Consider the following 57671-nt stretch of genomic DNA (forward strand, 5'->3'; position numbering starts at 1 on the left):
TCCATTATCTAAATATTGATATGACAAAAATACCTGTGTACTATTGAATGTTGGTTTAGAGTAAAAATCTCCCTTTCTTACAAGTTCCACAAAATCTGAATTATATTCTTTTATCAGTCTTTCATTTTCTGCTATTTTGCTTTTTATTTCTTCGCGCTCTGTCTGTATCTTAGTTAAAAGATCTCCTTTAGTTTCCTGTATTTCCTCTGCTGTTATTCCTGCTCCAAAAGATATTCCTCCTGTTATCATGAAGGCTATCAAAAGTGAAAGAGAATAACTGACTTTTCTTTTTAAAAATCTTTTTAGAGATTTTTCAATATCACCTTTTCTCACAAATCTTCCCCCTTTATTTAATTTCCTGCTCTTACTTTTTGTTCCATTTTATCTAGTCTACTCAAGTATTCATTAAGCTTCTCATTTTCAAGTAAAAGAAGTTCAATCTCATTATTGTTAGTTTTGAACTTATCATATACTTCATCAAATTTTTGACTTAAAAATACTCTGTTTTCATCTGTTTCCATCCCCAAAACTTCTTCAAGTTTCATGATTTCTTCTTCTTCCATCTTTAGGAAAGCCATTCTTTCCTTACCTATTTCAAAAGCTGCTCCTGCTGCTGCAATTCTTGATTCAGGAGTATTTTCACTTCTGAATACTTTCTCTTCAAGAGATTCATTCATATCTCTTCTGATGTCCTCAATTATTTTCTTTCCTTTTTTCTCTTCTGCCTTTTCAGCAGCAATTCTAGCTTTTTCTTCAGCTTCTCTTGCTTTTTCTGCATCTTCAATAGCTTTTTGTTTTGCTCTCTCTTCAGCCTGTATTTCTCTTCTTATCTGTTCAAGAACCTTTTTTCCTTCTTTTTCACTTACTTCTTGTGAATAAAGTGCTGTTGTTAAACAAGATATTAAAAGAAATATCCCCAAAATTCTCTTCATAATTTCTTTCCTCCTTAAGATTAAACTCCATTTTTTATTATTATTTTCTTTCAAAAATGACAAACAAATATTTTAAAAACATGATTTTAAAAAGGTAACCATATCATTTTTATTAAAACAAATTGGTTAACATACGCCCTTATTTAACATAATTATAACATAATTGTTTTTTACACACAATTAAAAATTAAATATATGCATGATAATTGTTGACATTAAAATAAATAAAAGTATAAATGTATGTTTAAATGTAGATTTTAATTTTTTTATAATTAAAAACATTTAATATTCTTTGAAAGTTTTATACAATGAAAATAAATAAATAAAAATCCATTTTTTGAGAATTTTGATAACTTTAAAATATTCAATTAAATATTTCATTCCTTTACATATACAATTACTAATTGTAATTTTATTCCCTCTAAAATATAATCTATTTAAATTATAAAAAAATAAAGGTATTTAATCAGACAAATTGTATTCAATGAATGAGATTATTAATTCAAAAAATAAAAATAATTTTCGTCATACAATAAAAAATTAAAAGAACATAATAAAAAATTATTAAATTATAAAAAAGAAAAGGAATATTTAATTAAAATATAGATTAAAGGGTTTTTATTGAATGTTTATTTTAATATTTAGAGAAGGAAAAAATTTCTTCTTTTTTTGATAGAATAAAAAAAATCTAATTAGGATGGTATATTAAAAATTATAAAATATATTCTAGCTTTTCCTTAATCTCAACAATTAAATTTTATTTTGAATTAAAAAACAGAAGGTCACCTCATGGGAAAAAAATTAAAAAAATATTTTACTATGTACCAATAATTCTACTGACTGTTTCTTGTAGTAACTCGCAAGCAACAGTATCAGAAAAATTTTCTGAATCTAAGCAACAGAAATGGACAGAATTATCAACAAAATATGAAAATTCATATTTTGATAATAAAATTCAAAAAAATATTTCTTTAGAAGTATTATCTAATTGGTGGTTAGTTTTAGAAGATGAAACTCTCACACAACTTATAAATTTATCTTTAAGCAATAATAAAAATTTGCAAGAAGTGTGGACAAAAGTTACTGAAGCCAGAGCTGCGTTAGGAATAAGCAAAGCTGAACTACTTCCATGGCTTGATAGTAATAATGGCTGGGAAAGAAAACAAACATCTGATAATTCTCCTAATCAAAGTGGAATTGCTAATGTCTATAAATTAGGAATAGATGCTTCATGGGAAATTGATATTTTTGGTGGAAATCGGTATAAAGTAGATGCTACAACAGCTGATTTACAAACACAGCATGCTCAACTTCATGCAGCATGGGTCACTTTGACATCAGAGGTAGCAATCAATTACTTATCTTTAAGAACTTTACAAGAACGATTATCAATAGCTGAAGCCAATCTAAGTTTACAAGAGAATACAGTTCAGTTATTACAGTCAAAATATAATAATGGACTAATAGATGGATTAGGGCTAAATCAAGCTAAGTATACAGCAAGTCAAACTAAGTCTACCATTCCTACTATAAAAATAAGTATAGAGGAAACACTAAATAATTTAGCAGTACTTACAGGACAACTGTCAGGAAGTCTTGAAAAAATTCTAATAGAAAAAAAGCTCTTCCAAATATTGATGAAATGATCTATGTTGGAATTCCTGCTGAAGCTTTAAGACAAAGACCTGACATACAAGCAGCTGAATACCAATTGGAAGCTCAAATTGCTCGTACAAAATCAGCAAGAGCTGATCTAAAACCAAAATTAATATTGTTTGGTTCAATAGGCTTAGAAAGTGTCAGTAGTGTTTTCACTTCTAAATACTTTTTCCTCAAGAGATTCATTTAAGTCTCTTCTAATATCTTCAATTATTTTTTTCCTTTTTTCTCTTCTGCCTTTTTAGCAGCAATTCTTACTTTTTCAGCATCTTCAATGGCTTTTTGCTTTGCTTTTTCTTCAGACTGTATCTCTCTTCTTATCTGTTCAAGAACTTTTTTCCCTCTTTTTCACTTATCTCTTGTGAATAAAGTGTTGTTGTCAGACAAGATAATAAAAGAAATATTCCCAAAATTTTCTTCATATTTCTTTCCTCCTTAAGAATAAATTTTATTTTTTAACTTTAATTTAAAATAGTAAAAAATCCTCCTTTCTCATATAATATGACTAACAAATATTCTGAAATCGTGATTTAAAAAAGATAATATAATTAAATTTTAAAAAAATAATTAGTTGACATATTATATATACAATCAAATTATATAATTTTAATAGTTGACATAAAGATAAAAAAATATCAAATATATCTATAATATTAAATTATAAATTTTTATATAATTAAAGATAATAATAATTCATTAAATTTTATGTTCTTTACTATATTGCATTAAAAAAATCATAAAATAAATTTTCTAGAATAATAAAAAATTTTAAATAAGATAAAAAACCAAAAGTAATCTTTACAAAAAAAATAAGTTACAAAGAAAATGAATTTCCTTTGCAACTTATCTCTTTTTTATCTATATAATTGTATTAATTCTTGGTATACTTCAAAAGTAAATATAAATATTTTATATAAAATATCTCAATTAAAATTTATAATTAAATCTTACTCCATATCTTATTGAAGTATCTTTTCTATGCTGCTCATTTGCTGCCTCTACTTCAAATGTTACCCCCATATGGTTTTCTTTTTCTATTGCTATTCCTATTTTTCCTATTACTGCTCCTTTTTTCTTTTCTGGTGTTATCAGGCTGTAATATCCTTCATCTCCATTTTTTAATTTTGCTTTGTTTCCATCATAGTTATCTCCTAATTCATAGGCATATTTTACATCTCCTATTACTCTTACTGATACCTGCTCTTTTGCGTATATCCTTTGTTTTCCTTTCAATCCTATTCCTACTTCTGCGCTTAAGTAATCATTATCTTTTACTCTTACTTCAAGCCCTCCCTTACTTCCTGCTTTTTCTGTAAAGCTTCCTACTTTTCCATATTCAAGATTCAGTTCTCCATATACATTTAATTCTTTCTCTGTATCTTTATGTATTACTTTATTTAATTTATTATCTAAACTTACTGAATATGTATTGTATTCTCCCTTATTTTCATAAGCTTTATGCAATGCAAGCTTTCTCTTTGCTATATGTCTGTCATAACCAAGTTCTGCTCTTGTTAACCATGACACCTTATGTTCTTCACTTAAATTTTTTACCCTATGTACCCCTGCTCTCAATGAATATACATCCTCTTTAGAACCTCCATCATCTTTAAACTTAAATTTTGAACCTGCAAATCCTAATGTATATCCATATTTATCTCCTGTTTCACTATCTTCTTTTTCCTTCATGTACATAAGTCCTATTACTTTATAATCATAATCGTCTATTCCTGTTGTCCCATCTTTATAGTTCCCATCTGTATATATCACACTAAATTTATTACTGTCATCTGTAAAGTTATTTGATGACTCCATCTCATAAAATGAATTATCAAAAGCTCTATTTATATCCTGCATTCTTCTTTGAATAGTTGCATAGATATCTCCTCTTGTCTGAGCTATCTTTCTCTCTGTTTCCACAGCAAAGTTTTCCTCAGGAAGTCCATCTAAATAAGAGTTTAATCCTTTTAATATATCTGCATCTCTTCCTATTCCATTACTGTTTCTCAAAATATTATCAAGACCTTTATCCAAAGCATCATATTGACTTCCAATAGTTAAATCTGCATATGGTACTTTAGCTATAACTAAATCTCCTTTATCAGTTATCTTTGATACAAACATTGGAGATGTTACTGCTGATAGTTTATTTCCATCTACTGTTCCACTGGCAGTATTTACAAAACCTTTTATTTCATATGAAATTCCATTTCCTGTAAGAGCAAAATTTGGCAGTATTTTTACTTCTCCTGTTATATTTGAAGCATTGAACAGGGGAGTTTTTGTTGTAACATCTACATATGCACCTTTTACTACTATTGAACTTAGTGTTGTTAATGTTCCACCTATAGCTACATATTTATCATTAATATATATAGTTCCATCTGGTTTTATAACAACACTTCCTAAATTCTCACTTGTCTCAGAAGTACTGATTGGAGTTCCACTACCTGTTACATTTATTGTTCCAGAATTTACTAAAGTTCCTTTTCCTTCCACTCCTATACCATTATTTACATTTATTGTTCCTGTATTAGTTATAGCAGCTCCGCTTCCCACATATATTCCTGTTCCTTTATCAACATTCACTGTCCCACTATTAAAAATAGTTCCACCATTATATGCTGCCATTCCAAGAGATGAAACTCCTGATGATGAAAGACCACTTCCAAGATTAATTGTTCCCTTATTTTCTGCTGTTCCTTTATTTTGAACCAGTATTCCTATTCCACCATTATCAATGTTGATTATTCCTTCATTTATAAATGATGTTCCTAGACCTGTTACATAAACACCTACTGAATGTTCATAGTTTACAGTTATATTTCCTGATGTAGTATTCAGTCCTGTACTTCCTCCTGCCAAATAAATGCCAACTGAATTTTCATGTTTTTCAAGATTTGAAGGATCCCCATTAGTATTTGTAGCTCCAACTTTAATATTTCCGAAGTTATTTACCTTATTATTTCCTTCAGAGAATATCCCTATTGCTGATGTTCCTAAAGTCATGTCAGCATTATTATTAATAGTTATTGAATCTAAAGCTTTAGCAGTTGCTGCTGTTTGCTGTTGAGCATATATCCCATATCCGCTGATACCTATATTCCAATCTCCAGACACAGTTATTATTCCTGTTCCCCCTATTTTGTATATTCCTGCTGAGGCAGCAGTATTTTTATCTGCAATGTCAATATTTCCAGAGTAATTTATATTTCCAGTTCCAAGACTTAAAATACCAATACTTGAATCAGAACCTATATCCATATTACCATTTACAGAAGAGTCTACATTTTCAGTATATACCCCTACTGAATTTTCAGAAGATATTGCTATTTTATTATTCATCACCAGTTTAACTTCACTATCTCCAGAAGCAAATATTCCAACTCCATGTTTTCCTACAGACATATCACTTCCAGTTTGTGTTATGGTACTTCCTGTTTCTAATTTTTCAGCATATACTCCTATTCCATAATTTCCCACTGTTAAAGATCCTGTTCCTTTATATACTCCTGTTTTCAAATAACTACCTATTGAAGATTTTTTCAACTCATTATCTTCTGATGAATTGCCGATTAATATATCACCATTAACTGTTATACTGCTGTTTTCTCCATAATTTCCTATATTATTATCTCCATTAACTGTTATATCTCCTCCTACTGTCAATGTTGAATTTCCTTTGGCTGCTAAACCTATTTTATGACTTCCTACATTCCCAATAGTAAATCCATAAGGCGTTACTCCAGTTGAATTATTCATCATCATTCCAATTGTATAATCTCCTGTATCAGTAATTGTAGGAGCTGTTCCTATAAGTGGTACACTGTCATAATATACACCTATTGAATATCTGTCCTCTCTTCCTGAGTGAATATCAATTGTTGTAGTTCCAAAAGATGGAACTATCTCTTTTACATAAATTCCTATTCCTCCATCTTGAACAGTTATTGAAGAATTGCTGGCATTAATACTTCCTCCATCAGCAACTATTCCTATCTGATTTTTTACTAAAAGATTTCCTGTAAAATTAATTCCTGCTCCTTCAGAATATACATATATTCCATTATCTCCTACTGATACTTTTCCAATATCTCCTATATTTACTGTTGTTGCAGCAGTTTCAGCATATATCCCTATTCCATTTATTCCAGCTGATATTTGAGCTGCAGGGTCAATAGTCAAAGTAGTTCCTAATGAAACTGCTATTCCTACAGAGTTTCTAGTATCACTTCTATCTCCTACTGATATATTTCCATTTACTGTTGCATTAGTTCCATAAACTGCTATTACCCCTATACTTTCATCTCCTAATGCTATAGTTCCCAGATTTATATTTCCTGCTGTTCCCTCAAGAACTACTCCTGTATTTCCTGCTGTTGCAGAGTTTATATTATTTGTTGTGAAGCCATCTGTTGCCCCTTTAATATATACTCCTATTCCATCTACACCTATTAAATTAATATTATCATTTTGTATAGAAACAGGTGTTGTTCCAGCATTTGTATATATTCCTATTCCATATGAACCTACTGTTATATTTCCACTGTTAACTATATCAGCCACTTCTGAATAGATTCCTATTGCAAGGTTATTATTTGAAGATTGTCCTGATGAAGTAATAGTTCCAGTATTTATTATATTTACACCAAATGTTGGAGATGTTGGTCCTACAATTGCTGCTAGCCCTATCCCTCCAAAGAATACATTTATAACTCCTGTATTTGTTATATTTTGAGGACTAAGCATTGAATTGTCATATTCTCCTAAGAGTCCAGCAGTTTTTTCTCCTACTGAAAAGTTACCTGTAGAGTACCAGCTTCCATTTTTGGCTACACCAAAAGATCCCATTCCATTAATAACAGCATTGTTTCCTACAGTCATATTTCCACCATTATTAAATATTCCTATTCCACCATTTGCACCAAAATTGAAGATCAGATTTCCTCCTAAAGCCAGATTTGCTGTTCCTTCATCAATATATATTCCAGTTCCACCATTTATATCAATGGTTGTATTTCCTGCTGTTAAAGATGCATATTTAGGAACATATATCCCTACTCCATTTTCAGTTTTTAAATGACCATTGAATGCAAGTGTAACACCTGATGGTATTCCAGTATCATTTCCTAAATATACACCAATGCCATCTTTAGCATCTATATTTACATTACTTAACGAAGTTATTCCTACTGTATCTTTATAAAAAATTCCTATTGGAATCCTTGAATTTTCTACTCCTGTTATAACTGTAATTCCATCTAGGATTACTGTATTATCCAGTACATATACTCCAATAGAATCATCATCAACAGTTACATTTCCAGATATAACTGTATTATCTTTAGCTGCAACTCCTATCACTCCTGTTCCTGCAGTAATTACTGCAAAATCAATTTCTGCATTTTCTCCATATATTCCAACTCCCCCTGAACCTATATTTAAAGCCCCTGCAATTATTTTATTAGTTCCAGTATCTTTAAGATACATTCCTATCTTACCTGCTGATATTGTTCCTCCAGTTCCATTAAAATTGTTGGCAACACCATCTACATATACTCCTGTTCCTGTAGCAGCTGATATTGTTCCTGCATTTCTACCTGAACTTGCTCCTGCTCCTCCTACATACATTCCAAGGTTAGCACCTGCTGTTATTGTTCCTCCTGAAGCATTTTCCGCTGCTGCTGTTTTTCCAACTTTAGCTTCAGCTGCCATACCTACAACTGATGTAGTAGGTGTACTTGCAACACCATTCATTACAATAGCTCCAGAGTTAATTCCTCTCCCTTCTTCTACATATATTCCTATACTATCATTATCATTCATAGTGATAGTTCCTGATGAAGTAAGTTGAGACCCTCCTCCTGCATATGAAGCAATATTTCCTGTTCTTCCTGAAGTAGATGTAATATTAGTATTATTTGCCATAGTTATTCCATCTGCTGCATATATTCCTATACTATCATTACCTATAAGGTTGATAGCTGATCCATTTGTTACAGTGCTGCTAGATGTACCCTTACTATAGTATAATCCTATATTTTTAGTTCCAGTAGCTGTATTATTTACAGTTATAGCTCCTCCAGATGCATAAGCTCCATTAGTAAGATACATTCCTGTTCCTTTACCAAGATCAGTATTAAGAGCAAGTCCTCCTGAACCTACAGTTACTGCTCCTCCATTTGCATATACTCCTACTGCTCCTACCACTGTTGCTCCTCTTGCTGTTGCAGTTCCTGATATAGTAGAAGCACTCTCAATGAAAGTTCCTATAGTCTTTTCTCCTGTTGCTGTTATGTTTACATTTAGATTATTATTTCCTTTAGAGTAGATACCCACAGCTTCATTTATAACATTCAGCTGTCCTGTTGTATTACTCATAAATGTACTTCCAGTTCCAGCATTTTCAAGATAGATTCCAACTGTTTTATTTCCAGGAGTCGTTGCTGGTGTCATTCCATTTACAGTCATTACTCTGCCAGCGTCTATCTCTACTGTGGCACCCTTTCCATATATAAACATATTTTTATTTTCATTATTTTGAGCAAAAGATATATTATTTTTTATTTTAACAACTGCATTTTCTGCATAAGTTCCAATACTTGTATTTCCAATGAAAGCTATATTGTTCCCATTTATTTCTGCAGTAGCTCCATCTTTTATATATATCCCCTTTGCTCCATTTACATTTAAATTAATAATTCCATTATTTAAAACTTTTGTATTAGTTCCTTCACCATAAATAGCTGTTTGTGTTAAATCATTTAGATTTATTACTCCAGTAGTGTCATTAACAAGATTCCCTCTTTTTGAGTACATTCCAATTGCTCCTGTTTTTGAAGCAACAAGATTAATATTACTTTTATTAGTTCCAGTATTAGCAGTACTTCCTTTTACAAATATTCCTACTCCATCCTGTCCAATATCTAAAGTTCCAGTTGAAACAACACTCATATCTTCTACATATACAGCAATTCCTTTATTAAAAGCTGAAGCATCAATAGCCATATTTATATTTTTAGTTTCTGTTCCTGTTCCTTTGTATAAAATACCTGCTCTAATTGTATTTCCTACTCCATTTGAAGTTAATGTTACAGATGTTGCTGTAATATCTGATTTTCCATCTGTCATTACTCCAACTGCATCATCTCCAAGATCTAAAGTTCCTAGATTTGTTATCTCTGTTCCTTCTTTAGCATATATTGCTACTCCACCATCTCCTACAGATATTGTTCCTAGATTTGAAATTGTAGCTTTCTCTCCATATATTCCTATAGCAGCATTTGAAGCTGTTGAGTCTCCAACTGTTATTATTCCTGCTGCTGTATTTGTTATAGCAGTGTCTGCTTTTGTTCCTAAAGCATTATTATTATCTGCATAGATACCAACTGTTCCTGTTCCATCAAGAGTTATATTTTTGCTGTTAGTTATATTTACTTTTCCTTGATCAGCAAAGATACCACCAGTTCCAAACTCACCAACAATAGGTGTTCCTACAGGTTTTTCTCTGTATGCCATTCCTAAAATACCTATAGATTGATTTCCACCTACTGTTATATCTCCAGCATTCGATATTGTACTTCCATTCACTGCATAAACTCCAACAGCTTTGCTATTTACAACATTTCCTCCGCCAGTTACTTTTTCTACTTCTACACTGGCTCCATTTGCTATATCTATTTTACCAAAATTCATATACAGTCCAATTGCTCCATTTCCAGCATCTGTTCTGTCTGCTATTACTTTAGAGTTAGCCAGTAAATTGATTTGTGCATCTGTTGCACTTGTTGCTGATGTACTTGAGTTCATTTCCAATCCTACCACTTGATTATTGAAATATGTTCCAGCATAGGCTGTATCAGTTGAACCAGTTACTGTAATACCAGCATTAACTGTGAGATTAAGCCTTTGTCCTAAAAATCTTCTGGAATAAAAATATCCATCACTAGTATCATTTTGATTATATTTATCCATGTTTGCATCAAATGTAAGATTTCCTCCATCTACAGTTGCTATTTTATATTTATTAAATGTAGTTACTCCATCAAATCCATCTACAACATTAATTCCTGTTCCCAAACTATTTAAAATTAGTGTTTTTAAATTACTAGTTATAAGCCCTGTTGTATTTTTCAAATTTGCTACTGTAGCCTCATCTGACATCATTGTTATTGTTGTATTATTCAACGTTACTTTAGGAGAAAGTAAATCAAGTTCTACTCCCGTTGCCTTCCCAGCAAGAACCAAATTAGCATCTGATAAATTTATTGTTCCTGCTCCATCAGAATATGCAGCATATCCATTTCCTGAATATTTTAGCTCTGCTCCTTGTAAATCTATATGAGTAGAAGTACCAGAAGAAGCTACTCCTGCTGCACTTTCCTTTGCATCTATTTTAACTCCTTGAAGATTTACTGTTGCTCCATTTTCTGCATATATTGCTATACCTTTAGTTTTAGTATTTGTAATATCATCCACTGATATAGTTAAATTGCTTCCAATAGTCGAATTTATTATTCCAGCATCACTGTATATTCCAGTTGCCCCATTAGAAGTATTTACACTTACAATTCCTCCTGTAATATTTACAGTTCCATTTTTATTGAACAGTACCCCACTCTCTTGTCCATCAGCACTCAGTGTCCCTGCTGTTATATCAAAAGTTCCTAGATTATATATCCCTGTTCCTTTATTTCCAGTATAACTTATATTACCACTATTAACTCCAGAGTTTCCAGTAGCTACAGCTATTCCAATGCTTTGATCTCCACCAAGAATTATAGTTCCTCTATTTTGAACTTTGGCCCCTGTTGAACTTAAAAAATCTCCTGCTGATAAAACATAGAACTGATCCATATCAGCTGATATAATTCGTCCTGTATTTAGTGTCACTGTTCCTGTATCCCCAGCCTGCATAACACTATTTTTTATCCCTGCAGCTGTTAGTGTTAAATTTTTATCTAAAATTATCTCATTTATATCACTTCTGATAAGAGTACTTTGAGTTGCTGTTGGAAGAAAATCAAAAGTATTTCCTAATTTTGTGCTGTCTAAAACTATGGCTGTGTTATTTGTTGCAGAAGTATTGCTGTTTCTCAAAAATCCTATATTTTGGCTTCCTCCTACCTGTATTTGCATACCTGAAGCATTAGAAATAGGATCTCCTGTTGACATTCCTTCAGCTATAGAAATACCAACATTCTGACTTCCTCTTACTTTTATTATTCCATTTGAACCATTGAAAGTAGTCATATCATAGTATTGATTTCCATAATACTTTTGCCTGTATCCATAACTTTGCTGCCCATCTATCTCTATATTTCCCAGATAAACATCTGAATTTGGTCCTCTTAAATTTGCAGTATTATGTACACGGTAATAACCAAAATCTATTCCTATACTTTTATATGCTCCTGCACTTATTTTTATAATCCCATCATTTCTAGTTTGAGGTCTTTTTCTAAAATAAGAATTCTGATTGTTATTAATATATTCTGTATCTATCATTATTCCTATCATATTGTATCCCTCATGGAGATCAATAGTTCCAGAGTTTTTCAATATAGATGTTGTATTTCCGTTGGTATTATTAGGAATATTGGTAGTCCCACTTGGTCCACCTGCTAATAATTGATGCTCAAATCCAAGTATTCCTCCATTGCTTCCTGAACTTACTCCATACAGTGTTAAAGTTCCTTTAAAATCAAATGTTTTGTCTGCTGAAGAAGACCTCCCTACTTCATACGGATTTAAACTGACAAACATAGGAAATCTTGTAGTAGCAGTTGATTTCATTGTATAATTTCCTGTCACATCCACATTATGATCTGATACATCACTTATAAAAGTATTGAATGCTGAAAATGTATAAGAAGAATTAGAAGGAAGATTTGAATTTCCTCCTGCAGTCATTGTTCCTATCCAGCTGACTGTAGTTTCATTTGCTGTAATTTCTATCCCAGATGATGAATAACTGATGAAGTTCATAGCTGCTATTCCTTGATTAACATTAAATTGAGTTGCTGTTCCTTGCCCAAATCCTGTTCCCTGAAATGTAATATTTATAGGAGTCAGTACTGTAACCTCTGGTGTAGTAGGCGTTGCTGGTTTTTCAGGTGCCATAATAATTACAGGTTCATATCCTTCAGGAGCAATTGGAGTTGCTACTATAATATTTTTCTCAGTTGGTGCAATTGGAGTTGTTATTGGTGATGGTGTTACTGCTATTGTATCAACTGCACTTGGTGTTACCACATTTACAGTTACCCCATTTGGTACTGTTGGAAGTGTGACAACAGGTTGATTTATTGTTAAAAAATTAAGCTGAAATCTCTCAATCTCATGTGGACGTTCTCCTATAGTAATTTTTGGAATTAAAGCATTTATCATAATATCAGGTCTAACATCAAAATAACTCAATCCTGCCAATTTTACTTTTGTACTAGGCTCGTGAGTTTCTTTATTAACATGTGATCCTACTACTACTCCATTTCCCTCCACAACTTTATCTTTTCCTAACCTATCATTTACTTCTTTTTCATAGTATTTATTTACTTCTCTTATTGTCTCTGCAAATTCTTTACTTGTTCTATCTTTTGACTTTCCATTTTTTAAATATTCAAAATTAAAAAAGAATTGATAATTTTTATCTTCTTTTTCTTTTATTTGTTCTTCATTTATCTGATAATTATTTTTAATATCTGTATTCTCTAAAGCGAAACTTATTACTCCAGTTATTAGAAAAGTTACGAATAAAGAAATTGAAAAACTAACTTTTCTTTTCAGAACATTTTTTAAATTTTTTTCAATTTCATTTTTTCTCATAAAAATCCTCCTTTTATCTATGTTTGGTATAAAGATATACTAAATTAAACTTCTATTCCTTTATTTTTAAAGGCTAAATTTATATTTTTAAAATTCATACAAAAATATAGTTTAATAAGAATATATCAATACATTGCTTTAAAGATTAATATATTAAAAATACTAAGAAGGTATGATATTTGTATTTCATTTGATACAAAATGTGATATTAAAATATAATTTTTAAAAATAATAAATAACTATATTAAGTAAAAGAAGGAAAATAAAAAAAGCTGAAAATTAATCCAGCCTTTTACTTTAAATTTTAAAAAAATACTTTTTTTAAATGAACAACCTCTTCTTTAATATTTCTATGTTTTAATTCTTTTAAGTCTATATCATAAAACTTGAAAATATATGCAAGTGAAATTCCTAACCCTAAAGCTGTTACTATTGTTCCTACTCCTAATTTCCCCCCTAGTATCCATCCTATTGAAAAAGCAAATACCTCTATACAATTTTTTACCATTCCTACAGAAATATTTGTCCGTTTTGTAAGTATCTGTAAAAAACCATCCCTTGGACCACATCCCATTCCCTGTACCATATTTAAAAATGTTCCATAAGCATAAAAGAATATTCCCACTATCAAAAGCAATATTCTATATATAATTGATTGCTCTACTGGAATGAAATCAAGATATAATATTAAATCCATAAAAATTCCTATACTCAAAAAATTTAATACAGTTCCCAACCCTATTGGCTGCCCTAAAAAAATATCTACTGCAACTATCATTATTCCTAGACCAATACTTGCCTGACCTATTGTTATTCCTATTGTTTTAGATATTCCTTGATGAAGAACATCCCATGGGGATAAGCCTAAATCTGATTTTAATATCAATATACATCCAAAAGCACACATAAACATTCCGCTTATCAGTTTTCCATATTTCATAATTTCTTTTTTTCTGCTGTTCATCTATCTTCCCCCAAATTAAAACCTTTAATTGTTATCATACTATATTTTTTTAATTATTTCTACAAATTTCTTCTGTTTGAGTTAAAAAATATAGAAATATAACATTTGTTTCATTTTTAATTACATTCAAAATGTATCTCATTAAACAATCAAATTATTCAAATTGATATATAATCTTCAAAACCTATATCAACATTAAAAGAATAAACTTTTTCTTTAGAATCTTGACCTAAATAAAAAATACACAAATGACTTGTGTATTTTCATTGAAACATATTTTAAATATATTATCAAAAATAAGAACTTCTTTAATATTCAGCTGCTAATATTTCATTATCATTGACAAAATATAAAAGAAAGCGGAAATACCAAGCAGTAAAATCAGTAAAAATATTCCTAAAGCTATTAACATTACTTTTTTAAGATTCTTATTTTTATTTATTATCCAAAATACAAAAGAAAATATAAAAACTATAAATGAAATTAACAAAAGTATAAAATAATCAAGAAATATATTAGATGCAAACATTTTTACTCCTTTATCAAAACTTTAATAATTAAATTATATCAAAGAATCAGCCATATCTAATCCCTTTATTTTTTATCTTAGTGTTTTATCGGACTTTATTTTTTCTTTCTAATTTATCTTTTAATTGCGAATTATTTAAAACCTCTCTCATTGATTTCAAATGTTCTTTACTTGCAGCTTCTAGCAAATACATTGTTGATCTAGTTTCTATGATTATCAAATTTCCTGTCCAAAAAGATTCATTAATTTTAATTTTTATAATTTTTTTTATATCAATAACATCACTTTTTCTTTTTCTAAAAAATAAAACTCCAAATCCCCAAGTCAATATCCACTTTAATGTTAATTTTTGTTCACAAATCAAGTTGTCATTCTCTAAAAATTTCAATTCTGATACGCAATGAATAATCTTTCTCTCCATAATCTCTCCCATTATTTTAATATTAGAACTAGATTATATCATGTTTTAAAAGCAAAACCTATATCTCCTTGTTTTAGTTCCTCACTTCTTCAGCTTTTTTTATATCTTCTTATCTAAATAATATATAAAAAAATATATTAAAAATTAAAACATTTGCCAACAAATAATGAAAAAATAATCTTTAATAGTATAATTATTAACTAATATTTATTTTTTTAGAAACATCTTGTTTTTTTATAGTATAGTATTTTTTATTAAAATGAGTTATCATAATTATATAAAACCTAAAAGGAGAAAATTTATGAAAAAATTTTTATTTGTATCAATTCTATCTTTTTTATTTTCATTTAGTTTTTCATTGAGTGAAGAAATAAAAAGAGAAGAAATACCTCAGGAAACCGCTCATATTGATTCTACACTTCCAGAAGAGGGTGAAACAAAATACAATATGCCATTTTCAGCATTATTTGAAAAAAAGGAGAATATTATTATAGTAAAGATAAAGTATGTTTAAGTTTAGGAGGTTTTTTTACATTAACCCTTGGTGATACTAATAAATTTATTGGTGATAATGTTCGTATCAATGGAAAAATATTGATGAAATAGCAAAAGGGACCTTTACAATAACTAAAATAAAAAATATTTATATAATGACAGAGGAATCTGGAAAATAAGAACTTCCTTCTAGAAATTTTTTTTAAGATATTATTAATAAAAAAATACTTGGGCTTTAACTAGGTTAAAGATTTATAGTTTAGAAGTTTTTAAATACATCTATAACATTACCTTTAGAGCATCGTTTTTCATATTGAATAGTAACTTTATTAGATTAAAATTTGTGATATAAACTGTCAATATGGAAAAAGAAGCTCCCAAGGGAAGGGAGCTTCTTTTCATTTCTTTTATTATTTTTTCTTTTATCATAATAGATTATCACTAATGCTATTACAATTCCTATTATTAAACCAATTATTGTACTTTCCTTACTTGCACCTGTTACCATATATTTTCTCCTTAAAAATTTCTTATTTATTTTCAATTTGATTATAACATCTTCTTAAATTTATTGTAATTATAATTCAATTTTATTTCTAACTCTTTCTTCTCTTCCAAGCCTTCTCTTTTCTTTCAATTTAATCATATGATATTTATTTCTTGTTGATATGTGCGTTATGAATGATATAATATAAAAAAAGGAAAGGAGAACATATGCTTTATCAAGGAAAAATATTTAATAACCGAAAATTTATAATAAAAAATCTATTATCATATGGATTCACTCAAAAAGAAAAGCAATATATTTACTCAAAAAATTTAATGAATGATACATTTAATTTAATCATAAATATCAAAGAAACAAATGAAATTGATATTAAGATTATAGATACAAAACTTAATGAAGAGTACACTCTAATTTATATCCAAAATATAAGTGGAGGATTTGTTGGAAAGATAAGAAAAGAATATGAAGAAATTCTTATAGACATTGCTGAGAAATGCACAAAAACTGAAATATTTAAAAGTGGCTATGCAAAAAAAATTGTAATATATATAGCAGAAAAATATAAAGACAGCCCAGAATATTTATGGCCTAAGACTCCTAATAATGCTGTTTTTCGTGATAAATCAAGTGAAAAATGGTATGCAGCTTTATTAGAAGTTGAAAAAAGAAAAGTTGGAATAGATGAAGATGGAGTAATTGAGATTATTGATTTAAAAGCAGCACCAGATAAAATACTTTCTATTGTGGATAATGTTAATTATCTCCCTGGTTATCATATGAATAAAAAGCACTGGTTCACTATTAAATTAGATGGCTCTATCCCAATTAAAACAATTTATTTATTGATAGATGAGAGCTTTAATCTTGTGAAGAAAAAAAGATGATATTTTAAGATAAAAAAGACAGAGATTTTACTTTCTCTGCCTTTCTATGCTGCTCTCCTAGAATTTATACCCCAATCCTGCTCCTACTATCCATTCACCTTTTGTTTTATTTTTTCCAGTTCCATTATGAGAATCTCTTTCCACCGCATAAATTCCTTTTACATCGAATAAGACTCCATTTTCAAGTTCAAGAGTATATTTTGCATTTAATCCTATACTGTGCTCATTCTTATGGGCAACTAAGATATCAAAGTCACTTCCACCTTTAAATCTTCCTGTGATATATTCCTCATCTGCTCCACTAAGCAATCTTGTATAGCTCACTCCTGCTGACAGTGTACTTTTTCCTTTTTCATGTGGTATCACTTTTTTAAGGTCTACTCCCACTTTAGCTGTTGTATAGTCAAATGATTTTGAATCTGTTTCTATAGCTAAGGCTTTGTTTCCTTCACCTGTTCCATCTTGATTTATGTAAGTATATGACAGTGTTCCATATGGTTCTAAGAATAAGTTATTTCCAATATTATGAAAATATCTTCCATTCAGGTAGATATCATATGTCATATCAGAATATTTCTCATCATAGCTGTGTCCACCTATTGTTCTTCTATCTGCGTCATACTCTGAGTATTGTATTCCTGCCCCTGCTTTCAGTGTAAGGTTTCCTCTGTAGTTCTCTGCAAATATTCCTATATATCCGCTATTTCCCTTTACTCTTGACATTGACAGTTCTGCTTCACTTCTGTTTCCTCCAACTGTTATTCCCAGTGATACATTTTCAGAATATCCATATTTACCCAGCGCATAAGCTCCACTAAGTTTCATATCCATATCTGTATCTGCTGTACCTGTATCAAATCCATGATAATTCTGTCCATAGTAAGTGTCTTTAGTTCCTCCATCTCCATGAGTAAGTCCACCCATTATCATCCATTTATTTAGGTCTGGTCTGAAATCATTCTCTGTAACTACATCTCTGAACATTCCCATTGATTTTCTTGACAGTTCACTTGAGAATGAATATGGAGTTTCTGTATAGACATTGCCTAAGTAGCTCATAAGATTTTTAAGCTGTTCCTCATTATTTCCATTGTTATAGTCATAATTTTCTCCAAGAAAAGTCATAGCCAATATATTTCTCAACGCATCAATATTTTTTTCATCTGTACTGCTGTATAGACTTTTATATATTTTATTAAGTGAATCATATCTGCTTATTCTTGGATTTACAATACCGCTTAAATCTGAACCTGCTCCTAAATGAATATAGTCTTTATGGATTTCTGCCCTGTCTATGATTGAATTTGCTTTCACTTTCATATTTTCAAGTTCTATATTTTCCATATCAACTATTATTTCTCTTCCTATTCCATTTGTTATGAAGTTTAAAATTCCAGCTTCTTCTGCTGAAGTTCCTTTTATTGTCATTCCATCAGTTCCTGAAAAAGCATGAGCTGCTGTTGGTATGGTACTTCTTGCTGTATCATCTTTTTTTAATTTAAGATTTAATACTCCTGTCTGATATACTGTTACTGTATCTGTTCCTGTAACTTTTACATCTTCAAAGAATGTTACATTGTTGTCTATATTCATATTTACAAATCCAGATATATCATGGAGAATATTTCTACTATCATCAGTTTTTCCATATAGATTAAGAGTATTATTTCCTGTTGATTCCATCTTTCCATTAACTACTGCATTTCCTTCTAAAGTAACAGCATTATTATCTCCAGATACTGTTATAGCATTACCATTGCTGTTTATAGTGGAATCCCCCTGAATAGTAAGAGTATTTCTATCTCCTGATATATTTACAGTACTCTCATCTAAAATTCCTCCATTTACTACTGTGTTATTAAGAGTAAATGTAGACATATCCTTGTCCATAACTATTGCTGTTTTATATGCATTAACTACACTGTTATTTAATTCATTTCCTATTCCTGTAACTTTAAGAGTATCTTCTATTCCATTTAAGACATATCTTTTTTCTGAAGAAATTTCTTCTTTTCGATTATTATCATCATTTGAATCATCATCTGATATAGTTCCATTTTCCAATACTAAACTTTTCATATTACTTATTTTAGAATCATCATCTACATCTGCGTTAGTATTTATAATAATATAACCATCTGCTTCATTTTTTTCTCCAAACATATTAACAGAACTATTATCTATATATCCACTTTCATTTGCCTTAAAAATAAGTCCATGATTACTGTATGATGATACTCCTGATACTGTTTCTCTTTTTTCACTTACTAAAAACCCATAGTTATTTATTTTCTCATTTCCTGTTAGATTTAAAGCACTGGTAGTTCCAAATATAACCCCTGAATTATTTATATTTGTTGCTAACTCTGGGTTATTACTCCATATACCATAACCAGTACCAGCTATACTTCCATTATTATTTATATCCTTTATTGATGAACTATTATCTAAATATATTCCAAAACCTACAGCAACATTATTACCAGTTATATTTCCACTATTATTTATATCTCCCTCTATTGTTGACTTTCTTAAATATATTCCATAACCAGCACTACCAGTACTAATTCCAGTTATACTTCCACTATTATTTATATTTCCCTCTGTTGAATTATTTAAATATATTCCATAACCAGAGCCAACACTACCAGTACCAGTTATACTTCCACTATTATTTATATTTCCCTTTATTGTTGAACTATTACTTAAATATATTCCAGAACCAGCACCACCAGTACCAACTATACTTCCACTATTATTTATAGCTCCCTTTATTGTTGAACTATTACTTAAATATATTCCATAAGCATAAGCACCAGTACCAGTTATACTTCCACTATTATTTATAGCTCCCTTTATTGTTGATCCACTTAAAAATATTCCCAAACTAATACCAATTCCACTACTAGTAGCACCAATTATACTTCCATTATTATTTATATATCCATCTATTGTTGAACTTTGTAAATATATTCCAGAACCAGCACTACTGGTACCAGTTATATTTCCATTATTTATTAAATTTAATTTTCCAAGATTTCCTTCTAATATTAATCCATAACCAAAACTATTTCCTGTTCCTGTTATTGAACTATTATTTATAAAATTCAAGCCACTTAGATTTCCACTTAATCTAAGTCCATAGCTTATATCTATTATACTATTTTCAATTTTATCTTTTCCATTATTTTCACTTGATGATAATATCATATTATTTACATAAGTTTTGGCACCTGTATTCCAAGTATTTTCACTATATGGATTTTCATTTTTCCAAATTCCATCTTCTCCATCAATATCAGTGGTTTTTTCTGTATTAAATTCTATTTTTCCATTATTATCTTTTATCCATAGATAATTATCTGCTCCCATTACTGCTGTGCATGACAATAGAAATCCTACTACTGCTCCTATTGTTATATTTAAACTTCTTTTTTTATTTCCTCTTTTTACTGTTTTCATAAGCTGATCTATCATATTTTCCTCCCCATTGATATTTAAGGCTTTTTATTTATTGTGATTTTTAGAAGATATAATATTCTTAAATTCTATAAAAATAGCAACTGTTCTCTTATATGGATAAAGGCGAATATTTATGAGAATAAAGAGCTCTATTTTTAAGATGTCAATTTTAAGATACTTTTTTACACACAAATATTATATCTTGACTTTTATAATCTTAAAGGTTATAATCGTTAATATCGGAAGTTGGGAGAGTTCGCCTTTATCCATATCTAAGAACTGCAACAATTTTAGTTGATTTTAAAGTACTCTTTATTTTCTAATCTTTGTATTATTTCAACAGAAGTTTTTATTAGGATTCTTTCTTCCATTCTTTTTATTTCATCAGTGAGTGCCTTTATATTTTCTATCCTGAATTTCTTTATAAAATAAAAAAACACCAGAACTTTTTCTGATGTTTTCCACAACTACTCTATCTCATTTTCATTATGTTTGTTGATTATCTCTTCTAATATTTTCATTTCATTTTTCAATTCTTCAAATGTTATATCTCTTCTTGATTTCTTTTTTAAGAGTTTCTTTATTATTTCCACTCCATTCAGCCATTCTATTTCATAATATTTGCTGTTATCACTGAATATCTGCTCCATACATTTCTTTAAACTTTTTTCATCTCTTAAATCTACTTTGATTAAATGTTTTCTGTTATTGGGAAATTTACAGGTTATATACCAGTTATATTCCTCTTCTCCCTCTTCAAATTTTATAAAGTATTTCCAATGGTCATCTGTGTAATCTATAAATTCCAGTACTATATAGTCTTCCAATTTAAAATACCTCCTAATTCTTTTAATAATTATATACTTCATAAAAACATTTTTGTCAATATTTATTGTTAATATTTTTATTTTTTAAATATTTATCTTTATATATTTTATTAACTATAATAAAAAACATGGTTATTCACCATGCTTTTTGAACTTTATTCTTCTATTATAGCAACAGCCCTCACCCAACCAGCACTGGCAGCTTTTATCTTAATTGGAAAACAGTAAAACTTAAATCCAGTTATTGGCAGTTTATCTAAATTAGTCAATTTTTCAAGATGACAATATGCTTTTTCTATTCCAGCTCTATGACCTTCCCATATGATATCCTTATTTCCTGTTTCATTAAACTCTTTTGCTATGAGAGGAAGTGGTCTGTCCCAGCTCCAGCCATCAGTTCCCACTACCTGTACTCCTTTTTCTGTAAGCCATAGAGTAGCTTCTTTACTCATACCACACCCAGCAGTAAGATATTCCTTTGTTCCCCATCTGTCAGCAGCTCCACTCATTACAAGAACAATATCTCCAGCTTTTAATTCATAATTTATTTTTTTAAAATACTCTTCCATATCAGAAGCAGTTACCTTATATCCATCGCCTTTAGTTCTGAAGTCCACTACTACCCCATCACCAATAAACCAGTCAAGAGGTATTTCATCTATTGTCCATGCTTTTTCTCCATTGTTCATAGTAGGGTAATAATGATATGGTGCGTCTATATGAGTTCCACTGTGTGTAGATATATTGATAAATTCGATAGCCCACCCATTTCCTTCAGATAAATCAGCAACAGTGGCGTTTCCAAAAAAACCTGCCATTTCAACAGCTGTATCTTTATGGTTGCAATACTTTATATGTGGTATTTGATTTGGTGGATCACATGGAAGTCCTGATTCTACTGCTACACTTAAATCTATTATTTTTCTCATTTTTCCTCCTGTATTAGAGGTCATACTCCTTGAGTTTTTTATAGAGCATAGTCCGTGAAACTCCAAGCAGTTCTGCAGCTTTAGTTCTATTATTTTCAGTTTTTTCTAAAGCTTCTATAATGACCTCTTTTTCAAAATCTTTTTTTATAGTTTTTATATCATAATTATCTGAGCATTTAGCTCTCTTTAATTTTTTTAAATATTTGCTGTCAAAATATTCCTGAAAGTCTTTCCACTGAAGTATTAAAGAATCAGACATATTCATTGCTCTTTCCACTACATTCTGTAATTCTCTTATATTTCCAGGCCAGTCATATTCCATAAGTTTTTCATTTACCTCATCACTGACTTTGACAATATGCATTCCCAGTTGAAAATTCAATCTATTAATAATATCTTTTACTATGAGAGAAATGTCCTCTTTTCTTTCTCTCAATGGGGGAATCTTTATTTTTATAACATTGAGTCTATAAAAAAGATCACTTCTGAATTTCCCTTCTTTAATCATTTTTTCAAGAGAAGTATTTGTAGCTGCAATTATTCTTACATCTATTGGAATACTTTTTTCGCTTCCTACCCTCTCTATCTCCCTTTCTTGTAAAACTCTTAATATTTTTGGCTGCAGTATATTAGACAGTTGATTTATTTCATCAAGAAAAATACTCCCTTTATCTGCCATTTGAAATTTACCTGTTTTTCCACCTTTTTTGGCTCCTGTAAAAGCACCATATTCATATCCAAAAAGTTCTGATTCTATAAGTTCTTCAGGAATAGCAGCACAATTTATTTTAATAAAAGGATTAGATGTACGTTTGCTCAAATCATGTATTGAATGAGCCACCAGTTCTTTTCCACATCCTGTTTCCCCTTCAATGAGTACAGATGAATTTGAACCTGCTGTCTTTACTATTTTGGCTTTCATTTTTCTGATAGCTTCACTTTCACCTACAATATTATCTATTGAGTACTTGGCTCCCCTTATCTCTCTAAGTTCCTGCTTATAATACTCAATATTGGAAATCATATCATTTAGAGTATCTGTAAAGTTTATGGCCTGTTCCATTTGATTAAATAATACATGAACCAGTACTCCAATTATCTTATCATTATCAAAAAGAGGAATATATGTACAAAATCCCTGTTTAATGATGCTATTCTCAAAGATAAATGGCTGTCCTACTAAAGTTTTGCCTATTTTTAATACTTCATCTACCAAGGTAGTAGGGAAGACATCTCTTACATACATTCCCTTTATCTGCTCAAGTTCATAACCCATATAAGCAGACCAGCTTTTATTTACATAAATATATCTTCCTTTTTCATCAGTAATAGCCACTCCATTCAATTGATCAATAGCAGTTTTAAATATATTTTTCTTCATTGTCCCTCCAGATATTTTATACTTTTTTTAGTATAACTTATATTGGTGGTAAATTCATAAGTTTTTTATGAAGTATTATGAATATTTTTGAATTATATCTTTTCCCCTCTCTGTAATTACAAGCTGCCTTTTGTATAGTCCTTTTTCTATGAGATATCCTCTTCTTACAAGATGAGATACAATACTTGATACTTGTAAGGATGCATACTTCTGTTCTTTTACTATGTTTGCAACTGCTTTTGGAGAATCAAATACAGCTTTCAGAAAATTCAAATACTTGCTGTTTAAATAATTTTTTTCTAATTCTTCTTCTTTACTGCTTAGTCTCGGCAAAATTGTATATGCTCTATCAGCCAGTTCAAAAGTATAGAAGCTGCTTCCAGTTTTTCCTGCTCTTTTTATATATCCCCCTCTGTCTAATTTTTCTATAGACTCTGTTGATACTTTTGAATCCACTTTCAAACCATCAGTAATATCTGACATATACTGATGTCCAAATCTTATCAGTGAAAGCACCTGAATATCAAATTCATTAAGTTCCACTTTTTCTCTATTTGTATCATTAGGCTCAAGCTCCCAGTTATCTTTACCATAGTATTTAGATGATGATGGAGAAAGAAGAGTAAAAATAACTCCAGCTACAGCTGTCACTACAAATCCCAATATAGCCAGATAAATAAATTTACCCACTACAAATATCTTAGTCAGTTCCAAAATTGTAAAAACAACCATTGTAAGCATACCACAGATAACTCCCCAGAATGCTCCTGTTGAATTAAATTTAGGCCAAAGGAAACCTAGACATAATAATATAGCAGGAGGCACCAGCCAGCAGTTAGAAAATGCAAATAGATATGCAGGTCCACCTGGAAAATAACATAATACCCATGTAAACATCAATACAAGAAACATAATTATTTTACTTGCTTTCAATGATTTAGCTGCGTCAGCTTTTGGATTTATTGTTCTTAGATAGATGTCTCTAGTAGCAGTAGAAGTTGCACCCATTGCTGAAGTAGAAGATGTAGAAATTGAAGCAGCTACACACCCTATAACTATAAAAGCTGATATCAGAGGAGCAAACATTTTAGCAGCTACTCCATAGGCAGCTGTTGGCATTATACTTCCCCCTGTTAAAGTGAATACCTCTGGTACAGCAGCACCAGTATAGGCTCCTATCATTACCAGCGGAATCATAAATATAAACATCAATATCAGTCCTGCACAAACAAAAGAATTCTTAGCAATTTTTTCATTTCTTGAAGCAGCAAGTTTTCCCCAGTAGTAATTATTTCCCCATACAAGAGCTGAACTGAAACAAAGAACAAAGTTTAAAACACTCGGATATTTTAAAGACATTCCTGGTAAAGTTCCTCCTGTTATTCCATTGTTCATAAAGTTTCCTGTAAGCCATTTATCTGCTATAAAATCTATTCCTCCATATTTCTTTACTAATAATATAAGAAGTACTGGAATAGCAATAGTACCAATTATTACCTGAATAAAATCTGTAATGGTAGAAGCCCAAAGTCCGCTCAATGTAGCAAATATTATTACTATAAGAAAAGCTCCTCCCATTACAAAGTAAGTAGGCCACCCCACATAACCAGAAACTATAGAAGAAAGAGAAACTATGTTATTAGCAAGGATCCCACACATTCCTATAATAGTTCCATAAGCAACTACATTTCTAACTTTGCTGTTATATCTCATTTCAAAATATTCAGGAAGTGTCTGTGCTCCACATCTTCTCACAAAATTAGCAAAAAGCAAGCCATACAATACCAATCCGAATATAGAATATATAATTCCCCAAGCTAAAGCTCCCTTTACTCCATAAAGAATAGCAAATCCACACTCAAGTGATACAGTAGTACCTGCAAAACCAATAGCTGCTACCCCCATAGTGTTGATAGGAAAACTGAGTTCACGTCCTGCCAGTATGAAATCAGAAGCATCAGATACCCATTTTTTACTGTATATTCCCGCTCCTATCATAAGAAAAGCAAAAATTATGCAGTAAATACTAAAGATTAATTGCACACTCATAAACAACTCCTTTTTTATTTTTTATTTACTCCAAGTATAATTCTTGCTTCTTCTGGTGTTGCTACCTCATAAGAAGCCTCTCTAATGATGTTGGCAGCTCTCTGTACCAATTGTGCATTAGATTCTGCCAGTTCTCCTGCTCTATAATACACATTATCTTCCATTCCCACTCTTACATGTCCTCCCATAGCTATAGCAGTTAACATAATTGGAATATGTCCTTTTCCTATTCCAAGAGCTGACCATGTAGAATTTTCTGGAATCAATCCTTTAAGATAGACAAGATTTTCTACTGTGGCAGAAGTTCCTCCAGCTGCTCCTAAAACAAATTGATAATGAAGTGGAGCTTTAAGAACTCCATTTTTTAAATAATAAAGAGAATTATATACCATTCCAGCATCAAATATTTCTATCTCTGGTTTTACTCCATATTCCTGCATGAAATTTCCAAGTTTCTCCAAAAATTTAGGGTGATTAATGAAAAGACTTCTATGCATCCAGTTCATAGAACCACAGTCATATGAGGCCAATTCAGGTTTGATAACTTTTAAATGTGCCATTCTTGTTTCATCAGTAGCATTCAAATCCCCAGATGTAGTACAATTAATTACAATATTACATTTTTCCCTTATAAGTTTTATAGTTTCCACAAATTTTTCTGTATTCATGGTACCATTACCTTCCTCATCCCTTACATGAATATGACATATTGCTGCCCCTGCTTTCCAGCATTCATATACATCAGCAGCTATTTCAGCAGGTGTGATGGGAATATTTGGATTATCTTTTTTAGTAGTCCATGCTCCTGTAGTAGCTACAGTGATTATCCTTTTGTTTTTCATACAATTCCTCCTAAACTTAAAGTATATGTTATAACTATAAGCAAATAATATGCCATTTGTGCTGAATATATATTTAAAGAGGCTTTATAAAAAATAGAAGGATAATCCTATCAAAAAAATATGTTAACAAAAATTTACACTTTTATAAAAAGAGATATTATATAAAGTTTTTAGAGACTAGTGTAAATAAAAATTTACGTAAATAAAAATTTACAGCAATATAAGAATTACTGAAAATTTAAAATAGTTTATACTAAAAAATATTTTAAATTCTATAAATTTTTTCAATTTTTTGATGATATTTTCTTGTATTAAAGCTAAAATTTTTCAGTTTAAATATTTTAATATACTGAATTCCAGTAATATGATATGAATCTCTCTCTGACAAGATATTTTAATATATATTTTGTAATATTTTCTGATTAAGGGTATAATATAAAAGTACTTTAAGTCATCATAAAAAATAACTTTTTAGAAGAAAAGATATATTCAGGAGGTATCATTGTGAAAAAAACTAAAATAATATGTACCATTGGACCAAGTTCTGAAACAAAAGAAACTCTGAAAGAACTTCTTAAATCAGGAATGAATATGATGAGATTGAATTTCTCTCACGGAAACTATGAAGAACATAAAGAAAAAATTGATAATTTCAGAGCAGCCCAGATTGAAACTGGTATTAAAGGTGCTCTTATGCTTGATATCAAAGGACCTAAAATAAGAACTACTAAACTTAAAGATGGAAAAAATGTAAATATAGTATCAGGTCAGGAATTTATAATCACTACTGATAAATCTGTAATTGGTGATGAGAAAATGGTTGCTGTCACTTATGAAGATATTATACAGGATGTTAAAGTAGGAGAAAAACTTCTTATAGATGATGGACTTTTACAGTTCAGCATAAAAGAAATCATAGGAAATAAAATAATCTGCATAGCTTTAAACAATGGAGAACTTGGAGAAAATAAGGGGGTTAATCTTCCGAAGGCTAAAGTCAGTCTTCCTGCTATATCTGAAAAAGATAAAAATGATCTTATTTTCGGTTGTCAGCAAGGTGTTGACTATGTAGCTGCCTCATTTATCAGAAAAGCTGATGATGTAAAAGATGTAAGAAAAGTATTAGATGAAAATAATGGAAAAAATATTCTTATAATATCTAAAATAGAAACTCAAGAGGGAATAGATAATTTTGATGAAATATTAAAAGTTTCTGATGGTATCATGGTAGCAAGAGGTGATCTTGGAGTAGAAATACCTATTGAAGATGTTCCTATTGCTCAAAAAATGATGATAGAAAAATGTAATATCGCTGGAAAAGTGGTTATTACTGCCACTCAAATGCTTGATTCTATGATTAAAAATCCAAGACCTACAAGAGCTGAAGTAAATGATGTTGCCAATGCAATTCTTGATGGAACTGACTGTATAATGCTTTCTGGAGAATCTGCTAATGGTAAGTATCCAGTGGAAGCAGTAAGAGTTATGACCAGAATATCTGAAAAAATTGACCCTCTTGTTTCTAAGAAAAATTATTTTACAGAGGATATGACAATCACTACTGCTGTCACTAGAGGTACTGCAGAAATAAGCGAATCTCTTGATACAAAGGTTATAGTTGTTGCAACTCAATCAGGAAGAGCAGCTAGAGATATGAGAAGATATTTTCCTAAAGCTGAAATCGTAGCAATTACTAATAACGAAAAAACTGCCAACCAGCTTCTCATTGTAAGAGGAATTACTCCTTTTATTGATGGAGAATCTGAAAGTCTTGATTCTTTCTTCCAATTGGCAGAGAAAGTTTCAGTAGATTTAAAACTTGCTAAAAAAGATGATATTATAATAGCAAACTGTGGAGAGTCTATATTTAAAGTTGGAACTACCAACTCTATAAAATTAATAAAAATAAGCTGAAAAATTTAATAGTATATAATAAAATCTGGATATAAAAATCCAGATTTTATTTATAAATATCTATATTCTATACAATAATCACTATCTCTTTTTATCTTGCTTTAGATACAGCTCTATATTTCCCTTAATCATAATCTAAAAAAATTATTTTCCTTTCATTTACATTTTTTAATGCTTTCAAAATTCTCTGGTATTTCAATAAAAACTTTCTACAAATCTTATCTTTATATTTTTTTATTAATCATTTTCATTTGAATTTTAGAAGAAGTATTTTATTTCTCCATTTCTCTTTTTTTATTTTTTTATAACCATTTCTAATTTTTTTCCATCATACACATAATCTTTAAAATCTATTTTAAAAAACAGTGCATATATCACAGGAATTATTCCCAAAGCCAGTACTGTATCAGTTGCCAGTCCAAATATCAATACTACTGCTAATGGTTGAAATAATGGACCTCCAAAGAAGTACAATGGCATAAGTCCCATAAGTGTAGTAGCAACTGTTAAAAATATTGGTCTTAATCTTGACTGACATCCAAATACTACTGCATCTTGATCATCTCTGCCCATATCATCTTTTTCAATAGTCATTTTATCTACAAGAATGATAGCATGATTCAGAACTACCCCTGCCAGTGAAATTATTCCTATAATAGCCATAAATCCAAGCTGAGTATTTGTACACAAGAGTCCTATAGCTATTCCTGGTATAGACAGAGGAATTACCAGCATTATTGACAATCCTTTCTTTATGGAATTAAACTGTCCTATTACCAGTAAAAACATAACCAGTAATGCTGTTGGTACAGCCTGAAACAGTGCTCCTTCATTTTCAGAAGAAGTTTTCATTATACCTGCTGGGTAGTATTTTATTTCTGGTCCCCACTCTTTTAATTTCTCAGTGAGCCATGGTATTATTTCATTATTTACTTCTGGAGGAGTATATCCATCCTGTATTCCTGCATCTACTTCTATTCCATATGACATATCCCTTGTATAGACAAAATCAGAAACATATTCTATTTTTATATCTGCTATCTGATTAAGTGGAACTGACACTCCTGAGGGAGTCATAAACTGTATAGTTTCTATATTAGTAATATCATCTTTATATGATCTGCTTCCTTTAAGCATTATAGGAATGATTGTGCTTTTTGGAGGAGCTTCAAAATTTCTGTATATAGTGGCATTTGTTCCTTCTAATATAAATTGAAGGGTTTTTCCTACCACACTATTTGATAGCCCTGCTTTTTTAGCCTTTTCCTGATTTATATTTATTGTTATTCTGGGAACATCATTTCCCCAGTTATTGCTTACAGCTCTTATTCCTTTTACTGTTTTTATCTTTTCCTCAAATTCTTTTGATACTTTTTTCAAAAGTTCTATGTTATCTGAAACAAATACATATCCCAAATCTTTTTCTAAAGATACTCCGCTTCCCATACCTTTAGTAGTTATATCTATTCCTGGATATTTGCTTTGCATATATAGATTTATTTCAGAGCTTAATTTCTTTATTATTCTATAATCTGTGACATTATACATTACATAAGCATATTCAGGAAGTCTTGTTTCAGGCTGATAACTTGTAGAATATTTAGGAGCTCCTCCTCCTATAAATATTCCCCAACTCAATATTCCCTGTTTTTTATACTTCTTATCTGTTCCTCCAGTAGTTATATAATTCCATAATGAAGGTGAAAGAGGTTCCTGCTCTCCAGTACTGTAATTTTTCTTTATAAATTCATTCAAATCATTTGCCACTTCTGCTGTATGATTGATATCTGTTCCTTTTGGCATTCTTATATATGTAGACATTACAGGGTCTGTTGAATCAGGCATAAAATTTTTAGGAACTGCTCCTAAAAGTATAAGCCCCAGACAAAATGCTCCTATTATCACACCTATTGATAATTTTTTCTTTTTTAAAAGTGTAATTAGGATTTTCCTGTAGATAAGATAAGGTCTTGAATCCATATTCTGCCTGCTTCCAGACTTCACTTTCAGAAAATCAAAACACAGGAGCGGAATAAGTGTCTGATTGATAAGCCATGATCCCAACAGTGCAAGAAGTACAACAATTGTAAGAGGTCCTACATATTCTCCCATATTTTCTTTATTTAATATAATAGGAGAAAATGCCACTATTGTAGTAAGAGAACTTACAAGAAGAGGTACAGCTAAGGTTTTACCTGATTCCAGACAAGCTTCCATTCTGCTTTTTCCATCCTGCATCAGTACCATTATATTTTCTGACATTACCACTGCATTATCTACCAGCATTCCCAGAGCTATTATCAATCCTGCCAGAGTTATCTGATTTATTCCATAACCAAGATAATAAAGTCCTATTATTGTAAATGCTATAGATGTTGGTGTCAGAGCTGCTACTATCAAACCAGAACGAAGCCCCAGACATAAAAGCATTACAATTACTATTGTTGCTATTGCCTGTGCTAGATTAGCTATAAAAGATGTCACTTTATCCTGCACTAAATCTGGCTGATAATAAATCTGTCCAACATCTATTCCAATAGGAAGTTTACTTTTAAATTCTTTCAGAACTTTTTTTATTCCTTTACTCATCACCAGAACATCTTCCTTATCTCCAAGTGATACTCCCAATGTTATAGCTTTATCTCCATTATATGAAATCATATAATCTGAAGGGTCTTGATATGTTTTTTCCACTGCTGCTATCTCTTTTAGATAAATAGCATTTTTTCCATTTGAATCTGTTATTATAGTATTTTCTATATCTTTTATATTTCTAAAATTTCCTGTTGGAGATATTTTTATTCTATAATCATCAGATACTACATCTCCTCCATTTTCTATTACATTGACATTTTGAAGAGTATCTATTATATTACTCATTGATATTTTTGACTGTGAAAGTCTTTCATTATCCACTTTTACATAGATGACTTCATTTTGTACCCCGCTTATATCTATTCTTCCTATTTGAGGTACTGAAAATAATAATTTTGCCTTTAAATTTTCAGCAGTCTTATATAATTCTTCATATGAATAACTATCTCCACTTATTGTCAGCAAAGTACCATATATATCCCCAAAGTATGTATTTATTATTGGTGTCTGTACTCCTTCTGGAAGAGCAGGGACAACAAAAGTATTTATCCTATTTCTCAGTTCCTGCCATATTGGAACTAAATCTCTGTTTCCACTTTTGATATTTACATAAACATTTGACTGTCCAGGTATATTTTTTGAATCTACATAATCCAATGTTTCTATATTCTGTATCTGATCTGCTATCTTTTTACTCACCAAATCAGCCATCTGTTTGGAAGTTGCCCCTGGCCAGTTAGTTGTTATAAGAGCTACTTTTACTGTAAATCCCGGATCCTCTGATTTTTCCGATTTAACATAAGACATATATCCAACAAATAGAAGGATTATAAATATCAGATAAGTAGTTACTCTGTTTTTTAAAGCAACATCTGTAAGTTTCATCTAATTTTTCACTCCTTCCAACAGAGAAACTTCCTGACCATTCTGAATTTGTGAAACCCCTTTTATAATAATATATTCTCCAGATTGTATTCCATCAAGTATCTTCATTCCATTTTGATTTATCTCTCCAGTTTTTACCAACCTTTTAGCAGCGTGTCCTATTTCACCATTAATATCAGTTATTATATAGACATATGGTCTGTTATCTGTATCTTTCAATATTGCTTCAAATGGGACTGTTATATTTTCTTTCTCTTTTGATTCTAATAGTACATTAGCTGTCATTCCTACCCTTACATTCTCAGTAACATCTTCCAGCTTTGCTTTTACAGGATAAGTATTTCCAAATTCATTTGATATAGTTCCTATATTAGTTATTTTCCCAGTAATAAGAGCTTCTGGAATAAAATCTATAGTTACCAGTACCTTTTCTCCTTCTTTCAAAGTAGGTATTGCTGATTCAGAAACATTAAATTCAACTGTCTTATCACCAGAAGTATTCAATATAAATACTGGTGTTTGAGGGTCAACTGATTGATTGACTTCACTTTTCACCTCTCCAATAGTTCCCTTTGCTGGCGCTTTAAGTTCTGTATATCCCAGTTGAATTTTTGCCAGATCAACACTGTTTTTTAAAGCATTAATTGTTGCTGCTGCTGACTTGTATGAAGCTATTGCATTATCATAACTAGCTTTTGATATACTATTTTCAAGATATAAAGCCTGTGCTCTTTCATAACTTGATCTTGCTTCTGTATATCCTGCCTTTCCTTTTTCCAGTTCTGCAAGAGCTTTCTGATAATTTACTCTATATTCTGTTGGGTCAAGCACTGCTAATATATCACCTTTTTTAACATGGTCTCCCAGCTGTGCCATTCTCTTTTCAATAGTCCCTGATACTCTGAAACTAAGATTAGATAATGCTTGAGATTTTATTACTCCTACATAATTTTTAGGGATATTTTCATCTGTTTTCTTTGCAATTTTATACACAACAGGCCTTACAGCCATGTCATATTTATATTCCTGTTCCTTTTTTCCACAGGCACTTATTATTAATACTAAAACCAATATCATTAATATATGTTTTTTCATTATTTATACTCCTTTAAAATACTTGTCACTTGATTTCTCAATTGTTCTTTTTCATCTTGGCTCATTGTCAGAGATGATTTTCCATATAGATTTTCTAATTTCAATATAGAATTTAAAAGACTGTAATTTTTTATTGTATTTTCTAAATGTTGAGATAATGCATTATTTTGAGCATCTAAAAAATCTGTGATATCTATACTTCCATTTGAGTAAAGATTTTTTACTATTTTCATATTTTTAGCTGCAGCTTCTGCAGCTTGTTTAGAGGTATAAGTTTGAATATAGTTAGTTAAAAATTCATTAAAAGCCTGTGATACAGCTTGTGATAATTGAGATTCTGTTATTTTTTTAGTATAATTTAATGAATCTATTTCACTTTGAAGCGATTTTCTTTTATAATGTATTTCTCCACCTGATATAAGAGGAAGTGTTATTTTTACTCCAGCCTGCCAATATTCATTTTCTCCATTAGGAGGATAATTTTTATTTTCTCCCCATGGTTCTATCATATTATCCTTATTATATTGAGCAAAAGCCTCTATTTTAGGTATTATTCTTTCTCTTCCTGCAGCAGAATATTCTCTTTTTTTACCTTTTATCTCATTATCTATAATATTTAGATTATTTGAATTTTTTAATGCTCCTTCTAGTAAAAACTCTTCAACTGCTTCATTTTTTTTACTATTTACAAAAAAACTACTGAAGTTTCTATTAAATACAAAGTATCTTGATATATTTTCTAGTTCTTCATAACTGTATTGTTGATTCTTTGGTAGGTCAAGATATGTATTTAATTGTATAGTTGATTGTTTTATTTGATTTTTTACAGAAACTGTATTTGAATATGCTTCTGAAATACTTGATTCCAGTCTATATATATCCTGTACTCCTCCCGACCCTACTTTATAATTAATGTTTGCTATTTTCAAGCTTTCTTTAAGGACTTCATAGTTGCTTTCCTGTATTTTCAACTGTGCATTTAATTGGAGAATATTTAAATAAGTAGATGATATATAATAAATAATATCAAGTTTTTGCTGCTCTAAATCTGATCTTCTACTTTCCATAGCTAATTTTGAAAGATATACATTAGTATTCAGCTGTTCGCTATAAATCACTTGAGATAGCTGCAAATATGATTTTGCTGAGTTTTGTTGAGCTCTGTTAAATACAACATCGTTACTCTTTTTATCTAGGAATGTTCCATCTATATTTGCTGATAACTGAGGTAATCTATATGAATTACTTACATTTACATCATACTTGCTTGTAGTTAAATCCTGATTCTTCTTCAGAATTTCAAGATTGTTTTTCAGTCCTATTTCTACAGCAGTTTTTAAATCTAATTTTTTTAATTCTGTTTTTTTCTTGTTTATAACTGAAACTTCCTGTATTACACTTAGAGGAAGATTGCAGCCTATTTGAATTCCAATCTCCTCATTGTAAAATAATTCTCCCTCTGGAGAGGTTATTTTTTCTATCTTGTTTATCCCTTGCCCTGTTTTAAAGTAAATATAATTAAGTACAGAAGCTTTTATTCTCTTTCCTAATTCTTCATCCATGTCATATCCCATAAAGGCATACTTATCTAAAGATTTTTCACAGTCTGCAAGAAGTGTAGGTATATTCTCTCTTTCAGATTCCTCTAAAAATTCTTTAGTTGCTTTCTGAATATTTATTTTGACAGAATCATTTTGATATTTTTCTTCAAGTTTTTTTATATCATTATCAGATAAATTAGATACTGCTATATTTATTTTAGAAACCTCTGGTATCTGTTTTATTATCTCTATTCCCTTATTCAAATTCAATTCTCCATAAATATAGCTTACATTTTTAGGTACAGTTTTCTGACTTTTTTCAAAATTTAATGGAAAAAAATACAGTTTATTTCTATTTAAGTCTTTATAATTTCCCACTTTTGAACTGCTGAAAACAAAGATAGAATCTAGTTCTTTACTTTTACCCATTTCTTTCAGCATATGGTCTAAATTATTTTCATCAAGGTAGTCTATTTTGACTATTTTAGGAATGTATCCTGTCTTTGAAAAATCTTTATCTAGCTCTCTTTGTAATATTTCTTTTGTGTTTTTAGAAAAATTTGAATTATTATCAAATATAACACCTATATTCAAATCTTTTGAAAAAATACAAAAACTCCAAAATATGAGTCCAGATAAGATCAAAATCTTTCTTCTCATAAAAATTTTTACCTCCATTATTAAAATTTTATTTTAATCTCAAAACCACATATCAATCCCTTACCTTCTTTTTCTTTTTTCATATTGTTTATAACTTAATTTTATTGTGAATAAACAGGTATTGATATTTAGGTCATTGGAAATAAAAAAAACTTTCCTTTTTTATTTTTCAAGATTTTTTTATAATATAACCTTTCAACTTTTTATGCCACTTTTTTAATAAATAGTTTTTTATACAAAAAAAGAAGCTATTTTCATAATAGCCTCTTTTTTTCTAAACTATATTTTTCTTGAAAAACAAGATTATATTCTTTAAAAGAAATGTATTTCTATAAATCATTCTATCTTATCATTTTAAATTATAACATCAATAAATGCTATTTTTCATAAAACAAACATCAAACTAACAACTTGGATAAATAATACTATATTTAATAAGGTATTTCAAGCTTTTTATTTAAGTCGTTTTTTTCTGTAATCTGTTTCTTTCTTTAAACTAAAAAATTTTGCTTAAAAATTTTTGTTTGTCATTTTATATTTTTAATAAAATCAATGTTGCTTTTTATATTTTTCATTATAACAAGTAAATCAACTAAATATCCAATAGAAAATTTATATTTTTCCAACATACTTTTTTCTCAATTTTCTGTCATTCTCTTTTTTATTCTGTGTTATTTCAATTTTTAATTCAGAATTTAAATTGATTCCTTTTAGAGAATATTCCAAATAAACCTCCTGTATGGATGAATAATACATTTTCACCTTTTTTTAAAGTTCCTTTTTCTATTTCATTCATCATTCCATACATAGCTTTTCCAGTATACACTGGATCAAATATTACTCCTTCTTTTCTAGCAGTGTCCTGAATAAATTCTAGTTCTTCAGGTCTGCTTTGTGCATATCCTATTCCTACATATCCATCTATTATATCCATGTCTTCTACTTTCACAATGATACTTTTATCTAAATATTTTTGTGCTTCTTCTATTATTTCTTCTGATCTTTTTTTGAAAAATTCTGCATCATCACAAACATTAAATCCTGTAACTATTTTCTCTCCATTAAAAAATTCAACATTTCCCATGCACAAACCTGCAAAAGTTCCCCCTGAACCAATGGCTGCAACTATTCTGTCAAATTTTATTCCAAGTTCTTTTTCTTGCTCCCTAATTTCTTTCATAGTTGTATAATATCCAAGACTTCCTATTCCATTAGATGCTCCTTCTGGAATGATATATGCTTTATGACCTTCAGCATCAGATTCTGCCTTAATTTTCTGCATAATTTCTGCTCTTCTTTCTCTATAATCTTCACTTGATATAATTCTTATATCTGCTCCAATTACTTTATCCAGAAAATAGTTTCCTTCCAGCTCTGGTGTTTCATCTGATCTCAATACAAGTATCGCCCTCATACCAAGTTTTATTCCAGCTGCTGCAGTTGCTCTTGCATGATTAGATTGTATCCCTCCACAAGTAATTAAAGTATCACAACCATTTTCTATTGCTTCATATATAGAATATTCTAGTTTTCTTATTTTATTTCCCGATATTTCTGAACCTGTTTGATCATCTCTTTTTATATAAATATTTACTCCTGATTCTTTTGAAATTTTTTCTAATTTTTCTATTTTAGTTGGGAAATTAGCTAAATTTAATTTTTCTTGCATTTTTATTCTCCTTATTTTTTCAATATAGTATTCAAATCCATAGTTTCTGTTCCATCTTAATTTATAAAATATGGTATTTCTATTCTTCCTTTTGCTTTTGCTGGAATATACAAAGAGCTTTTTTATCTCAGTTCAAAATATTCTTTTAAACTGTCAAGACTAACTGAAATATCATGAAATTCAAATTTCATATCTTTTTCTTTTAATTTTTCCACTGCACCCATAGTATCTGAACATAAATTACTTCCTATTACACTGATAACAATTAACCTCCTGATTTTATTTTTTACTGCTAATTATAAAAGTAATTTTTATATCATAACATATTATTAATATTTTATCTTATATTTTCTAAAATTGCTTCTTTATTTTTTATTTACACACTAAAAAATGAATAGGTTAAAATGCATTATACAACTAACCTATTCATATATTTTAAAATTATAAATGTCTTAAATTGAAGAATTTTTTATAATTTTATTTATTTTAATTTTATACTCTTAACATTATTTCTTTTCATATACTATTTTTCCACCAACCATAGTTAATAATGGTTTTATATCTTTTATTTCAAGTGAATCCACAGTAAATATATCTTTATCTAATATAACCATATCTGCATAAAATCCCTCTTTTATCCTTCCTTTTTTATTCTCCATAAATTGTGCATAAGCACTTCCTTCTGTATAAGCATCAACTGCTGTATATATATCTACACATTCTTCTGGATAGAATCCTTCTTCTGGATTGCCTTTCAGATCTTTACGAGTTACTGCACAATATATGTTAGGAAAAGGATTACATCCTTCCACAGGACAGTCTGTTCCATATGAAATTTTTCCTCCTAATTTATCTAAAGTATTAAAGGCATATGATGTAGAAGCAAGCTCTTTTCCACATCTCGATTCTACAATATGCATATCATAATCTAAAAATATAGGTTGATACATTACTAAAATATTGTTTTTAGCTATATTTTCAAGCATTGTCTTATTAGTTATCTGACAATGAATCAAAGCATGACGTAAAGGATTTTTTCCATCTTTTATAAGTTTTTCATATGTTCTCATAACACTATTTGTTGCAGCATCACCTATTACATGTGTAGCTATCTGTATTCCATTTTCATCAGCTGTTCTACAGAGATCTTCTATATATTTTTCATCAAATCTTTCTTCACCACGATTTCCAGGATCATCTACATAATCATTTTCAAGCATTGCTGTTCTGGCTCCTAGACTTCCATCTTTAAATAATTTCAATGGACCTAATGTGACCCATGAATCTTCTGGGTAATTTCCTTTTGCGAGCTCCCCATTCTCCGCATAATTTCTTAATTCCTCTGGTGATTGAAAAGTTATTTGATGATGATAACGAAGCAGTCCCTTTCCTTCCTCATAGATTTTACAGAACATTTTAAAATATCTATCTTTATCTCCTAAAACTACTGCTCCTACATCATTACTTTGTACACTTGTCACTCCAAAAGAAACAGCATGCTTCATTGCTTCTACTGCCATTCTTGCTCTATCTTCCAGAGAAAATTCTGGAATAACTTTTCTCAGCTGACGGCAGGCATTTTCAGTAAATACTCCATTTGGATATCCATCTTCCCCTATCTCAAATGTTCCCCCTTCAAATTGTTCAGAATTTCCATCTATTCCCAACATTTCTATAGCTTTAGTATTTGAAACCATCAAATGTCCACATACTCTTCTCAAAATAATTGGAATCTCTGTAGATATTTTATCAGCATCATGTCTGTTAGGTATTCCCTTATCTCCTTCAAATAAATCCTGATTCCATCCAATTGCAAAAACTCCATTCTTTGATAATTCAGGATTCTCCTTTATAAATTTTCTGCATCTTACTATTATTTCATCTACAGATTTACTATTTGTAAGTTTAACTGTTTGAAGAGATTCCCCCAATACTAATAAATGCATATGAGAGTCATTTAATCCTGGGATTATTGTCTTTCCATGACAGTCTATTTTTTTGCAATCACTATCTGCCACTTTTAAAAGTTTTTCACTTGTTCCAACTTTTGATATTAATCCTTTTTTTACTAAAACTGCTTCAGCAAATTCTCCCCTTTCTAAATATACCTTTGCATTATAAAATAATATTTCCATTTCTACCTCCCTATATTGTAAAATATATGTGTTATTCTTCTGTATCTATTTTTTTTCTTTTAATTTTCCTGTCAAAATACATATATAATGCTACTGCAAATATTTGAACTGCACAGCTTAAAATAGAGTTTACTGGGTCTTTAGCAAGATTATTCAATATCAGTCCTAAGAATACCAAAGATGTTATAATAACTGTTACAGGGTAAGCTATTACCTTATATGGACGCTCCATATTTGGATATTTTCTACGAAATACAACAACTGATAATATTGTCAGAAGTTTAAAAATCATTCCAGTAAATACAACCAGAGTAGCCAGTTGTTCCAAATTACGTGATAATACAAGAGTTATTGAAACTATTGCCTGAGCTATTATTGCATTTGTTGGAACTTTATATACAGGATGTACATTTAAAAACATCTTAAAGAAATGTCCTTCTTTCGCTAGAGCGTAATAAATACGTGGGCCTGATAATATTAATCCATTTAATGAACCAAAGATAGCAAGTATCATTCCTACAACAACTATTGCTGCACCTGTATTTCCAAATATTCTTCTGGCAACTTCTGTTCCCAAATAATAATCTCCTTTGGCAATCATATTTTTAATATCTTCCATTGGAAGAACACGAAATATAGAGAAATTAAACAGCATATATAATATTATTACTCCACCAATTCCAATTGCTAGTGACAGAGGCAAATTTCTTTGAGGTTCTTTTATCTCTTCAGCCAGAGAATTCAAGTTCTGCCATCCATCATATGCCCATAAAGTTGCAACTACAGCAAAAGCTATCATACCTATAACACTTCTTCCTGTACTTTGAGCTGCTTCATTTACTGTAGCCAATGAAACATCTGGAAAAATATTTCCTATAAACAAAGCTGATATCATAATCAAAAGAATAGGTATCATTTTTGCTACCATTGATACATTCTGAAGTATTGAAGCCCTTTTTACACCATAACAATTGCATATAGTAAGAAAAATTATAAGCATTACTGCCAATGCTTTTACCCCTACATCACTTATAGTGAAAAATGTTCTGAAAGATACAATCAACGCTATTGAAAGCCCTGCTATTGAGCCGGGTCCTGCAAGAAGACATGATGACATTCCTGACATAAAACCAACTACTGGATGATAAGCCTCATTTAAGTAGACTGTAGATCCTCCAGCCTTAGGCATCATACTTCCAAGTTCAGCAAAACATAATCCTCCCATTAAGCTAATCAATCCACCTATTAACCAACAGATCAATGCTAATCCAATATTCATTCCTACTCTCATAAGCACATAAGAACCAATATAAAAAATCCCTGCTCCTATCATTATTCCACCAATAATACTAATTCCACCAAATACTCCTATTTCTCTTTTTAATTCAGAATTTTCACTTATACCCATATTCATTCCTCCTGTTTCCCTTAAGCCTCAATATTTTTGTTTGTCGTAAAAATAGATAAAAAAAATTTGAAATTTAAAAGATATTTCATTTCTATATATTACTATGATTATAGTCTATTTTTTGTCAATTAAAAATATAATGTTTGTATATGATTCATAATTATCATATATAAGGATATATGTCCATAACATTGACAAAAACAAGAGATAAAATATTGAATTATTTTATGTGTATACAATTTTTTAAAAGAATGTATACAAAATCTTTATGAGAACTTTATATTTTATTTATTTATCCTTGATATCATTTTTTATAAAAAAATAAAAAAGCTATTTTCTAGAATAAAATAATTTAAAAATTACATTATTCTTAGAAAATGGCTTTTCTTTATCATCTATATTTCTTCATTTTTTAATATATCTTTTAATATCTTATTGCTTCTTTATTATTTATCAAATTAGAAATATGATTTGTATTTTTTATTTCTACTATTTTGAATTTTTCATATAAACAGTTATTTTATAACTTTACCATGTGGCCTTAAAATATTATATTTTCCCTTTATAAAATATATTAATTTTTCTATTTCACTCAAAAAATTCAAAGGATTTTATCTTTTTTAAATTTACCCTCTTAAATTTAATTATATTTTTTTAATTTGTACTAAAATACCTGTTCTTTATATAACTTTCATAAAAAACATCTTACTAATTTCTGATCTTGTTTCTTAATGTTTTTTCTTAGGTAAAATTTATAATTATATGAAAAATAATTCATATATCTTATACTACTTATTCTTTTATTAATTTACTTAAGAAAGTATTATTTTTTCCCATTTTTTTTCTTTCTTCTCTCTTATTTCTATTTCTTTGTCTGGATATTTTAATTTTAGTTCATCTCTTTTTTCTTCTAGTCTGGGAAGGGAATTATACAAATATTTTTCAATTACTTTATCATATTCTTTTCCTTCATATTTTTCTTTTCCATCTAGAATTCTAATCATATACTTATAATTTTCCGTTAAATTCATTCATATACCACCTTTCATCATTTTATTATTATATACTTATTTTTTCATTTTTTATTGATTTTTTTGTTTATATTTCTTTATTATATATAAGTTTGATATCTTATAGAATATATTAACTATCTTACTATAAAATGATATCTTAATAATAATTTTCTTTTTCTATTAAAATAATAATATTTCTTTTAATATACTTATAAAAACCTCCTTTCATCTATAACATAGGAAAAGGAGCCTTGGGGAAGAGCTCCTTTTAACTATATATAAATCATCTTGGGGAAGAGATTTGTTATATTTATTCTTTAAAAATTTTATTTTCCTTTTTATAAAAATTAAAATTTTTTAAAAAATGGAATTTTATTTTAAAACCTCATCAAAATTTATGAAAATTAATTTTTTAATTATAAAAAGGAAAAAGGAATGAAAAAGAGATTAATGAATAATAATTTAAAAATAATAATTGTCTAAAATTGTAGATAAAATTTATAAAAAAAATGCAAGCAAAAATTTTTTTTACTAGTTATTTTTTATATCTTAAAATGAACTTTTAAAAAATAGTAAATTCTTTAATCAAAAACATATTAAAATGGAGAGTGAGAATATGAAAAAAAAGAAGGTTTCAGAAAAAACTTATAGATTATTTGGATGTCGTTTTGTTGAAGAAGATTTTAATTATATAAATAACGAGCTGGAAAAAATAAATGAAAAAAGAGAACTATCAAATAGTACAATACTTTTAGAACTATTTAAAATGTATTATGAGGAAAATAAAAGTAAAAAAAAGAGAACTCATATTGTACAATAAGAAGTATTATTATTAGAATATACTTATTAATATTTTATAGTAGATGTGACTGGCTGTATTAATATAGATTCCATAAAATATTCTCCATTATATTAAAAAGAGAAACTTTCTAACAAAGTTTCTCTTTCCCCCAGTCTAATCAAATTTTAGTCTTGATAATAATTATACAACTCAAATTTTATTTTCCTTTTTTATTTTATTATTTTTATATTTTTCTATAATTCTCTTTAACATATATTTTTATATGACACTTAAAAAATTTTAAAAAATATAAATTTTTTTATATCTTCATTTAAAATAAAATTATTATAGTTTACCACTAGAAAGATAAATATTTCATTAAACAGTACTATATTCTTTAAAAAAATTTTTTAACTTTTTCTTAATTCTTTGTATGGCATTATCTACTGATTTAGGAGTCCTTCCTGTTTTTTTAGCTATTTCCATATATGTCATTTCTAAAAGAATATATTCAAAAAGTTCATTTTCCATTTTACTTAAATTCATTTTTACATATTTTTTTAAAGCATTATATTTTTCTTTTTCTAAATAAATTTCTTCTGGATTATAATAATTTTTTACAGTTCCTGAATAATTATAATCATCATAATGAAAGTCATCTTTTTCAGTACAAATAGAAAGAGCAAAATTTAATATTTTATTTTTTCCAGTAAAAGAACTTTTTATTACAGTGATTAAATGTCTTTTAATGCATAGGGCAGCAAAAGTTTTAAATGAAGCTTTTTTATCAAAGTTATAATAAGTTATAGCTTTCAAAAGACCTATTCTTGCTTCTTGAAGAATATCTTCCTTATCTCCACCAATAATAAAATAATTTCTTGCTAAAAAATAAATAAGTTTGTTAAAAGATTCAAAAATTTCATTTATTGCTTCATCATTTCCTTGTTTAGCTTTTTGAATCAGGTATGGATTTTCCATAAAAATTCCTCCTTAACATTTTATATTATTTTGTTAAACATATTACTAAGAAGAGAAAAAATAGAATATGTTAAAACCATGTAACTTATATATTAAATTTCAAATCCTTTTTAAGTTTTTTAACAGAAGTTCATATTTTTTATATAGTTAATATTTAAAATTTAAAATATTTAAAAAGTATCAATTTTACATTAAAAATTCTATACAGCAGAAAATAATAAATCTCTAGTGAATTTTATATTTACAAGCTTTAAATAAATCCATTAAAATAAAATAAGCAATAAACTTTTCCATTATAAGTTATTTATTAAACTATATATTTCTACTAAAATATTTTCTCCTATAATAAAATTATACTTTTACCAAAAGATATTCCTTTTTTGGCAAAATTATTTTTTAAAATATAAATAAAATGAAAACAATAAAACTTACTAAGAAGGCATAATATTCTATAAAGCAAAAAGTATATTTTTAAACAATATAAAATAAATATAACAAAAAGATTAAATTTTAAAAAAAAGTGAACAAAATAGCAATAAAAATGACATTTTTTTGATAGAATACTTTTTATTGAAAAAGAAAAAATATAGAAGTAATAAATTACATACATATATGTTAGTTTTATATTATAAAAATTTTAAAAATAACATATATGTATTTTAAATATAAAAATAATATTCAATTAATAATAATTTACTCTTAAAATAATTTAAACTTACCATAATATTTCTTTTTTTATTTTTCCATTATTCTCATGTTTATATAAACTACAATTTTTAAAAAAAATATAGTTTCAAAAAATGAATTTAGTTTTTTAAAAGTATAACTTAAATAAAAACCTAATTTTTTTTAAATATTACATCCTTGGGGGAAGTTATTATGGAAAATTGGTATATAATCCAAAAAATAAGAAAAGGAAATCAAAGAGCTGTTGAAAAAATTATAAAGAAATATGAGAAACTTATTTTTTCTACTGCTGAGAAATACTTTTTTTATGGTGCTGAAAAAGAAGATGTTTTACAAGAAGCTTATATTGGTTTTCTAAAAGCTGTTAATTCATACAAGAGAAATAAAAATACCTCTTTTATAACTTATGCAGTTGTTTGTATTAAAAATCATTTAATAGCTACTTTTAAAAAATTTAATTCAAGCAAACAGCAAATATTAAATGAAGCTATAAATAATTCTTCCAAAAATATGTTAAATATGTATGAAGGTTTCACCTATAAAATATTTCCCAGTAAGCAATTCCATACTCCAGAAGAAATATTAATAGCTAAAGAAAAAGCTGAATTATTACAAAATTTTTTAGAAACTAATTTAACAAAGGCTGAGAAAGAAATACTAACATACATACTTAAAGAACTTTCCTATACAGAAATATCAAAATTAACAAATAAAAGTCCTAAAGTTATTGATAATGCTATTCAAAGAATAAAAAGGAAAGCTAAAGCATACATGAAAAAATATGATTCTTATGATATTTAAAGTAAAAAAGATTTTTTAAGAATATCTCTTTTTTATATTGAATACCTTAATTAGATCGTATTTTAACAGCATTTTTTGAACACAAATAGAATTAAAAATTTTCTTATATAATATTTTTTTTATTTTAAATTTTTAAATCTTCTCTTCAGCATTTAAACTCTACTAGTCTAATCGTATATACATAATTTCTAACTCTTAAAAATTTCAGAAATTTTAATAAAATTAATATATTCATAAAACATTGTATCTCTATCACTAAAAAAATTTATCTAATACTTCTATAGCTTTTATAAGTTTTTAAATAATATATAAAAAATCTACAGAGAGGTAATAGCATTAGTAGTGATAGAATATTTGTTAAGTGAGTATATTTTTATTAAATTTTAATAGTACTTTTATAAAAAATATCATTAAAATTCTTCTTTAAATCTATATTTTTTAAAATGTATCAAATCTGTATTACATTTTTTTTGAAAATATGCTATTATATATGTTACTTACTGTTAAATAAGCAATAATAATTTGTTGGAGGAATTTTTATATGAAATTATTAAAAGAATATATAGAGAAAAATGGCAAAGCCATTGGAACGAATATTCTAAAAGTAGATAGTTTTTTAAACCATCAGATAGATCCCAATTTAATGATGGCTATGGGAGAAGAATTCAAAAGAAGGTTTGAAGATCAAGGAGTTAATAAAATACTTACAATAGAAGCTTCTGGAATTGCAATAGGTTTAGCTGCTGCTTATGCTTTTAATGTACCTCTTGTTTTTGCTAAAAAGAAAATTCCTTCTACGATGGGAGAATTTTATACAGCCAGAGTATTTTCATTCACTAAAAATAAAGATTATACAATTTGTGTAGCTAAAGAATTTTTAACACCTAATGATAAAATACTTATTGTAGATGATTTTCTAGCTATGGGAAATGCTGTATTAGGGCTTAAAACATTAGTTGAGTCTGCTGGTGCTGAAGTTATTGGTGCTGGTATAGCAGTAGAAAAAGGATTTCAGCAAGGTGAAAAATTATTGACTGATAATGGTGTTAAAGTTGAAGCTCTTGCTGTTGTTGATTCACTTGAAAATGGCATTATCAAATTTAGATAAATTAACAAAAAAAAGTTTTTATAAAAAAAACTATTGACATTTTCTTTTTATGAGAGTATTATAAGTTCATAATAAATTTTAATTTAAAGGGAGATAATTATGAAAGTTACTAAAGTTCTTAAAAACACATTACATCATCATCATAGATAAGAGTTTGTCTTTGTGAATTTGATTCATAGATACAGACTCATGTTGTAGTTCAAAAACGAGTCTGTATCTATGGTGGAACTTAATGCTTTCTAATTTAGTTAAAGCCATCTGGATACTTATGTCAGATGGCTTTTTTATTTTAATTTTGATTTAATAATTATGGAGGGAGATCTTTATGAAAAAATTATTTATGGCGGTTTTAGTTATTATGGTATTGGCTTCTACTAGTTTATTTGCAGCTGATGGTTCTTTGGAAAAAGTAAAAAAAGATGGATATTTTGTAGTTGGGTTAGATGCTACATTTGCTCCAATGGGATTCAGAGACGAAAATGAGGAAATAGTTGGATTTGATATTGACCTTGCTAAAGAAGTTGCTAAGAGAATGGGTGTTGAAGCAAGATTTAAACCTTGTGAATGGGATGGAATCATTTTTGATCTTAGAAGTAAAAATATTGATATGGTATGGAATGGTATGACAATAACTGAAGAAAGAAGTAAACAGGCTGCTTTCTCTACTCCATATCTTGTAGATGGTCAAATTATTTTTTCTAGAAAAGGTGCTGAAATAAATAAGGTCACTGAATTAGAAGGAAAAGTAGTAGGAGTTCAATTAGGAAGTTCTGGATCATTGGCTGTTGAAAGAAATGCTATTGCTCCAAAACTTAAAGAAATCAAAAAATATGCAACGAATGTTGAAGCACTTCTTGATCTTGAAGCTGGAAGAGTAGATGCAGTAGTCATGGATGCCATCTCTGGAAAATATTATAATGCTAAGAAAAATACTTTAAGTTTTTCTGAAGAATCTCTATCTGATGAATACTTTGCAGTAGCTTTAAGAAAACAAGATAAAGCCTTATTAGATGAAATCAATAGATTGTTAGATGAAATGAAAAAAGATGGAACATTTGATCAAATTTCTTTAAAATGGCTAGGAACAACTAAATAATAAGGAGAATAAAACTTTATGGATGGAAATGTAATATTTATTTTAAAAGGTATGAAATTAACTGTTAACTTATATATTGTAACTATGCTTTTCTCTCTTCCTCTAGGGATATTATTATCCCTAGGAAGAGTTTCAAAAAATACAACATTAAGCAATATAATTCAAGTGTATACATGGATATTTAGAGGAACTCCTCTACTACTCCAGCTTTTCTTTGTGTACTATGGTCTTCCAGTAGTTGGTATTACTTTATCGCCTTTTGCTGCTGCTTCTCTTACATTTGTTATAAATTATACAGCTTATTTCTGTGAGATATTTAGAGGAAGCATTCTGGGAATTGATCCAGGACAATATGAGGCTGCAAAAGTACTTGGTATGAAGTACTGGCAGACTATGATTAGAATAATAATTCCACAAGCTCTTATTACAGCACTTCCACCATTATCTAATGAAGCTATCTCTCTTATTAAAGATACTTCATTAGTTTCTGCTATTGGAATGGCTGAAATATTAAGAAATTCAAGAGAAATTGTTACTCGTGATTTCTCAATAACACCATTTTTTATATGTGCAGTTGTTTATTTAGGGCTTTCTACAATAGTTGTTTTATTCTTTAAAAAAATGGAAAAAAAGGTGATGATATAATATGATTATCCAAGTTAATAATTTATCTAAACAGTATTTAGAAGGAGATATAATACTTAAAAATATCAATCTTGATATAGAAAAAGGAGAAGTTGTTTCTATTATAGGTCCATCTGGTGGTGGAAAATCTACCCTTCTCAGATGTCTTATTGGGTTGGAGGAAATAGATTCTGGAGATATAAAAGTTCCTGATAAAAAGAAAATGGGAATGGTTTTTCAATCTTTTAATCTTTTTCCTCATAAAACAGCAATTCAAAATATAATGGAGTCACTGATAATTGTAGATAAAATGGATAAATCTGAAGCAAAGAAAATAGCCTATGATCTTTTAGAAAAAGTTGGACTTAAAGATAGAGCTGATTTTTATCCTAAAGCTCTTTCTGGAGGTCAAAAACAAAGAGTAGCTATTGCCAGAGCTTTAGCAAGAAATCCAGAAGTTTTGCTTTTTGATGAACCTACATCTGCTCTTGATCCTGATATGGTAAAAGAAGTATTGAATGTTATTGAACAGCTTAGAGAATCAAGTAATATAACCATGATAATAGTAAGCCATGAAATAGATTTTGTTAATCAAATTTCTGATAGAATAGTTGTTATGGAAAATGGAAATATAAAAGATATAGTAGTGAATAAAAAGAAGAGACAGGTTTCCTAATATGGAATACCTGCCTTTTTCTATTTTAGAATTATTTTTTCCAGCTGTTATATAAATCAGCTATTATGTCTTCTATTGGTGCTTTTATTATTTCTATATCAATAATTTCTGGATATTGAGAAAGTTTTTTAAAAATTTCATTTATTTTAATTCTTTCTTTATCAAACTTGTAACTATGTTTTCCTTCTTCTGTAATTATAAGTTCCATTTCATCTAAAATTGGAGCTTCACCGCTTGAGGTTATAATCAATCTAGAAGAATTATTCTGTACTTTTCTCAATTCTTCAAATTTTCCATCAAAAGCTATCTGTCCTTTAGAGAGCAATATTATTCTTTCTGCCATCTCTTCCAAATCATCCATATCATGACTTGTTACAATTATTGTTACCCCTTTCTCCTTATTTAATTTTTTTAAAAAATTTATCATTTTTTTCTTTGCAAGAACATCAAGCCCTAATGTTGGCTCATCTAAAAATATTATTTTAGGATTATGCAGAAGCAGCATTCCTAAATCAGCTCTCATACGTTGACCTAAACTAAGTTCTCTTGCAAATGTTTTCAATATGTCAGATAAGTCCAAAAGTTCAATAACCATAGCAAGATTTTCATCAAAAATATCTTGTGGTATATTCCATACAGATTTTTTCCATTCATAACTCGTTATTACAGGATGATCCCACCAGAGTTCTGTCCTTTGACCAAATAGCACTCCTATATTTTCCATAAGCTTTATTCGTTCTTTCACAGGTGACATTCCTAATACTGAAATATTTCCACTAGTTGGTTGTAATATTCCTGAAAGTATTTTTATTGTAGTACTTTTACCAGCTCCATTTGCCCCAGCATAAGCCAAAAATTCTCCTGGTGATACTTTAAAAGACAATCTATCTAAAGCTTTTATCTCTTTTCTTTCTGGTGAAAAAAGATTTTTTATTATATCCTTTATTTTTCCACTCCTTTGCCACTGTACATATATTTTACTTACATCATCTATGACCAAAGCTGGAATATCTTGGTGAACCATATTTTGCATAATATCTCATCCCCTTTTTAAAAACTAATACAGCTAAAATAAGAAACATTGCTGCTATTATTATCATAAATATCATAATATTAAATTTACCTAAAAGTATTCTGCTTGGTAACCATGCTATCATTCCAACTGGTATCAGTGAACAAAAGAAAATCTGTGTTGATTTACTCATTCCTCCAAGTGGATAGTTTTTTAATGATTCAAACATTTCAGTTCCAACTGATGCTATTTCTTCTGCTGCAGCTGGAGCATAAAAAGCTGTACAGGATAATATGTATATTGTACATATCATTATAGTACAAGAGGCTGCTAAATTTACTAAAAGCATTACTACCCATATGCCAGAAAAACTTATTTTAGAAGAAGAAATTGAATAACAGACTAATCCCACACCACAAAATAATACTCCATTTCCAGATACAGGGGAAAATCCTTCTGTTGCTAACTGTATCCATACTGGGAGCGGTTGTATCATTTTATGATCCATCTGTCCTCTTCCTATTGTTCTGCTTATTTGCCCTGCATTATTACTTATGAAAAACAATGCAAATATGCCTTCTACCAGTACAGAATATCCTAACATAAATATTATCTCTTTTTCAGTCATTCCTCCAATACCATCAAATTTTACTGCTAAAAGAAACACTCCCACCACAACTGCCAATGTTGATATCATGTCAGAAAATATATACATCAAGCAATATTTAGTATCTCTTAAAAACCATAATAAATCCATCTTTCCATATATTTTAAACATTCTTATTAAAGTTTTTATTTTATCCACCAAATGAAATCATCCTCTCTTCACTTTTTATAAAAATTTTTATTCCAGCTATCCATAAAACGATATTCCAGAATATCTGTATTCCTATTATTTTTATAGTTTCATTTTCTATACCTGTATATATTGTTAATGGAGCATTTCCAATAGAACCAAATGGAAGCAGTGTAAATACTTTTCCCAACCCCCATGGAAAGAATATAAAGGGAATTAGAGCCCCAGAAAGCAAAGAATATATACTTTCTCTTGCTCGTGTTGCAGCCCAGCATCCATTTTTTAATCTTATTGCAAAGGAAGCAAATAATAAATCCAATGCAAAACCTAAGGATATACTTAATATTAGACTTATAAATGCCAGTATTCCATTAAAAAATGAAACAGGAAATGGATTTATCCCCAATAATGGAGATAATACCCATAAAGGTAGTCCATAAAATAAAAATACAGGTATCCAATATCTTCCAATTGTTTCTGCAATAAGACTTATTATTACAGACATTGGTCTAGTATATCTTCCAATAATAGAGCCTTCCCAGAGTGCAGAAGTTGCTGGTGTTACAATATCCAACTGTGGTTTTAAAATAGAAGACATTAATGAATATGTAAGTATTTGTGATAGCTCCACTCCATCAAAACTTTTTCCATCTTTTGCCAGAGATTTCCAGATTAAAGTAAGCATAATAAACTGTATAAACTTTATAAAATATTCTCCAGTGATTGTTAATATATTTCCATCAAATACTTGTTTTGCACTCATTATTATAGTTGCATAACAAGATTTTAAAACTTTATATTTCATAAATTTAATTCCTTTCTTAAAATTTGGGCATAAAAAAACCGGGATACGACAATGCGTTCCCGGATTTAGATATAACTTTAAAAATATCATAAAATTTTAAAATTTTTATGACTTTTCTATCTTTTTCCTTAGTGAAAACACATTATTTGCCGTAAATTGGACAGACTTATACACATAAAGTGCTATTTTCCCATTTTGAGCTGAGACTTCACCAATATTTTTCCAAGTTAAACTATTTTTAAATATTGAATTTGTCATGTGTTTCACCTCCATTATTAAAATTTAATTTTATATTATCATTAAAAAATCTCCATGTCAATCTTTATATTTTAGGAAAACATCACTGGCATAGCATTTATCAATGATTTAACTATATTATAATCCTCTTTAACAGCATCAGAATTTATATCTAGATATTTTTCTACATTTCCTAAATATTCTTTTGCTATTTCTTTTTCATCTATTTCAGCATAATCCCAAGCTAATTCTAGATCTGTCCATCCTTCATAGCCACCCATTTCGGCAGATTTTTTTATATGTTCCATGGCTTCAACAAATTTTCCACATTTTCTTAGAACTCTTCCTAGATTATATTCTATCCAGCTGTCATAAGGATTAAATTCAATTGCTTTTTTAAAATTTTCTGCTGCTTCTTGATTTCTCCCTAATTTAGCAAGAGTCCATCCTATCTGTGAATAAATCCATTCATCATTTCTTCCCATTTCTATTACTTTTTCAAAATATTTTAATCCCTCTTCATATTTTTCTAAAGTTCCTAAGTTCCAGCCTATTTCTGAATACAGCCAAGTATCTTCTCTTCCTAATTTCTCTGCTTTATCCAGATAAATCAAAGCTTCTTCTGCTCTATCCAGTCTTCCATAATTGTAAGCTATTTCTGAATATAACCAGTCATCTTCTCTTCCTAATTCTTGAGCTTTAAATAACCTAGCTATTGCTTCTTCACTTTTTCCAGTTCTTCCTAGACAAATAGCGAATTCACAATTCAGCCATATATCATCTCTTCCTAATTTCTCAGTTGTTTCAAGATATGAAAGTGCTTCTTCATATTTTCCAATAACATCATATGACCAAGCTATTTCTGAGTTAAGCCATACATCATTTCTGCCTAATTCTTTTGCTTTAAGATAATATTCTATTCCTTCTTCTACTTTTTGATTTCTTGAAAGACTGTATCCTATTTCAGAATATATCCATGAGTCATTTCTTCCCATTTCAATAGCTTTTTGAAGATATTTCTCACCTTCTTCAGTTCTTCCTACTGCATCTAAATTCCAACCCATTTCTGAATATAACCATATATCATTTCTTCCTAATTCTTCTACTTTTTCTAAATGTTTTAAAGCTTCTTCATTTTTGTTTAACTGCCCTAAATTCCATGCTATAGTAGAGTAAAGACGAATACTCTCATCTCCATTTTCCTCTGCTTTTTTTAATTCTGCCAGCGCTTCTTCATTTCTTCCTAAATCTCCCAAAGATAATCCCATTTCTAAATGAATCCATGCATCATCTCTTCCTAATTCTTTTGCTTTCTTTAAATACTCTAAAGCTTCTTCTGATTTTGACATGTTTCTTAAAGTCCAGCCTATTTCAGATTCAAGCCATACATCATCTTCTGATATTTTCTTAGATTTATAAAGATATTCCAACTCTTCTTCATATTTATCTAAAACTCCAAGATTCCATCCTAATTGATTATAAAGCCATGCATCACTTCTGCCTAATTCTTCAGCCTTCTTAAAATATTCTATTGCATCCTCATGCTTTTCTATTCTTGCTAGCTGCCACCCTAATTCTGAATTCAGCCATACATCATTTCTTCCTAATTCTTCAGCTTTCTTTAAATATTCTATTCCCTCTTCATATTTTTTTATGGCTCCAAATGTTACACCAATCTGTGATAAAAGCCATATATTATCTTCTTCTCCTTTCAGAGCTTTCATATAATATTCTAGTGCTTCTCCATCTTTATCTAATTGATTTAAACACCATCCTATGTGTGTAATTACCCAGTAGTCATCTCTTCCAAACTCTTCAGCCTTTTTAAAATATTCTAGTGCACTTTCATAATTATCTAATTTTTCATATATGTCTCCTATTTCAGCAAGAGCAAAAGTATTTTCTGGCTCTAATTCTACAGCCTTTTTTAAAGCGACTAATGCTTCTTCATTTTTTTCTATTCTTTGGAGATTCCAACCAAGTTCAAAATATGTCCATGCATAATCAGGATCTAAATTTTTCGATTTCTCAAAATATTCAGCTGCTTTTTCATAATTTTCCAAACCACTGTAAGCATATCCTACCCTATAATTCCATAGGGAATCTTCTTTTCCTTTCTCTTTGATAGAAAAGAGTATTTCTAAAGCTTTATTATAATTTCCTAAATTATTTTCTGCTCTTCCCCATTCTGATATAATTTCAAAATCTCTGTCTTTTTCTTCTATTGCAAGAACCATATCTACAATTTCCTGATATTTTTCTTCATCATTAAGAAGTGTTATTTTTTCTTTTAATTCTTTACTCATCTAATTCCTCCTTGAATGAATTGTATTCGGCATATTTTATTTTACCATAAATCATGCTTTATATACAATCAACTATACTTTTCAATATGTCAATTTTCAGGTGCAGATATATTTTTTATCTTTATTCATTATTAAGTTCTTTAAATCCCTCACCTAAAACTTCTGATACATCAGTTATTGTAAGAAAAGCTTCTGGATCAGTATCTCTTACTATTCTTTTTAATTTTACTATCTGAAATTTGCTTACAACACAATATATTATATCAAAAGAATTTCTTGTATATCCTCCTGACCCATCTAATATAGTTACTCCTCTTCCAGTTTCATCCATAAGCTTGATTCTCAATTCCTCTGCTTTTCTGGAAATTATAGTTACAGCTTTTGCCTTATCAAGCCCTTCCTGTATAAAATCTATAGTCTTAGTAAATACCATGGCAGCTATTAAAGTATACATAAATATTTCTTTTCCAAATAAAAATCCTACTGCTGAAAGCACTACTACATCTAGTATAAGCATAGCTCTTCCTACAGATATTCCTCTATATTTTGTCATTATTCTAGCTATTATATCTGTTCCCCCAGTAGAACCTCCAGACATAAATATTATTCCTAACCCAATTCCTCCTATAAAACCACCATAAAGAGAAGCTAAGAGTACATCATCTGTAGCCCCATTAAATCTTGAGGTAAAGCCTAAAGCAAAAGACATCATAGCAGTTCCATAAAGAGTTTTTATTATAAAATTTTTTCCAAGCATCCTCCATCCTATTATTAATATTGGAATATTTATTACAAAATAAGTTGTTCCTACAGGAGTTTTAAATAAATAGAAAATAATAAGAGCTATCCCTGTAACTCCCCCCTCAGCTAAATGATTGCTTACATAAAAATAATTTACTGCAAAAGCATATAAAAAACATCCTAATGTTATAAAAAAATAATCTCTTAAAAATCTTAAAACTTTTTTTTCTATGTTACTCACCTCTATTCTAATTTTTTAAATTTACTTCTAGTTTATTATATGGAATTTCTATATTTTCTTCATTAAAAATCTTAATAATATAAGCCATAAGTTTACTTCTTACACTATAATAATATTCCCTTTTTGTCCATACTATAAAATAAATATTTACTGAAGAATCTCCATAACTCATTATATTGATAAAACTTTTTCTTTCACTTTCCAGTCCATCAAAAGTTTTACTTATTCTCTTCAGAACTTCAACAGCTCTATTCTGATCACACTCATAAGCTACTGGTACAGTGAGTTTTATTCTTCTGTATTCATTTGCGTCATGATTAATTACATTACTGTTTATCATAACATTATTTGGAATTATTACCCTTTTACTGTCTAATGTATTTATATGAGTTGAAAATACATCTATTTTATATACTTCTCCAAAAGCTCCATTTACTTCAATATATTCTCCTACAGTAAAAGGTCTTGTAAATAATATTACCACTCCTCCTGCAAAATTGGAAAGAAATCCTTTGAGTGAAATACCTATTCCAAGACCTACTGCACTTATCATTGTTATAATAGATTGTTCTTTAAATCCAAATACAAGAAGTCCAAATAGAAAAAATATAATATATAATCCTAGTTTAATAAAGGACTTACTGAATTGTTTTGCTCCAGGATCAATTTTATCTTTTGATATCTTCTCAATATATTTTAATATTATTTGAGTAATTTTTTTACCAATATATATAATAAGTAAAAATACTAGTAGTTTAACAAAAAAAATCAAAGTATCATTTAAAATAACTTTAAATATTTTTTCTCCATCTTTATTTTCTAAAGAAGTGATTGTTGCAAAAAAGTTCATTTTAACATCTCCTCATAATGTTTTCCCCGAGATATTAATTTAAACAATCTATTTTTCTTTTATTTTTTCACTCCACAAAGAAGTCAACATAAGTTTTATGCTGTAAAAAAAGCCACTTATATTTTCTTTTATATTTCTAAAAAAGCTTTTAATTACCTTCCTATCTCCTGATTTATCTATTTTGAATTCTTTTCCATCTAATTTTACTAAAGATTCTCCATTCTTAAAATTACCAGCTTTTGAATATTTAAACTCTATAATTTTTTTACCATTTTTATCTATATATCCCCATTTTCCATTAAACTTAACTGCTGCAAGATCTTCTGAAAAAAAATTTACTTCTTCATATATCATTGGAATTTGAATTTTACCATCAAAATTTAAATAGCCATATAAAAATTTTCTGCCTTCTTTCTTATAAATTATTATTAGATCTCTTTCAACTTCATAATTTAATTCACTGTACATTTGAGATTCTTTATCTTTATAATTATAACTTCCCATTTTTCCTATCCATCTTCCATCTTTAGTCATCATTCCTTCATGATAATCTATATCTACAAGATAGATATAATTACTTTTTATAGCTATGAGCATATTATTAGGTTTAGTAATGAATTTATTATTTGAATCTATTATTCCATATAATCCAATGGAAGCTAGATCCCCTTCTACCACTCTGACTATTTTATGATTTTCCAATTTCCTTTTTATAGGAATCTCTTCTACAACATAATCATTTATTTTTATGAAATCTCTTCCAAAAAGTGTAGTTGATAGTATTATCAAAGTAATAAATAATTTTACCATAACTGTACCTCCCGTTAGAAGTGCTTTGCCCTTTAATATATTATAACCTTTATTTTTAGAAAAAAAAAGAGGCAATTAAAGTTTATTTTTAATCACCTCGTAAAAATACCAAATTATTAGTCTGGATTTATTACATATTCAGTTAATTCATTTACAAATTTAAGTGTCTTATCATTTTTATCATTTACTGGATTAAATTCTACTATATCAACTGATGTTATAAAATAATTTTTGAATAAATACTTAAATGTTTGAAATATTTCATCAGTTGTGAATCCATTTCTTACTGGTGTACTTACTCCAGGAGCCACTTCAGGATTTACAGAGTCAACATCAAAACTTATATGAAGATTATCAATTTTCAAATAGTCTTTTATTTCTTCAAGGATATTTTCCAATCCTTTTTGGAGAACTTCATCATGATAAATAACTTTTACTCCAAGCTGATCTATTATCTCTCTTTCTTTAAAGTCTAAATCTCTAGCTCCAAGTATAACTACATTTTTACTATCAATTTTAGCTCCTTCATAGAAACAGTTTACTAAATCTCTATCTCCTGCTCCTTGCAATAGTGCAAGAGGCATTCCATGAATATTCCCTGTTATAGTTGATTCATCAGTATTCATATCTCCATGGGCGTCTATCCATATTACCCCTATTTCTTTTTCTAGTGATACTCCAGATATACTTCCAAGTGCTATAGAATGATCTCCACCTATTACAATTGGTCTATATCCATCTCTAACAGCTTCATTTACAGATGCTGCAAGTCTTTCACAAGTGTTAAGAATAGTGTTTTTATATTTAAGATTCCATTCATTGAAGTTTTCCTTTTGCTTTTCAACTTCTATGATTTCCATTTCATCAAATGTATCTGGGTAGTACTCACAAAGTGTATCAGGTCCAAATTCAATTCCAGCTTTGTTTGCTCCAAGATTCATTGGAACACCAAACATCATACTCTTCATTTTTTCTGTATATAAATAAATAGCATCTTCCTCTTCAATTACATTAATATTTATAAGTTCAGGATCAGCCATTCCTTGAATATGGAGTTTAGCTTCTTTTAAATCTCTTATATAATCAATTATTTCTTCTGTTATTCTTTCACCAGGAGTTATAATAGGTATTCCAGGAGGATAAGCCATTATCATTTCTCCACAGATTTTTCCTGCACTTTCTTCAAAAAGTATAGTATTCTTGTCACTGTAAAAAGCTTCCCTTGGTATTAATACCTGTTCTGGAATAGTTGGCATTTTTATAAAGCTTCTCTTTACTTTTGTAACTTTTCCATAGAATCTTTCACTTATTGATTTTAAAGCAGCTATAAACTTATCTATACTTTCATCTGTATCTCCAATTGTAATAAGTCCTAATACATTATAAAAATCTGAAAGTTCTACCTGTATATTATAATCATCTACAAGGAGAGTTTCTAATTCAAATCCTGTAAGTCCTAATTCTTTTGCTGTAACAGTAACTTTTGTTGGGTCGAAAGCAA

The 57671-nt window shown here is 28.9% G+C and carries 41 protein-coding genes and 1 pseudogene (1 of these 42 running past the window's edge); 11 read left to right on the forward strand and 31 right to left on the reverse strand.

Annotated features, from left to right (window positions below):
- A partial coding sequence (locus E6771_RS03010; protein ID WP_316089590.1) for an autotransporter-associated N-terminal domain-containing protein occupies positions 1-333 on the reverse strand: 333 nt, incomplete at its 3' end.
- Between the two features lie 17 nt (positions 334-350).
- A complete protein-coding gene (locus E6771_RS03015; protein WP_316089591.1) occupies positions 351-932 on the reverse strand; it encodes a hypothetical protein in 582 nt (193 codons plus the stop codon).
- A 1067-nt stretch (positions 933-1999) separates the two neighbouring features.
- Here E6771_RS03015 and E6771_RS03020 point away from each other — a divergent pair.
- A complete protein-coding gene (locus E6771_RS03020; RefSeq protein WP_316089593.1) occupies positions 2000-2578 on the forward strand; it encodes a TolC family protein in 579 nt (192 codons plus the stop codon).
- Positions 2575-2781, forward strand: coding sequence for a TolC family protein (locus tag E6771_RS03025; protein WP_316089709.1), 207 nt, complete (start codon positions 2575-2577; stop codon positions 2779-2781). Before E6771_RS03020 ends, E6771_RS03025 begins: the two co-directional genes overlap by 4 nt.
- On the opposite strand, the pseudogene E6771_RS03030 reads toward E6771_RS03025, so the two are convergent.
- From E6771_RS03030 to E6771_RS03045, 4 genes and pseudogenes are all read right to left on the reverse strand, one after another.
- Positions 2731-3013 (reverse strand): annotated as a pseudogene (locus E6771_RS03030) (hypothetical protein); the annotation flags it as partial. The gene E6771_RS03025 and the pseudogene E6771_RS03030 sit on opposite strands and share 51 nt — an antisense overlap.
- A 505-nt stretch (positions 3014-3518) precedes the next feature.
- Positions 3519-13415, reverse strand: coding sequence for an autotransporter-associated N-terminal domain-containing protein (locus E6771_RS03035; protein ID WP_316089595.1), 9897 nt, complete (start codon positions 13413-13415; stop codon positions 3519-3521).
- A 304-nt stretch (positions 13416-13719) separates the two neighbouring features.
- On the reverse strand, positions 13720-14379 hold the full coding sequence (locus E6771_RS03040; RefSeq protein ID WP_316089596.1) for a hypothetical protein: 660 nt from the start codon (positions 14377-14379) through the stop codon (positions 13720-13722).
- Positions 14380-14993: 614 nt separating this feature from the next.
- On the reverse strand, positions 14994-15329 hold the full coding sequence (locus tag E6771_RS03045) for a hypothetical protein (protein ID WP_316089598.1): 336 nt from the start codon (positions 15327-15329) through the stop codon (positions 14994-14996).
- 301 nt (positions 15330-15630) lie between these two features.
- On the opposite strand from E6771_RS03045, the gene E6771_RS03050 reads away from it, so the two are divergent.
- Positions 15631-15843 (forward strand): hypothetical protein, encoded by a 213-nt coding sequence (locus E6771_RS03050; protein ID WP_316089600.1) that lies wholly within the window; start codon positions 15631-15633, stop codon positions 15841-15843.
- A gap of 315 nt (positions 15844-16158) precedes the next feature.
- Here the strand turns inward: E6771_RS03050 and E6771_RS03055 are convergent, their stop codons facing one another.
- Complete coding sequence (locus E6771_RS03055; protein WP_316089601.1) at positions 16159-16332, reverse strand: hypothetical protein; 174 nt, start codon at positions 16330-16332, stop codon at positions 16159-16161.
- A 206-nt stretch (positions 16333-16538) separates the two neighbouring features.
- Between E6771_RS03055 and E6771_RS03060 the strand changes: the two genes are divergently transcribed.
- On the forward strand, positions 16539-17216 hold the full coding sequence (locus E6771_RS03060) for an MmcQ/YjbR family DNA-binding protein (protein ID WP_316089603.1): 678 nt from the start codon (positions 16539-16541) through the stop codon (positions 17214-17216).
- 57 nt (positions 17217-17273) lie between these two features.
- Here E6771_RS03060 and E6771_RS03065 read toward each other — a convergent pair whose 3' ends face one another.
- The 7 genes from E6771_RS03065 to E6771_RS03095 form a co-directional block, all read right to left on the reverse strand.
- On the reverse strand, positions 17274-20693 hold the full coding sequence (locus E6771_RS03065; protein ID WP_316089605.1) for an autotransporter outer membrane beta-barrel domain-containing protein: 3420 nt from the start codon (positions 20691-20693) through the stop codon (positions 17274-17276).
- A 275-nt stretch (positions 20694-20968) separates the two neighbouring features.
- Positions 20969-21118, reverse strand: coding sequence for a hypothetical protein (locus tag E6771_RS03070; RefSeq protein ID WP_316089606.1), 150 nt, complete (start codon positions 21116-21118; stop codon positions 20969-20971).
- Positions 21119-21145: 27 nt separating this feature from the next.
- Entirely contained in the window at positions 21146-21505 is a 360-nt protein-coding gene (locus E6771_RS03075; protein ID WP_316089607.1) for a hypothetical protein, read from the reverse strand.
- Positions 21506-21660: 155 nt separating this feature from the next.
- Positions 21661-22434, reverse strand: coding sequence for a cyclase family protein (locus tag E6771_RS03080; protein ID WP_316089609.1), 774 nt, complete (start codon positions 22432-22434; stop codon positions 21661-21663).
- Between the two features lie 13 nt (positions 22435-22447).
- Positions 22448-23815, reverse strand: a complete 1368-nt coding sequence (locus E6771_RS03085) for a sigma-54 interaction domain-containing protein (protein ID WP_316089610.1) — start codon at positions 23813-23815, stop codon at positions 22448-22450.
- A gap of 75 nt (positions 23816-23890) precedes the next feature.
- Positions 23891-25864 carry a sodium:solute symporter family protein gene (locus E6771_RS03090; protein WP_316089612.1) on the reverse strand — a complete coding sequence of 658 codons (1974 nt, stop codon included), beginning with the start codon at positions 25862-25864 and terminating at the stop codon, positions 23891-23893.
- A 14-nt stretch (positions 25865-25878) separates the two neighbouring features.
- Positions 25879-26706 (reverse strand): 3-keto-5-aminohexanoate cleavage protein, encoded by an 828-nt coding sequence (locus E6771_RS03095; RefSeq protein WP_316089613.1) that lies wholly within the window; start codon positions 26704-26706, stop codon positions 25879-25881.
- A gap of 504 nt (positions 26707-27210) precedes the next feature.
- Between E6771_RS03095 and pykF the strand changes: the two genes are divergently transcribed.
- The gene (pykF, locus tag E6771_RS03100; protein ID WP_316089615.1) at positions 27211-28620 is read left to right on the forward strand and encodes a pyruvate kinase PykF; all 1410 of its coding nucleotides are present in this window, start codon (positions 27211-27213) and stop codon (positions 28618-28620) included.
- Positions 28621-28914: 294 nt separating this feature from the next.
- Here pykF and E6771_RS03105 read toward each other — a convergent pair whose 3' ends face one another.
- The 7 genes from E6771_RS03105 to E6771_RS03135 all read right to left on the reverse strand — a co-directional run bounded on the left by E6771_RS03105 (position 28915) and on the right by E6771_RS03135 (position 41639).
- Positions 28915-32100: an efflux RND transporter permease subunit gene (locus tag E6771_RS03105; RefSeq protein ID WP_316089617.1), complete on the reverse strand. Its 3186-nt coding sequence runs from the start codon at positions 32098-32100 to the stop codon at positions 28915-28917.
- Positions 32101-33195, reverse strand: a complete 1095-nt coding sequence (locus E6771_RS03110) for an efflux RND transporter periplasmic adaptor subunit (RefSeq protein WP_316089618.1) — start codon at positions 33193-33195, stop codon at positions 32101-32103.
- On the reverse strand, positions 33195-35396 hold the full coding sequence (locus E6771_RS03115; protein WP_316089620.1) for a TolC family protein: 2202 nt from the start codon (positions 35394-35396) through the stop codon (positions 33195-33197). The genes E6771_RS03110 and E6771_RS03115 overlap by 1 nt, the downstream gene beginning before the upstream one ends.
- Positions 35397-36084: 688 nt before the next feature.
- A complete protein-coding gene (locus E6771_RS03120; RefSeq protein WP_316089622.1) occupies positions 36085-37065 on the reverse strand; it encodes a D-cysteine desulfhydrase family protein in 981 nt (326 codons plus the stop codon).
- Between the two features lie 506 nt (positions 37066-37571).
- Entirely contained in the window at positions 37572-39200 is a 1629-nt protein-coding gene (locus E6771_RS03125; RefSeq protein ID WP_316089623.1) for an amidohydrolase, read from the reverse strand.
- A 31-nt stretch (positions 39201-39231) separates the two neighbouring features.
- Entirely contained in the window at positions 39232-40608 is a 1377-nt protein-coding gene (locus E6771_RS03130) for an APC family permease (protein WP_316089624.1), read from the reverse strand.
- Between the two features lie 812 nt (positions 40609-41420).
- Positions 41421-41639 carry a hypothetical protein gene (locus E6771_RS03135; RefSeq protein ID WP_316089625.1) on the reverse strand — a complete coding sequence of 73 codons (219 nt, stop codon included), beginning with the start codon at positions 41637-41639 and terminating at the stop codon, positions 41421-41423.
- Positions 41640-42237: 598 nt separating this feature from the next.
- On the opposite strand from E6771_RS03135, the gene E6771_RS03140 reads away from it, so the two are divergent.
- Positions 42238-42441, forward strand: a complete 204-nt coding sequence (locus E6771_RS03140) for a hypothetical protein (protein WP_316089626.1) — start codon at positions 42238-42240, stop codon at positions 42439-42441.
- A gap of 339 nt (positions 42442-42780) precedes the next feature.
- Here the strand turns inward: E6771_RS03140 and E6771_RS03145 are convergent, their stop codons facing one another.
- Positions 42781-43380 (reverse strand): sigma-70 family RNA polymerase sigma factor, encoded by a 600-nt coding sequence (locus tag E6771_RS03145; RefSeq protein ID WP_316089627.1) that lies wholly within the window; start codon positions 43378-43380, stop codon positions 42781-42783.
- A gap of 879 nt (positions 43381-44259) precedes the next feature.
- Between E6771_RS03145 and E6771_RS03150 the strand changes: the two genes are divergently transcribed.
- The 5 genes from E6771_RS03150 (at position 44260) to E6771_RS03170 (ending at position 48372) form a co-directional block, all read left to right on the forward strand.
- Positions 44260-44868: a sigma-70 family RNA polymerase sigma factor gene (locus tag E6771_RS03150; RefSeq protein ID WP_316089628.1), complete on the forward strand. Its 609-nt coding sequence runs from the start codon at positions 44260-44262 to the stop codon at positions 44866-44868.
- Between the two features lie 541 nt (positions 44869-45409).
- The gene (locus E6771_RS03155; protein ID WP_316089629.1) at positions 45410-45976 is read left to right on the forward strand and encodes a xanthine phosphoribosyltransferase; all 567 of its coding nucleotides are present in this window, start codon (positions 45410-45412) and stop codon (positions 45974-45976) included.
- Positions 45977-46301: 325 nt separating this feature from the next.
- A complete protein-coding gene (locus tag E6771_RS03160) occupies positions 46302-47072 on the forward strand; it encodes an amino acid ABC transporter substrate-binding protein (protein ID WP_316089630.1) in 771 nt (256 codons plus the stop codon).
- Between the two features lie 18 nt (positions 47073-47090).
- Positions 47091-47717: an amino acid ABC transporter permease gene (locus E6771_RS03165; RefSeq protein WP_316089631.1), complete on the forward strand. Its 627-nt coding sequence runs from the start codon at positions 47091-47093 to the stop codon at positions 47715-47717.
- Between the two features lies 1 nt (position 47718).
- Positions 47719-48372, forward strand: coding sequence for an amino acid ABC transporter ATP-binding protein (locus E6771_RS03170; RefSeq protein ID WP_316089632.1), 654 nt, complete (start codon positions 47719-47721; stop codon positions 48370-48372).
- A gap of 31 nt (positions 48373-48403) precedes the next feature.
- On the opposite strand, the gene E6771_RS03175 is transcribed toward E6771_RS03170, so the two are convergent.
- From E6771_RS03175 to E6771_RS03215, 9 genes are all read right to left on the reverse strand, one after another.
- A complete protein-coding gene (locus tag E6771_RS03175; protein ID WP_316089633.1) occupies positions 48404-49405 on the reverse strand; it encodes an ATP-binding cassette domain-containing protein in 1002 nt (333 codons plus the stop codon).
- Positions 49359-50189: an ABC-2 family transporter protein gene (locus E6771_RS03180; protein WP_316089635.1), complete on the reverse strand. Its 831-nt coding sequence runs from the start codon at positions 50187-50189 to the stop codon at positions 49359-49361. Before E6771_RS03180 ends, E6771_RS03175 begins: the two co-directional genes overlap by 47 nt.
- Positions 50182-50985 carry a hypothetical protein gene (locus E6771_RS03185; protein ID WP_316089636.1) on the reverse strand — a complete coding sequence of 268 codons (804 nt, stop codon included), beginning with the start codon at positions 50983-50985 and terminating at the stop codon, positions 50182-50184. Before E6771_RS03185 ends, E6771_RS03180 begins: the two co-directional genes overlap by 8 nt.
- 105 nt (positions 50986-51090) lie before the next feature.
- Positions 51091-51243: a hypothetical protein gene (locus E6771_RS03190; RefSeq protein WP_316089637.1), complete on the reverse strand. Its 153-nt coding sequence runs from the start codon at positions 51241-51243 to the stop codon at positions 51091-51093.
- A 71-nt stretch (positions 51244-51314) separates the two neighbouring features.
- Positions 51315-53528, reverse strand: a complete 2214-nt coding sequence (locus E6771_RS03195) for a tetratricopeptide repeat protein (protein ID WP_316089638.1) — start codon at positions 53526-53528, stop codon at positions 51315-51317.
- Positions 53529-53649: 121 nt separating this feature from the next.
- On the reverse strand, positions 53650-54510 hold the full coding sequence (locus E6771_RS03200) for a YitT family protein (RefSeq protein WP_316089639.1): 861 nt from the start codon (positions 54508-54510) through the stop codon (positions 53650-53652).
- A gap of 7 nt (positions 54511-54517) precedes the next feature.
- Positions 54518-55360 (reverse strand): mechanosensitive ion channel family protein, encoded by an 843-nt coding sequence (locus E6771_RS03205; RefSeq protein WP_316089640.1) that lies wholly within the window; start codon positions 55358-55360, stop codon positions 54518-54520.
- Positions 55361-55408: 48 nt separating this feature from the next.
- Positions 55409-56170, reverse strand: coding sequence for a WG repeat-containing protein (locus E6771_RS03210; protein ID WP_316089641.1), 762 nt, complete (start codon positions 56168-56170; stop codon positions 55409-55411).
- Positions 56171-56286: 116 nt separating this feature from the next.
- Positions 56287-57671: the 3' portion of an aminotransferase class I/II-fold pyridoxal phosphate-dependent enzyme gene (locus E6771_RS03215; RefSeq protein WP_316089642.1), read on the reverse strand. It continues 964 nt past the right edge of the window; the window shows 1385 of its 2349 coding nt (coding positions 965-2349); its start codon lies off the right edge, out of view — the gene reads right to left on this strand; its stop codon occupies positions 56287-56289.

Origin of the sequence: Fusobacterium sp., from assembly GCF_032477075.1 — a bacterium.
Classification (GTDB): domain Bacteria; phylum Fusobacteriota; class Fusobacteriia; order Fusobacteriales; family Fusobacteriaceae; genus Fusobacterium_A.

What these genes read in the sequence shown, in the direction of transcription:
- E6771_RS03015 (WP_316089591.1), bottom strand. Translation starts at nt 932, where the DNA reads ATGAAGAGAATTTTGGGGATATTTCTTTTAATATCTTGTTTAACAACA.
- E6771_RS03025 (WP_316089709.1), top strand. Translation starts at nt 2,575, where the DNA reads ATGATCTATGTTGGAATTCCTGCTGAAGCTTTAAGACAAAGACCTGAC.
- E6771_RS03035 (WP_316089595.1), bottom strand. Translation starts at nt 13,415, where the DNA reads ATGAGAAAAAATGAAATTGAAAAAAATTTAAAAAATGTTCTGAAAAGA.
- E6771_RS03040 (WP_316089596.1), bottom strand. Translation starts at nt 14,379, where the DNA reads ATGAACAGCAGAAAAAAAGAAATTATGAAATATGGAAAACTGATAAGC.
- E6771_RS03045 (WP_316089598.1), bottom strand. Translation starts at nt 15,329, where the DNA reads ATGGAGAGAAAGATTATTCATTGCGTATCAGAATTGAAATTTTTAGAG.
- E6771_RS03050 (WP_316089600.1), top strand. Translation starts at nt 15,631, where the DNA reads ATGAAAAAATTTTTATTTGTATCAATTCTATCTTTTTTATTTTCATTT.
- E6771_RS03055 (WP_316089601.1), bottom strand. Translation starts at nt 16,332, where the DNA reads ATGGTAACAGGTGCAAGTAAGGAAAGTACAATAATTGGTTTAATAATA.
- E6771_RS03060 (WP_316089603.1), top strand. Translation starts at nt 16,539, where the DNA reads ATGCTTTATCAAGGAAAAATATTTAATAACCGAAAATTTATAATAAAA.
- E6771_RS03065 (WP_316089605.1), bottom strand. Translation starts at nt 20,693, where the DNA reads ATGATAGATCAGCTTATGAAAACAGTAAAAAGAGGAAATAAAAAAAGA.
- E6771_RS03080 (WP_316089609.1), bottom strand. Translation starts at nt 22,434, where the DNA reads ATGAGAAAAATAATAGATTTAAGTGTAGCAGTAGAATCAGGACTTCCA.
- E6771_RS03085 (WP_316089610.1), bottom strand. Translation starts at nt 23,815, where the DNA reads ATGAAGAAAAATATATTTAAAACTGCTATTGATCAATTGAATGGAGTG.
- E6771_RS03090 (WP_316089612.1), bottom strand. Translation starts at nt 25,864, where the DNA reads ATGAGTGTGCAATTAATCTTTAGTATTTACTGCATAATTTTTGCTTTT.
- E6771_RS03095 (WP_316089613.1), bottom strand. Translation starts at nt 26,706, where the DNA reads ATGAAAAACAAAAGGATAATCACTGTAGCTACTACAGGAGCATGGACT.
- E6771_RS03105 (WP_316089617.1), bottom strand. Translation starts at nt 32,100, where the DNA reads ATGAAACTTACAGATGTTGCTTTAAAAAACAGAGTAACTACTTATCTG.
- E6771_RS03110 (WP_316089618.1), bottom strand. Translation starts at nt 33,195, where the DNA reads ATGAAAAAACATATATTAATGATATTGGTTTTAGTATTAATAATAAGT.
- E6771_RS03115 (WP_316089620.1), bottom strand. Translation starts at nt 35,396, where the DNA reads ATGAGAAGAAAGATTTTGATCTTATCTGGACTCATATTTTGGAGTTTT.
- E6771_RS03120 (WP_316089622.1), bottom strand. Translation starts at nt 37,065, where the DNA reads ATGCAAGAAAAATTAAATTTAGCTAATTTCCCAACTAAAATAGAAAAA.
- E6771_RS03125 (WP_316089623.1), bottom strand. Translation starts at nt 39,200, where the DNA reads ATGGAAATATTATTTTATAATGCAAAGGTATATTTAGAAAGGGGAGAA.
- E6771_RS03130 (WP_316089624.1), bottom strand. Translation starts at nt 40,608, where the DNA reads ATGGGTATAAGTGAAAATTCTGAATTAAAAAGAGAAATAGGAGTATTT.
- E6771_RS03135 (WP_316089625.1), bottom strand. Translation starts at nt 41,639, where the DNA reads ATGAATTTAACGGAAAATTATAAGTATATGATTAGAATTCTAGATGGA.
- E6771_RS03140 (WP_316089626.1), top strand. Translation starts at nt 42,238, where the DNA reads ATGAAAAAAAAGAAGGTTTCAGAAAAAACTTATAGATTATTTGGATGT.
- E6771_RS03145 (WP_316089627.1), bottom strand. Translation starts at nt 43,380, where the DNA reads ATGGAAAATCCATACCTGATTCAAAAAGCTAAACAAGGAAATGATGAA.
- E6771_RS03150 (WP_316089628.1), top strand. Translation starts at nt 44,260, where the DNA reads ATGGAAAATTGGTATATAATCCAAAAAATAAGAAAAGGAAATCAAAGA.
- E6771_RS03155 (WP_316089629.1), top strand. Translation starts at nt 45,410, where the DNA reads ATGAAATTATTAAAAGAATATATAGAGAAAAATGGCAAAGCCATTGGA.
- E6771_RS03160 (WP_316089630.1), top strand. Translation starts at nt 46,302, where the DNA reads ATGAAAAAATTATTTATGGCGGTTTTAGTTATTATGGTATTGGCTTCT.
- E6771_RS03165 (WP_316089631.1), top strand. Translation starts at nt 47,091, where the DNA reads ATGGATGGAAATGTAATATTTATTTTAAAAGGTATGAAATTAACTGTT.
- E6771_RS03170 (WP_316089632.1), top strand. Translation starts at nt 47,719, where the DNA reads ATGATTATCCAAGTTAATAATTTATCTAAACAGTATTTAGAAGGAGAT.
- E6771_RS03175 (WP_316089633.1), bottom strand. Translation starts at nt 49,405, where the DNA reads ATGCAAAATATGGTTCACCAAGATATTCCAGCTTTGGTCATAGATGAT.
- E6771_RS03185 (WP_316089636.1), bottom strand. Translation starts at nt 50,985, where the DNA reads ATGAAATATAAAGTTTTAAAATCTTGTTATGCAACTATAATAATGAGT.
- E6771_RS03190 (WP_316089637.1), bottom strand. Translation starts at nt 51,243, where the DNA reads ATGACAAATTCAATATTTAAAAATAGTTTAACTTGGAAAAATATTGGT.
- E6771_RS03195 (WP_316089638.1), bottom strand. Translation starts at nt 53,528, where the DNA reads ATGAGTAAAGAATTAAAAGAAAAAATAACACTTCTTAATGATGAAGAA.
- E6771_RS03205 (WP_316089640.1), bottom strand. Translation starts at nt 55,360, where the DNA reads ATGAACTTTTTTGCAACAATCACTTCTTTAGAAAATAAAGATGGAGAA.
- E6771_RS03210 (WP_316089641.1), bottom strand. Translation starts at nt 56,170, where the DNA reads ATGGTAAAATTATTTATTACTTTGATAATACTATCAACTACACTTTTT.